The organism is Arthrobacter sp. Y3222053 (genome assembly GCF_059092805.1).
On sequence record NZ_JBNHIA010000003.1, the window covers coordinates 223,626 to 281,296 of the forward strand.

The window sequence follows — 57,671 nt, forward strand, 5'->3', positions numbered from 1 at the left end:
CCCTGCCCATGGTCTGGTTCGTCAGCCCGTGGCTCCTTGCCGATCAGCATTTCCGCACCGGGCTGATACTGGTCGCGGCCCTGACCGCCGCTGCTGCCGCCGTTCCGTGGCACCGCCTGCCGCCTCTGCTTTATTGGACCATTCCGCTGCTGGATTTTGTGGCCATCGGCTATCTCTACGACAGCGGCCGCTCCGCGGTTCTCGGGCTGAGCCTCCTCGCCGTTTTTCCCGTTTTTTGGCTCGCATGGTCGGAAATTGCCCCCAAAACCGCAGCACTGCTGAGCTTTGTCGGAACCGCGCTGATTCTGTGGGCTCCGATCCTTGGCTCCCCCAACCTCACGGCGGCCTCGCTCGCCGCGACGATGCTCATTCCCTTCATCATGGTGGCCGTCTCCGCCACCACCTCCGTGGTCAGCCTGGGCTCCACCCGGCAGCAGCGGCAGCTGCGCAGCGCGGAGTCACGGGTCTCAGCTTCCCTGGCGGAATCCCGGCTGCGCACCGTCCTCCTGGACGCCGTGCTGGACGCGGTCGACGTCGGCGTCCTGGCTTTGGGAGCGGACGGCCGGGAGCTGGTCCGCAACACCCGACAGGAAGGGTACCGGCAGCTGGTCCTGCCGCCGTCCGGCGCCCCTCGCCGAGGCGAGGCCGATTACCTGCTGTTCGCGCCGGACGGCAAGACCCCGCTGGTCACGGAGGAACGCCCCGGCTTCCGTGCCCTGCGCGGTGAAGCCTTCTCCGGCTGCCTGATCTGGGCCGGGGTCGGCGAACGGCAGCGCACGCTGTCCGTCTCCACCCGTCCGATGCGCGATGATGACGGTGTGTTGACCGGCTCCGTGCTGGCCTTCTCCGACGTCACTGAACTGGTGTCCGCACTGCGGGTGAAGGACGAGTTCGTTGCCAGTGTGTCGCACGAGCTGCGGACTCCGCTGACTTCGATTATCGGCTACATGGACCTTGCCCTGGAGGAAGCTGAGGACATCAACCTGCAGGGGCCGATCCCCGCAGCACTGCAGGTCTCGCTGCGCAATGCAGAGCGGCTGCTGGCACTGGTTTCGGATCTGCTGTCCACGGCCTCCGGCGCGGTGGCGATCGACCCTGCCCCGATGGACCTGGCGCAGGTGGTCTCCGACAGCCTGGAGGCGGCCGGTCCCCGGGCGGAAGCAGCCCAGGTCCTGCTCGTCGATGAATCCGCCGGTCATCTTCCCCTGCGCGCAGACCCCGGCCGGTTGGGCCAGGTGCTGGACAACCTGCTGTCCAACGCCATTAAGTACACACCCCGGGGCGGCACCGTATGGGTGCGGGCCAGGAGCACCCGGGACGGCGTGCTGGTGGAGGTGGAGGACACCGGCATGGGCATGAGCGCCACGGAACAGTCGGAGGTCTTCACCCGGTTTTTCCGCACCGCCGGAGTGCGCCGGAAGGCCATCCCCGGAGTCGGGCTGGGCCTGGTGATCTCCAAGTCGATCGTCGAAGCCCACGGCGGGCGGATCTCCTTCAGCTCCGAGGCGGACGTGGGCACGACCTTCCGGGTCTGGCTGCCCGCCGCCCCGGAGGAGGCGCCCGCTGAGACTGCTGCCGGCGCCGACACCTCGGCTTCCTAGACCATGGCGAGGGCGGCGGCAACGTAATCCTGCAGGCGGGACCCGGCGTCGGGCGGCACGAACCCGGTGCCCCGGATCTTGGCCAGGTTCAGGGTGCTGAGGCCCGGGCGCGGCGCGGTGCCGCCCTTTCCCGCATAGTAGTCCGCGGTGCTCACCGGGATGACGGCGGCCGGGTCGGCGCCCGCCAGCCGGTACACCTCGGCCGCAATGTCGGCCCAGGAACCCTGCCCGCCGGTGTTGGTCAGGTTGTACGTGCCGTACGGAGCGCCGGAGTCCAGCAGGTGACGGATGCCTGCGGCAAGGTCCTCGGCAAACGTCAGCCTGCCGGTCTGGTCGGCGACGACGGCGGGCCGGACGCCGCGCCGTGCCAGGGACAGCATGGTGCGGACGAAGTTCGGACCCTCGCCGACGACCCAGCTGGTGCGCACAATGAAATGCTGCGGGGCGGCTGCGGCGGCCAGGTCGCCGGCAGCCTTCGTCTGCCCGTAGACGCCGAGCGGGGAGAACGGCTCGTCCTCGCGGTGGCCCACGAAGGGATCCGCGCCGCCGTCGGGCACGGTGCCGTCGAAGACGTAGTCGCTGGAGATCTGGACCAGGGTGAGCCTGTGCCGGGCTGCAGTCTCGGCGAGCCGGGCCACGGCCATGGCGTTGACTGCCCAGGCGGCGCGGCGGCCCTCCACGGTTTCGGCGCCGTCCACATTGGTGTAGGCGGCGGCGTTGATGATCGTCGAGTAGTCCTGCCAGCGGAAGCGCTCCAGCGCTGCCGGGTCGGTCAGGTCCAGCTCTGCGCGGCTGACGTAGTCCACGTGCCCGGCGTCGGCGTACTCCGCCCGCAGGGCGCGGCCGAGCTGCCCGTCGGCGCCGGTGACCAGGATCCGCCGCGGCGGCATCGGTGCGACGTCGGCGAGCATCGGATGCGCGCGGTCCTTGGCCGAGAGTTCGGCCTGCTCCAGCGGAATGGGCCAGTCGATGCCGGCCTGGGGATCGGCCAGGTTCAGGAAGGTGTACTGCTCCTGCGCTCCCGCGGACCAGTGGTCGTTGACCAGGTAGACGTAGGCTGTGCCGTCCTCGAGGGTCTGGAAGGCGTTGCCCACCCCTCGGGGCACGAACACTGCGGTGGAGGGATCGACCTCCGCAGTGAAGACGGTTCCGAAGCTCTCGCCTTCGCGCAGGTCCACCCAGGCGCCGAAGATCCGGCCGGTGGCCACGGACACGTACTTGTCCCACGGCTCGGCGTGGATGCCGCGGGTGGTCCCTGCCGTCTCGTTGAAGGAAATGTTGTTCTGCGCCGGGCCGAAATCCGGCAGGCCTGCGGCGAGCATCTTTTCCCGCTGCCAGTTCTCCTTGAACCAGCCCCGATTGTCGCCGTGCACCGGAAGACCAAACAGCAGCAGTCCCGGGATCGGCGTGGTGCGCACGGTCAGCGGCTTGGCGAACTCCATGGCTACTGTCCCTGCTCCCGGTACTTGGCCTCGGTGGCGGCCTTGCGGGGCCGCCACCAGGACTCGTTCTCCCGGTACCAGTCGATAGTCGCCTCCAGGCCCTGCTCGAAGTCGGAGAACTGCGGGGACCAGCCCAGCTCGGTGCGCAGCCGGGTGGAGTCAATGGCGTACCGCAGGTCGTGTCCGGGCCGGTCGACGACCTGGTCGTAGGCGTCGGCGGGCTGGCCGGTCAGCTTCAGGATCAGTTCGACGACGTCCTTGTTGTTCCGCTCCCCGTCGGCGCCGATCAGGTAGGTCTGCCCGATCTGCCCGGCCTCGATGATCCGCAGCACGGCGGAGGAGTGGTCATCTGCATGGATCCAGTCGCGCACGTTGGCTCCGGCGCCGTAAAGCTTGGGGCGGACGCCGTCGAGCACGTTGGTGATCTGGCGTGGAATGAACTTCTCCACGTGCTGATACGGGCCGTAATTGTTCGAGCAGTTGCTGATCGTCGCGCGCAGACCGAAGGAGCGTACCCACGCGCGCACCAGCAGGTCGGAGCCGGCCTTCGTAGAGGAGTACGGGCTGGATGGGTTGTACGGCGTGGACTCGGTGAACCGCTGCGGATCGTCCAGCTCCAGGTCGCCGTACACCTCGTCGGTGGAGATGTGGTGGAATCGGGTGTCGTGCTTCCGGGCGGCCTCGATCAGCGTGTAGGTGCCGATGATGTTGGTGTCCAGGAAGGGCCGGGGATCGTGCAGCGAGTTGTCGTTGTGGGATTCGGCGGCGAAGTGCACGACGACGTCGGCCGCGGCCACCAGCGGATCCACCACCGCGGCGTCGCAGATGTCCCCCTGCACGAAGGTCAGCCGGTCCGGCGGCAGCCCCGCCAGCGAGTCTTGGTTGCCTGCGTAGGTCAGTTTGTCCAGGACGGTGACCGCGTCATCCCTGCGCGCGAGCACCTGCCGGACGAAGTTGGATCCGATGAACCCGGCGCCCCCGGTGACCAAGTAGTTCTGCATGCGGGCACATTACGCATTGCCGGTGCGGTACTTAACCGTAATCATGTGCGGCATGCGGGGGATCATCCTTGCCGGCGGCACCGGCTCCAGGCTTCATCCGATCACTTTGGGCATCAGCAAGCAGCTGATGCCTGTCTACGACAAGCCCATGGTCTATTACCCGCTGTCCACCTTGATTCTGGCGGGGATCCGGGACATCCTCGTGATCACCACCCCGCAGGACGAGGAACAGTTCCGGCGGCTGCTCGGAGACGGCTCCCGCTTCGGAGTCTCGCTCTCCTACCGGGCGCAGCCCGCGCCCGAGGGTCTGGCGCAGGCCTTCGTGCTGGGAGCCGACCATATCGGCGCCGACCCCGTAGCTCTGGTGCTCGGCGACAACATCTTCTACGGGCACGGCATGGGCGGCCGGCTGCGCCGGCATACGGCGCCGGAGGGCGCCGTGATCTTCGGATACCAGGTCTCCGACCCGAGCGCCTACGGCGTCGTGGAGTTCGATGCCGCCCATCGTGTCCTGTCCCTGGAGGAAAAGCCGGCGGCTCCGCGCAGCTCCTACGCGGTGCCCGGGCTGTACTTCTACGACAACGACGTCGTGGAGCTGGCGGCGGGGCTGCAGCCGTCGGCCCGCGGCGAGCTGGAAATCACCGACCTGAACCGGATCTACCTGGAGCAGGGACGACTGCAGGTCGAAATCCTGCCGCGGGGCAGCGCCTGGCTGGACACCGGCACGTTTTCCTCCCTCAACGACGCCTCCAATTTCATCCGCACCATCGAGAACCGGCAGGGCCTGAAAATCGGCGCCCCCGAGGAAGTCGCCTGGCGGCAGGGTTTCATCTCCGATGAGGAGCTGCGCGCCCTGGCCGAGCCGCTGCGCAAGAGCGGCTACGGCGCCTACCTGCTCGGGCTGCTTGAAACCGGCGACCGGCAGCCACTGCCCGTCTGAGTCCGGCGGCACGGCCCGGGCCTGAGCCCGGGGCCAGGCTTCAGGATGCCGGGGATCCGGCGGCGGCGAGCGCCTCCTCCAGGGCAACCCACGCCAGCATCGCGCACTTGACCCGGGCCGGGTAGCGCGCCACACCGGAAAAGGCCGCGGCATCACCCAGCACCTCTTCATCGGCCGCTACGGAGCCGCGGGACCGCATCACCTCGCGGAAGTTCTCCACCAGGCGGCCGGCCTCATCCCGGTCAACGCCCTGCATCAGGTCGGTCAGCACCGACGCCGATGCCATGGAGATGGAGCACCCCTGCCCTTCCCAGCTGATCCCGGCCACCCGGCCCGCACCGCCGTCGACGGCCGCCCGCAGGGTAATCTCGTCTCCGCACGTGGGATTGAGCTGATGCGATTCGCCCGTGTGCAGGCCGTCGGCGGCCTCCTGCAGGCCGGCGCCGTGGCGCTGCCTCGCATGGTCGAGAATGATCTGCTGGTACAACTGCTGCAGGTCCGAACTCATGAGGAGACTCCAAAGAAGGGGCGGACGCCGGCAACCGCTTCAAGGAAGGCATCGACGTCGTCGGTGGTGTTGTACAGATAAGTGCTGGCGCGGGTCGTGGAGACCAGTCCCAGCCGCCGGTGCAGCGGCTGCGCACAATGGTGGCCCACCCGCACGGCGATGCCCTTGTCGTCCAGGAACTGGCCGACGTCGTGCGAGTGCACGCCCTCGACGTCGAACGCGGCCAGGCCGATGCGCTCCACACCCGCCTTCGGGCCCAGCACCCGGACGCCCGGGATCTGCTCAAGGCCGGCGACCAGCCGCTCCCCCAGCTGCGCCTCCCAGGCATGGATGCGCTCCATGCCGGTCTCCCGCAGGTAGTTCACGGCCGTGGCCAGGGCCATCGCCTGGGATATCCGCTGGGTGCCGGCCTCGAAGCGCTGCGGAGCCGGCAGGTACTCGGCCTTTTCCATCGTCACCGTGGTGATCATGGACCCGCCGGTGAGGAACGGGGGCAGGGCATTGAGCAGCTCGCGCCGCCCGTAGAGGGCGCCGATGCCGGTGGGGCCCAGCATCTTGTGTCCGGAGAAGACGGCGAAGTCCACGTCCAGCGCCTTGACGTCCACCGGCATGTGGGGCACGGACTGGCAGGCATCCAGCAGCACGAGCGCCCCGTGCCGGTGCGCCAGGGCGGTCAGCTGGTCCACCGGGTTGATGGTGCCGAGCACGTTCGAGGCGTGGGTAAAAGCAAGAATCCTGGTCCGCGGGCCGATGATCCGCTCGGCCTCGTCCAGCCGCAGGCCGCCGTCGTCGTCCACCGGAATGAACCGCAGCGTCGCGCCGGTACGGAAGGCCAGCTCCTGCCAGGGAATCAGATTGGCGTGGTGCTCCATCTCGGTCACCACGATTTCGTCCGCGGGGCCGAGCCGGAACCGCTCAGCTGCCTCGCCGCCGCGGCCAAGGCTGGCGTTGGAGAAGGCATAGGCCACAAGGTTGATGCCCTCAGTCGCGTTGGAGGTCCAGACCAGTTCGTCGGTGCCGGCGTTGATGAACCCGGCGACCGTCTGCCGTGCATCCTCGAAGACATCAGTGGCCGCGACCGCCAGGGAGTGCGCTCCGCGGTGCACGGCGGAGTTGCGCTGTTCGTAGAACTCCTGCTCCGCTTCCATCACGCAGGTGGGGTTCTGCGACGTCGCCCCGGAGTCCAGATACACCAGGGGGCGGCCGTTCACCTCCTGCTGCAGGATCGGGAAGTCGTTGCGGATCCGCAGCGCCTCCTCATTGTCGAGGGCGCTGTCCGCGGGGCGGAGGCTGGAGGGCGTGGAAACAACGGGCAAGGGAACTCCTCCGCTGGACGATCGGCCGGGATACGCTGGCGGACCTATTACGCAACACAAGTCTGCCCTAAATGATCCCACGGATGATCATGCCACGCACCGCCCCGGCGCGCACTTAAGTGCTGCCTAAGTTCCGGCTCCGCCGAGGACGTCGGCCAGCAGCGGCGCCAGGGACCGGGAGTACTCCGGGGTGAGGTGGCTGTTGTCCACCCGCACCGGAGTGGTGCCCACAAAGCCGGGGCAGCGTCCTTCGCGGTCGCAGAACCACCGCTGGGTGTCCACGTAGCGGATGGAGGCATGCACGGCGCCGCCGGCGTCCTCCCCCGGGGCCTCGGCCACGGCGTTCAGCTGAGCCCGCTGCATGCCCTCCCAGGTGGAGTTGATCCGTGTCAGGCAGTCCCCGGGGGAGCCGAGCGCGGTGACGCAGTCCTGGAGGCTGCGCCCGCCGGGCGGGGGCGAAAGGACCAGGATCTCTTCCTCCACGGCCGGGGCGAGACGCGAAAGGGTGGCCGCCAGTCCGGTGGAGGCTTCCTGCACCGCCTCGGCGCCGGTGCTGCCGGAGTCCAACCTGGACAGGGTGTCGTCCGAATCGGCGATGATCAGAACATCGGGGCGGAGCCGCAGGATCTGCGCCATCGCCCAGTCCCGGTGCGCCGCGCACTCCGGATAGGGCTCGCCGCCGTTACGGGTCACCTGGACCCCGGCGGCCGGGCACTGGCCACGGGTCAGCGGGACGGTTTCCCACCCCAGTTCCGCAGCCGCGGCGTCGATGCCCGGCATCCACGCGATGGCGTAGGAGTCGCCGAGCACGGCCACGGTCCTGCTGCCGGTTTCGGCCCCGCCGCGGCACCGCGCGGTGTTTCCGGCGCTGATCTCCGCGCATCCGTCCTGGTTCACCGACTTCACCCAGGTCGTGGTGCCCAGGGAAGCGAGGTCCGGGCTGAACTCCGGGAACTGCTCTGCCTGCACGGCGTCGTCAATGCGCTGTTCAAGTTCCTCGCGAAACGCCTCCCCTGCTGCCGCCCCGCCGGCAGGGTCTTCGGCGGCAACGGCACCGCCCGGGTCTGCGGGGCCCGGCAGCCGCAGGCTCAGCACCGCCGCGCCAACCACGACGGCGGTGAGCGCAGCCATCGCGGTCAGCAGCCGGGCCCGGCGGATCCGACGCGGAACGGGCGGAGCCCCGGGCCGGCGTCCGAACAGCGAGCTGTGCTGCAGCGGATACTCCACCAGGTGGAACGATGCCGCGGAGAGCGCCAGAATCAGCAGCAGTGCGGCCGGGGCAAAGAGCAGCCCGTCGGCAGGCAGCAGGGCCGGCAGCAGGATGATCACCGGGAAGTGCCAGAGGTAGACCGAATAGGAGATCCGCCCCAGGTACTGGCTGACACGGTTGGTCAGCCACCCGGTGCCCGGAGCATCCCCGCCCGTGCCGGCGGCGATGAGCAGGACCGTGCCGGACACCGGCAGCAGCGCCGCAGGCGCAGGGACGCCGCTGGCCTTGTCCATGGCAAGCACCGCAAACGCGATCAGGATCAGCCCGGCCAGGCCAAGCACGCCCCTGGCCCGCCGATTCAGGCGGGCAAGGGCGGGCGCGACGACGGCGAGCAGGGCGCCGGCGGCAAGCTCCCATCCGCGGGTCAGGGATGAGAAGTAGGCCCAGGTCGGCTGGGCCGCGGACTGCCACAACGCAAAAGCGAAGGAGCCTGCGGCAACCACGCCGGCAAACAGAGCCAGGAGGGGCGCCAGCCTCCTGACCCGCCCTCCGGAGCCGCCGAGCGCCAGGGCACCTGCGAGGACCACCAGCCAGGGCCACAGCAGATAAAACTGTTCCTCCACCGCCAGCGACCAGTAATGCTGCAGCGGCGAGACAGTGCCGTCCATCTGCCAGTAGTCCGTGCCCACGGCGGCGAAGTGCCAGTTCGCCGCGAACAGTACCGCCCAGATTCCGTCCGTGCGGACCGCATCGCCCCGGGAGGCATTCACCAGCAGGTAGGTGGCCAGCACGGTGACCAGGACCACCAGCAGCGCTGCAGGCAGAATCCGCCGGGCCCGGCGGCGGTAGAACTCCGCGATGCTGATCCGACCGGTGGCGCCGAGTTCGCGGATCAGGAGCCCGGTGATCAGGAACCCGGAGATCACCAGGAACACGTCCACCCCGAAGAACCCTCCGGAGGGGGCCTGGACCAGGTGGTTGAGCACCACCACCGTCACGGCCAGCGCGCGCAGGCCCTGGATGTCCCGGCGCAGGGCCCGGCCGGCAGGTCGCGGCGATGCCCGGGGCGTGGTTTCAGGCCTGGACATCATGGCGGCTCCTCGGGTCAGACATGGAGAACTTGGACAGGATGGCGTCGGAAGCCGATGGACCGGGGTCGGCCGATCCGGTGGCCGGCGGTGGTGCCGCAGCATACGGAGCAGATGCAAGGGCCATGGGGGGCGGGAAAGCGGGCGCCGGCGCGCCAGGCTGCACCCCCAGCACGGTCGACGCGATACGCCTGCGGTAGCGGACGGGCGAGTGTCGGCGGGCGGCGTCGGCCGCATTGGCCACCGCCCGCGCCCGCCACCGTGCCCAGTGTCGAGCGATGCATGTCAGGGCGTCCGCGAGCGCGGCAGCATCAGCGGGTGGCACCAAGTAAACGCTGTTGTAGACCCCGCCGGCTTCCCGGAGCCCTGAGGTATCGCTGACCACCGCCGGGCGGGCGGCGAGCACGCTCTCCACGGCCGTGTTGCCGAACGGTTCGTCCTGCCTGGACGGGACCAGGCAGACATCGGCATCGGCGAGGTAGGGCCAGGGCTCGGGCTGAAAGCCGTGCAGGCGGACCGAGCCACTCACACCGAGTTCCGTGATCAGCCCGCGCAGCCCCCGTTCAAAGGCCTCGTTGCCGCTGAAGACCGCTCCGACAATGTCCAGTTCCGCCGGCACTCCCCGTTCCCGCAGCAGGGCCAGCGCACTGACGGCCACGTCCACGCCCTTGCGGTGCGACAGCCGGCCCACGTACACGAGCCGCAGGACGCCGTCGAGCACGGCACGCGGAGCCGGCAGATCCGGCGGGCCGGACACGGCATTCGGCAGCACCTGTGCCCGGGGTGTTCCGCCCGGGCTCAGCGGAAGCGAACGGCGCAGCACATCACGGCTGAAGCGGCTGTTCACCAGCACTTCGTGGGCGGCAGTCAGCGGCACGGCCAAAGCCACACGCAGCGGCAGGGGTGCCGATTCCTCGGCTTCATGCACATGGGCCACCACCCGGCACCCGGCGAGCCGGGCCAGCACCGTCCACAGCGGCACTGTGAGGGTGCTGACATAGACCGTCTGCGGGCGCAGCTCCCGCAGCAGGCGCAGCATGGCCGCTGCCTCGCCGGGCAGCCGCAGGGCGGCAGACATGGCGGCGCGGGGAGACAGCAGCGCCTTGCGCAGCACCGGCGTCGGGCAATACCGCACCTGTGCACCGTACCTCCGGGCCTCGGTCACCAGCGGCCCGGGTGCCGGCACGGTCAGCACCACCCGGGCGCCGGCCTCGGACAGGCCCCGGATGCTCTCCAGCAGCATCCGGTCCGACCCGTAAAGATCCGCCACCGGATGGGCCACCAGCACCAGGGGCAGGGCCTGCCGGCAGGCGGCCGGACCCGGGAAGCCCGGGCCGACAGCGTGGAGCGACGGCAGCCCCGGCGGGTGGACGCGTGCGTGCATGGCGCTCATGGCAGGCTCCTTGATAACGGGACGGCTGAGGTCGCTGGGATGGATTCGGCGCCACCGTGGCACGGCGCCGGCCGGTGTGATTGCCTTCGACCGGAACCTGCACGGGCCGCGGTCAGGAGAATCGATGTCTGTTTCACGGCGCCGCTCCCGTCCCTCTCAGCGCCGCGGGCTGCACCCGATGATCCTGCTGCTGCTCGCGGTGCTGGGCAGCGGCTGCAGCGCGGGCCCCATTCCGGAAACCTCCGGATCGTCCGCACCGGCGCCCGCGCCGTCGGCCTTCGAGTCCCCGAAGGCGGCGGAGGGCGTCAGTCCCGATCCCGACGGCGGCCAGGCCGGCAGCCCCGCGGCGCCGCAGGCTGCCATGGGGGCCCCGGCCCCCGGCGGCAGCGCCTATGCCGTGCCTGCGAACGCGCTGTTCGTAGCCCCGGACGGCTCCGACCGAGGCCCCGGCACTCAACGGCGGCCGCTCCGGACGGTCACCGCAGCGGTGAAAGCCGCCAGCGACGGGCAGACGGTGGTACTGCGGGCGGGCAGCTACCACGAGAGCATCACCATTCCCGAGGGCACCCGAATCACCCTCCAGCCCTACCCCGATGAAGCTGTCTGGTTGGACGGCAGCCGGCCGGTGGCCGGGTTCGTCCCGGTCGGCGCCGCTTTCTCCGCTGATTGGGACGTGCGCTTCGACCACAGCCCGACCTACACCTGGGGCGCGCGGGACGGACACGAGCACGGCTGGCATTTCCTGGATGCGCAGTATCCGCTGGCAGCGCACCCGGACCAGGTCTGGCTCGACGGGCAGCCGCTGCGGCAGGTCGCGAGCGTTGAGGAGCTCGACGCCGAGAGCTTCCACGTCGATTACGCAGCCGGTCGTCTCACCCTCGGCGCTGACCCTGCCGGGCGAAGTGTCCGCGCCAGTGCGCTGGCCAAAGCCCTGAGCATACGATCCGAGGGCACTGTGGTCAGGGGTCTGGGCATCAGACGGTACGCCCCATCCGTCCCGCACATGGGAGCAGTGACCGTTGAACGCCCGGACACGGTTCTCGAGGCGCTGACCATCAGTGACAACGCCACCACGGGCTTGTTCCTGGGCGCGCCGGACATCCGCGTCTCCCATCTGACTGTGGCGGGCAACGGCATGCTGGGCGTGACCGCAACCCATGCGGACGGGCTGAAGCTGCAGAACGCAGCGGTCATCGGCAACAACCGGGAGCATTTCCGCCACTCCCCCGTGGCGGGAGGCATCAAGATAGCCCGCAGCCGCGGGGTGGAGATCCGTGGAAGCCTGCTGGAGAACAACCACGGCACCGGACTGTGGCTGGACGAATCGGTGCGCGGTGCCGCGGTTAGCGGGAACGTCCTCAGCGGGAACGCGGCGCATGGCTTCTCCGCCGAAATCTCCGCCGACGTGGATGTGGTCGACAATGTGATCAGCGGCAACAGCGGGGCCGGCGCCAAGGTCAACAACTGCACCCGGGTGCGGATCTGGAACAACACGTTCGTGGGCAACGGACGGGAGCTGAACATCGTCCAGGACCCCCGAAGGGCAGACCAGCCGGGCACTCCCGGGCGGGATCCACGGTACGGGTTCGACCCGCAGGTGCCCTGGACCAGCGGCCCGACGGCAGTTCACAACAATATCTTCTACGGGGCGGGCAACGACTGCCTGCTGTGCGTGGAGGACTACTCGCGCCAGTCCTCCGCCGAGAACCTCGGCATCATGGCGGACGGCAATGCCTATCAGCGGCCGGAGGCGGGTGCGGCGGCTCCGGCGGTCCTGTGGGCAGGCCCGGGAGGAAGCAACCGGGCCTTCGCCACCGCTGCGGAATTCGCCGCAGGCACCGGCCAGGAGCAGGCACTCATCCAGCTGCACGGTCCGCTCGTCGAGGAAGGTTCCTTGACTGCGCTGCCCCACGTTGCAGCGAAGGCCGCTGCCACCGCTTTGCCGCTGCCGGCCGATCTTGCGGCGCTGGCCGGCCGTCCCCCTGGCGCCCGTCATTTGGGCGCCTTCGTCAGCGTCTCCGACGCGGGCTGGGCGGAAGCCGGTACGGATGCGGGCTCGGGCGGATAGACGGCGCTTTCGACGCGGGCGTCCCGAGTCCTCCCGGCGACGATCAGCGCGATGACGAAGAACAGGACAAAGGCGGCGCTGGCCTCCGTCAGTCCGTTCTCCAACGCGCTTCGGCCGACGACGAAGGTCAGCAGGGTGGGCGGCAGGCCACCCGGGATGCCCCTGTTGGCAAACGCTTGGAACACGGCCGTCAGGACCCAGACGGCCAGTACCAACACCCCCACCACGCCGGCCTGAGCGAGCGCGGATACCCAGCTGGAGTCCAGCACCTGTTCGTCCCAGTACTGCCCCTGTACCGGGACGGTCTTGATGGAAAGCCCTTCCCCCACCCACCAGGTCCAGGTGCCGGGCGGAGTCGAGAGCACCGCTTCCCAGGCGATGGTGCGGGAATTCAGGGTCAGCAGGGAGGCGCTGTCGGGGCGCATCAGCAGTGAAGACACCAGCGGCGTGAAGAAGGCGACGCCGACGGCGAGCGGCACCGCGGCAAGGAACAGCACCACCAGGACCCGACGGATCCGGCCGAGGTAGAGCACGTTGACCAGAACGGCGGCTGCCATCACCGCGATGCCGGTCCGGGAGCCGGTGGCCAGGACCGCCGCCCCCAGGACGACCGCGCCCGGCACCGCCCAGGCAAGCCGGCGTCCCCGCAGCACCAGGTGCACGCAGCCCAGTCCCGGCGCCGCTGCCAGCAGAGCAATGAGGTTTGGGCTCAGGGGCAGGATGCCGCCCTCCAGCCGCCCGCCGTCCAGCAGTTCACCCACTCCGCCGGCGGCCGCGACGGCCCCGACCGTGCCCATCGCGGCCAGCAGCAGCCCAAGTGCGTCGGAGCCCGGGAGCACCCGCAGCACCAGGACGGCAGTCAGACCCGCCAGGATCAGGCGGACGGCCAGCACCGCGGAGGGAAGCAGTTCTCCGCCCTGGGCGGCGCCGAGCAGCGACACCGCTGCGAATAACAGCAGGAGAAGCGCGGGCCCCGCCGCCACGGGCCGTCGCTCCCCGGCGAGATTCCAGGCTGCCGCGGCGGCCAGGGCGATGCCCTGCAAAGCGGCCTTGGCCAGTACCACGGTGTCCAGCCCCCCGTCGTAGTACACGCCCTGCCGCCAGGGCACCACGCTCACCAGCAGCAGGCACCAGACAGCAAAGCCTGCCCCGCGGTGGATCCACGCCGTCACCATCAGCCCTCCGTCACGGTGGGGGCGGTGGGAACAACACTCGCCGCGGCACCGCTTACCGGCGGACGGGCCGGTGCCCGGGCGGGCACCGGCCCCGTGTCTGTGACGTGACGGCTGCCCGCCTGCCCGGTATTCGAAGGTCCGGTCTGCCCCGCAGGACGCGCAGCTGCGGCGGGTCCGCGGGACCGGCCGTCTACCGTCCGCGGGCCATGGCTTCCGGTCCGGCCGCGGGACAGGTGCAGCACGCGGCTGCGCCGCCGTGGAGGGACCTCCTGCAACACTGCACCCAGCAGCCGGACCCGGAGGGTCTGCAGCTCCAGGACTCCGAGATCCAGCTGCTCGTCGGTGGTCTCGCAATAGCAGGCCAGCACGACGGCGGCGGAGACTGCGGGAGCGAGCAGGGTGTTGTTCAGCGGGCCCGTTCCCGGCCGGGTCGGGACCAGCAACAGGTCGAAGCGCGCCGCGAGATCGTTCAGCATCGGACCGGAGCGGGCGGCGAGGTCCGCGGCGGGCAGCAGGTCCGCTGATCCGCCGACCGGCACGAGGATGAACTGACCTCCGTGCACCGGTACCATGATCCGCTCCGGGGACGTTCCTGCTGCCAGCAGGTCAGTCCAGCCAAGGCCCCCCTTGGCACCTCCGGCGACCGGCCCGGGGGCGGCTTCGAGGACACCCACCCTCCGGCCGCCGGCGGCCAGATGCCCGGCCCACCCCTCCACCAGATCGCGCTGGGCATTCGAGGACCCCGGGCAGCACGAGGACAGCAGCAAAATCCCGGGCAGCCCCCCACCGGCGGCCTGCAGCACTGACGCCGTCAGCTCGCGGAAGCAGTCCTCCGCCGCCGTGCCGCCCCGATGACGGCCACCGGCCGGAGGAACCTGAGCGAGCAGCTCCAGTCCCGCCACCCGCTCAACGTCACGGGCTCCACGCAGGACACGCGGGCCGCCGCCGCCGGCCAGGGCGGCAAGCATGCCCAGCGCCACCCCGGCCAGCGCTCCTCCGGCCAGGTTCAGCGTCAGGTTGGGCGAAGCGGGGCGCACCGGAACCGCAGCCGGAACAAGCAGCTCGGCCCGTACCCTTACCGGGCCCGGCTCCTGGTCAGCTATGGCATCCGCTACCGCCTCAGCTGTTGCATCTGCGAGCCTGGCAGCTGCATCGGCATCGGCGGACCGGCCTGTGATCTGCAGTTGCGTGGTTCCGGGCGGGTTGGCGGCGCTCACCGCGTCGGTCACCTCCTCCGGCAGCACACCTGACGCCTGCGCGGCAGATTCCACGACGGCAGGCGAGCCGACCAGCGGAGGGTAGTTGGGCATCCGGTCCTCCGCGTACTCGGCATCCTGATAAGAGGTTCCGTCGATGGAAGAGGCGCGCACCTGAAGGAGCGCGTACGCCTCATAGGTGCGGGGGCCGAACCATGTGGCGAGGGCCGCCGCATCGACGGCCAGGAAGGTCACCAGCAGGATCAGCGCTGCGCGGCGGCGGAAAACCTCCATGTACTGGCTCAGTTCCACGATTTGACCTCCCGGTACCACTTCCCCAGCGCCAGAATGAGGAACGCCCACGTCAGCACCGCAAGGAGGGTGTACGCGGCGGTGAAGGCCGGCGGAGCAGCCAGCAGCAGGAACAGGACACACAAAAGCCCGAAGTCCGTGGGCAGCACCGCCAGCGAGTACACCACTGAGGAGCGGCCGTCACCGGCCAGGCGGGTCCCGCCGTCGCCCCTGCGTGCACGGCGCAGCTGGTCCATCAGCAGGGTCGCGAAGAAGTGCACGGTCGCGCCGGCCTGGAATGCCAGCGGCACCAGGTACCAGAGCGGTTCGAGGTCATAGGAGCGCCACCAGCAAACAAGCACCGCCAGATGGATGGTCCCGACCTTGAAGGCATCGACCGTGTGGTCCAGCCACTCACCGGCGGCGCTGCCGGTCCCTTGGAGCCGGGCAAGCTGCCCGTCCGCTGAGTCCAGTGCGTATCCCACGACCAGGAGCAAGGCAACGAGGATGGCCGTCAGGGTGGCCAACGGTCCAGCGGCGAGCAGCCCGATTCCTGCAAAGGTGCAGGCGGCGCTGGCAGCCGTGACATGGTTTGGACTGAACCCGGCAGTGTACGCCCATGCTGCAAGGAGGCGTCCCAAGCGCCGGTTGATGAAACGCGAGTACGCGGGGGCGCCCTTGCTGGTCTTCTGGGCGTTGCCCAGGGCGGCCAGCGCCTGCCGAGTGGAGAGCCGACCGGCCATCCGCCGGGTTCGCAGCGATTCCTGCCCCGTCATTGATGCACCCACTTCTGGCCAGCTGCCGCCCCGGCTCGGTCAGCTTCACCATCGGTTGCCAGCAGCGGAACGAGCAGGAAGCGCCGCAGTGCCAGCCCGCCGGCCAGCGCTGCGGCGGCGGCGGCGAACGGTACCGGGGAAGCGGAACCAGCGACGGCGAGGACGGCGGCACCGGCAAGCAAAGCCGCCGCGGTGTCGGCCAAGCGGATGAGGAAGACCCGCAGCGATCCGGCACGGACGGCAGCCAGAGTGCCGTACGGGGTGGCCGCGGCGGTTGCTCCAGCGTAGGCCAGCCAGGCAGCGACGGCCCACGCATCCGGACTTCGGCCGGTGACGATCGGTCCGGCCACGGGAAGAAGGAGCAGTGCAGCCACGCTGCCCGTGAGGGTTATCAGCGTCAGCGCGGCTACCCCTCGGTCTGCCTGCCGGAGCAGGGTTGCCATGGGTGCGGCGCGGTTCCCCGCGAAGGACGCGAACAGATAGGACGAAATGCCTGCAACGATCTGCATGGCCGGAGCCGCGTAAACCCGGGCTACCTCCAGCAGTCCAGCCGCCTCCAGTGACAGCACGAGCACCACCGCCGTGCGAAGTCCGGTCAGGAGCGCCGGCCGCAGAGCCTGCTGTGCTGCCCGCCAGGCACCGAAACCGGCGATCCGGCGCCACCGGGCCCCGCGCAGAGAGACCAGGGAGCGTTCCTGGACCGGCAGCATCAGCCAGGCGACAACAATCCCTGCCAACTGGCCAACGGCGAGCGCCGCGAGGAACAGGCCAAGGCCGCCCTCGCCGTCCCCCGCGTGGCCTGCCGCCAGCACACTCCCGGCCACGGGCAGCACCGTGAGGTCAGCGACCACGATCCCGGTGAAGCGCAGGCGCACCATCAGCGTCCGGCGCAGCACATCCTTGACCAGGTAGGTGGCCACCGCGGCCGCCAGCACCGAAAGCTCCGGCGGGCCGATCAGGCCCACGGCCCAGGCCGCCGGCGGCACGGACAAGGAGCAGCCCACCCCAAGAACGACGAGCCAGCCCAGCAGGCCGCCGCGGGTGCCGGGGTCGAAGCGGTCCAGGACAGTCAGCGAATCCCCAACAAACCCGGTGGTCAACGCGCTGCACACCACCAGCAGCCCGTACAGGATACTCAGGCTGCCGAGCTCCGGCAGCGACAGGGTGCGTGCTGCGACAGCCAGGATCAGGAAGGCGGTAAGGCCCTGGCTGGCTTGGGCAGCCACGGCCCAGACGGCGGGCGCGCGGCCACCCTGGGTGCGGGCGGCCCTCCTGCCATGTCCCGCCCGGATCCTTCGCTGGCCGCCCCCCATCGCCGGGGTCACTTTACTGCTCCAGCGCCATGCTGCGTGAGTACCATTCTGAGACCGATTTCCGTGCAGGTATCCCCAGCCGTGCGTGCAGTCCCTCAAGTGCCGCCAGGCCGGCTTTCGCGCCCAGACTAGGAACCTACCCGTACCCGGGGCACGGGTAGCAGGTACTCGTTCCGCGATGCCCGCATCAGGCGGCTACCTGCCGCGTACCTACGTCGATACCTACCCGGGCGTGCGGCACTCATCCGCGGCCAACGACCACGGCAGCGCCGGTAAGGGCCCCACCGTGGCCGTTGGGGGAAAGACCAAGCATGCAACACCCGGCCATGCCCTAACTGTCAATCAGCCGCCGGCTGTCACATTGACCGCCACCGTTCCACTCCTGACCGTGTTACCGAAGGGATCCTTGGCGACGATCTGATATGTGTGCTGCCCTTTGGTGAGCCCGCTGTCAGTGAAGCTCAATGCGGGCCGTGAATAGAACCGCGAAACCGCCTGGACGGTGTGAACGACTCTGCCGTCCCTGATTACCTGATAGGTCAGCACCTCGTTGTCCCGGTCGTGGTTGGCCTGCCAACCGACGGTGACCTTTCCGGCCGAAACATACTTCGCCGTCGGGTTCGCGGCGGCACCGCTGACCTGGGGTCCCTGCTTGTTGGGCGCCAGTCCCTTTCCGGCGTAGCGGACCATCCCCTGCTGCGGGGTGCCGTTTGCCGTGGTGAACTCGCCCACCATGACCACGTAGTTGCTGTTGCCGGTGACGGCCCACGGCCCCTGGTACTGGCCGGTCGCGGTGCCCGTGTTCAATGCCGGATACCAAGCCAGTTGACTCGGTGCCGGCTTGCCCCGTAAGAGAGCCCAAGCCGTCGGCGCGAGGACACCTGTGGCTGCCTTACTGAATGCAGTGGCGCGATACCAAGTCTGGGGTTTCGTCTCGGGGAAGCCCCCGCCGGGCAGGTTGACGCAACTGTGGGAGTGGCTGGCTACATAGACGGCGCTCGCCGACGCCCACACTCCGTAGCTGTCTCCCCGACAATCCTGAACCCACTTCAGGTTCCCGTCGGACCAGTTGCCGGCAAAGGCGCCCTCGAGGTTTCCGCCTCCCTTGTAGTGGTAGCCGGTGCCGTAGAAATTCGTCCCGTCGGAGTGCAGCGACAGGATGGCGGCTGTATCGCCGCCGTTTCTGACGATGCTGTTTACACCCAGCGACATGTTGATGCCCGAGAGCGCGTTGACGCGGGCCAGCCCAAACCCCGGGTTGCCGGAGCCGTTCATTGTGGTGAACGCACCGCCGATGACCATCTGCTGTCCATCAGGGGACAGGGCCATCGCGTTGACCCTCCCATTTGCCCTCGGCGCCCAGGAGAGCAGGGCGCCGCCGTTGGCCGCGACCGCAGCCAGCCTGGACCGCGCCGTCGATCCGACGGTGGTGAAGTTCCCGCCAAGGTAGACGAAGCTGCCGGTGGCGACGATGCTGCGCACGGACCCGCCGACCTTGGGCGCGAACGAATCAATGAGCGCGCCGGTTGCGGGATCCAGGGCTGCGAGCCTGGAGCGGGGCTGGCCGTTGACGGTCGTGAAATCGCCGCCTATATAGAGCCGCCGCCCGTCAGGGGACGCCGTCACGGCCAGTGCCTGCCCGTTAAGCTTTGGCGCAAAGGAGGAAACCAGTGCCCCGGTGGTGAGGTTGAAGGCGAGTATGTTGCTGCGCGGCACGTTCTGTGTGCCGGGTGCCGCTCCTGCCGGGCGGGCCTGGCTGAACTTGCCGACCACATACGCGGTGTTGCCGATGATGGCGCTCTGCCAGGCAACCCCGTTGTGCTGGGCGGTGGGCAACGCGTCCGCGGACACCGTGACGGGCGTTCGCGGGTCATTCGGATTGGCCGGTGCGGTGTCGGCCGAGGCGGCGCCCGCCATCGCTCCAAGTCCGCCTGCGGTCAGTGCGAGTGTCATGGCCAGTGCCGCGATGCGCCGGGCGGCGCGGCCAACGATGTGCCCGGAGGAACCGGGCTCGTACTTCTTCATACGTCTGCCTAACTGTGGGTGTTTGCCGTCCCGCGGTCAGTGTCCGCGGGACATTCCGGTGACAAACGGCTGCTCCTTTCCCTGTCCCCCGTCCTGGTCCCCCTACGCTGTGTGTGGCCGCTCCCGCCACCCCCTACCCGGGCGTCGGCCCCTCGAAGGCGAGGATCGGAGCCGCTGCGGAATAGTTGAACCGGATCAGCACCTTTGACCGTTGCTCCGGTGGTACCAGGAACACATAGGTCGCTTCGACCCGTTGTCCCGGCTGCACGCTGGACGGCAGGACGGTGCCCCCGGGCCCCATGAGCTCCATGCAGGGCTCCCGATCCGGACCCGCTTCAACGGTCAAAAGGGCGTCGGACAGATCGAGCGGCGAGGTGGTGTTGTTTACGACGCTGAGGCGGAAGCGGAGGGCGGGGCCGCCGATCTGTCCGATGCCCTCGGCCTCCCCCACCACCGCTTCGAGCCCGGTGACCGCTGCTTCGACGCCGCCGTGCCGGCTCGGCTGGTCGATCGGTGCGGGCGGGGCAACGGGCTGCTCTATCGCGGCCAGGTCCGCATCCGGCGCCGGCACGGGCGCGTTGGGGTCCATCGGAGGGGCGGGGGGCGGGGGCTGGGGTGCCGGCTCGACGGCTGGCTCGGTCACCGGGCCTGTATCCTCCTCCGGCGCCTGGCTAGTCTCCTCCTCCGGTGCCGGTTGGGGTTCCGCCTCGGCAGGGGGCACGGAGGGTGGGGCCGTCGTCGCTGTCTGCCGAGGGGCGGCGCTCTCTGTCCCTTCGTCCTGCTGCACGGCCGTCGCTTCCTGTTTGCCGTCGCCGCGGTCAAGCACCAGCACGGCGGCAACGACGGCCAGGACAGCCGCCAAAGCGGCCGCCGCAAGCCATCGTGCCCTTGCTGATCGCCATAGCCTGCTCATCGTGCTTCCTCATTCATTGATCGGCGGCGTCCGCGCGGCCGGCGGGCCGGCGTGCTTCGCCCGGCCAGGCGCAGGCAGAGATCCTCGTAGCCGAGAGACACCTCGTCCCAGTCGTAGGCTTCGGCATTCCGCTGGGCGAGCTTGCCCCGCAGGGCGGTCTCGGAGGGCGCCGCTTCGGCGTCCTCCGCCAGCCGCCCGACGTCGTCCGGGTTCCGGAAATACCGGCCCTCACCACCCAGCACCTCGCGGTTGAAATCGACGTCGAACGCATTCGTGGGGGCGCCGGCCCCCATGGCGCGCAGCAGGGAGGGGTTGGTGCCGCCCACGGAATGCCCGTGCCAGTAGACCAGGGCGTTGGCGTAGAGCTGGTCGAGCAGGTCCTGGTCCCAGAGTCCGCCGGTAAACCGCACCCGGGAATCCGCCAGGTCGTGGAGACGGCGCGTGTACTCGCGCGAATAGGGAGCGCTGCCCACCACCACCAACGGCAGGAATGCCCTGCTGTGGGCGTACCCCTCGATGATCAGGTGCAGGTGGTTCTCCGGTTCGAACCGCGCCACGGCCAGATGGAACCGGCCGGGCTGCAGGTTCAATCCGGCCAGCCGGTCGTGCCCCGGAGCGCGCTGCAGTGGGGCGCCGTACGCGAGATACGTGGTGTCGGCGTCAAACTCGCGCCGGTAGTAGTCCTGGATGCCACGTGCGTCGGCGATGAGGGCGTCGGACCACCGCACTGCCAGGGCCTCCGCCATCCGGTAGTAGCGCCGGCCGCTGGGTCCCCACTTGGCGCGTTTCCACTCCAGGCCGTCTACGTGCGTGGCCACAGGAACCTTTGCGGCGCGGAGGACCGGAAGCCAGGGGGCGTTGGCGGAGTTGAAAACGATGGCAGCGTCGGGCCGGGAGCGCTCCCGCAGCGCCCTGCTCAGCAGGTGGCCGACGGAGAGCCCGGTGTGGGTCAACGTCTCCAGGGAGCGTCGCCGGGCCGCCGGCAGGTGCACGAGCTGCATGCCGAGGTGGGTGGACAGGACTGGCGCGCCGGCAGCGGAGCGACAGTACACCGTCACCCGGTGTCCCCGGGCCGCGAGCCGGCGGCCTACTTCTTCGACGCAGGTTTCGAACCCCCCGTAGCGTGCGGGCACGCCTCGGGTTCCCATCAGGGCAATGTGCAGGGGGCGCGGCGTCGCGGCCATACGTCGTCCTCCTATCCGTCCGCCGTGCGTCGCGCAGCTGCCGGACCCAAGTTATAGAGTTCGAGAGTGCGGCGCAGGCGGGAGCTTGAGGTATGGGCGGTATAGGGGAAGTACTCCACCTCCACGCCCAAGGGGTACAGGTCCTGCTCGAGCTGACGGCCCCGGAGGGTGCCGCGCCAGTCGTCGCCCTTGAACAGCACGGAGACCCCCAGCTCCCGGCACATCGTGACCTTGTCGGTGGTTTCCGCAACGGCCTTGTCCACGCAATCGAGCGCTCCGACGATTTCCAGCCGCTCGGCCAGGGGAATGAACGGTTCCCGGCCCTTGCGTTCGACCAGGAGCTCGTCGGTGACCACGCCGGCGACCAGAAAGTCACATCCGGCGCGTGCCCGGCGCAGCAGGTTCAGGTGGCCGATATGGAACAGGTCGAATGCGCCTGCGGCGTATCCGACTCGCATCACCACGCCCCCACGGGGCGGAACATGACCCTGACCGTGCGCCACAGGATCTGCAGGTCGCCGGCCAGGGACCAGTTCTCCACGTAATACAGGTCCAGCCGCACCCCGTCCTTCCAGTTCAGTTCGCTGCGCCCGTTGGTCTGCCACATCCCGGTGATGCCAGGTTTGATGTACAGCCGCCGGTACACCCGATCCTCATACCGGTCGACCTCACGCTGTAGCGGAGGCCGCGGACCCACCAGGGACATCTGGCCGACAAGGACGTTCCAGAACTGGGGCAGTTCATCCAGCGAGTAGCGGCGCATCCAGCGGCCCACGCGCGTGACCCGCGGATCGTGCTGCATCTTGAACAGGAGCCCGGAGGCCTCGTTGCGGTCCAGCAGCCCCTCCAGGTCGTCTTCGGCGCTCGCCGCCATGGAGCGGAACTTGACCATCCGGAAGGTGCGCCCGGCACGGCCCACGCGTTCCTGCCGGAAGAACACGGGCCCCGGGCTGTCCCGCTTGATCAGGATGGCAAGCACGGCGAAGACTGGCAGCAGCAGGATCAGCGCCAGGGCGGAGCCCACGACGTCCAGGCCCCGCTTGAGCACGTGGCGCGCCCCGGTGTACTGGGGCAGCTCGACGTGCATCAGCGGCAGGCCCTCCACCGGGCGGGCATGGATCCTCGGCCCCGCTACGTTTGTCAGGCCGGTGGTGAGGATCAGTTCGGTGGAGGTCTCCTCCAGCCGCCATCCGAGTTCCTGCACGTACGCGCTCCCGCCCCGCACCGGACCGGCAACCACGACAGCGTCCGCGCGGAGCAGCCGAGCGGCGGCCACGACGCTCTCACCGTCGGCGAGGACAGGGTAGTCCCGGCCGTCGACCCGGAGGGCCGTGCGCCGTGTGGATGAGACCAGTGCGACGCCGAGGACCTGGTAGGCACCGCCGGCCTTGTTTTCGATCTGCTTGACGACATAGCGGGCGTCCCGGGAACGGCCGAGCACCAGGACGCGGGACTGGTAGCGGCCTTGGCTGCGCTGGTGTGTCAGCCAGCGCCGGAGCAGCCACCGCGTGGCAGTCAGTCCCGTGATGCCGCCGGCGAGGGCGATGGCGAAGAACCCGCGGGCGATGTCCACGCCCAGTACTACGCAGGCCAGGGCGACAACGCCCAGCAGCGTGACCGTTGCCGAGATGACCTGCTTGTATTCGTCGGCACCGATGCCCACCACCCGGTCGTTGCGGGTGCGGTAGATCGTCAGGGCCGCAAGCCAGCCTGCTGCGATGCACGCGGCCACCAGCACGTAGGGCAGCTCGATGCTGGCGGCCGTGACGCTGGCTGCTTCCGTCCCGAAGCGGGCCAGGTGCGCGGCAGCGACCACGGCAAGGATCACCAGCGCGTCAAAGGCGAGCAGGATCCTGCGGTACCGCCGGCCCCAGTGGAGCCCGACGGGCTCGCCGCTGCGGTGCAGGCCGGGAAACCTGAGATCCGAGCCCGTCTCCTGCAGCAGGGGGGACCGGGTTCGGCTGTCCGGGCCGGACCCGGCCGAAGGGACAAGCACTCCGGCTGCAGGCCGGGAAGTCACCGAAGGGGTCGACGGCGGCTGGGGGGAAGCCTTGGTCTCAGGAGGCTTCGACGCCGTCGACCCCGCTCGGGGGACCAGCGCGAGCGCTGGTGGTATTGATCGGGTGGTGCCCAACAGCGTTTCCGCAGAATGATCAGCACGCATCTTGAGACCTTTGGCTAGCTTCCAATCAACGATCAGAAGGCTAGGCGGGGCCGGACAGATACAGCACCAGTAACCGATACGCATGTTCCGGCTTCGGCTTCGCGGCCCGTAGCCGCCTTACCTGCCCAGGCCGGGGGCTCCCACTCTGTGCCGGGGGCTCAGCTACCCGAGGGTGGCGTTCCGCCGGGGGTGGCCGGAGCACGGGGACCGGGCTCCAACGCGCGGTACGCAGACTCGAGGTCCGCCCTGCGGCTGATTCCGAGCTTCACGTAGATCCGGTAGATATGGCCCTCCACGGTGCGCTGCGAGAGAGTGAAATGGCCCGCGATGTCCCGTGATCCCGCGCCCTCGAGCAGCAGGTGCACGATCTCGTGTTCCCTGCGGGTGAGCCGGACCAGATGCAGTGAAGGGCTGAGGTATGAGACCGTCACTCCCGCCAGCTCCTCACGGCGGCGTCGGAGCTGCTGGATCAGGGCCCGCTGTCGCCTCAGGTTGCCATGGTTGCCGTAGAACCGGATGGCATGGCCGATGCTCTCCACGGCCACCAGGTACTTGCGGTGCCGGACAGCTTCATCTGCGGCGGCCACCATGCGTTCCGGGTTTCCGGACGCCACCGCCTCCGCGTAGGCGAGCAGGGCGCGTGCCTCTCCCCCCGGGTAGTCGGAGGTGAGATCAGCCAGCCGCCGTGCCTGGCTGAGATCCCCCACGGCCAGGCAGAGTTCCAGGATGTCCTTTTCGGCGGTGCGGAGCCCCGCCGTCTTCGCCTGCTCCGCCGCCTCGCGAAGGTCACCGGGAATCTCGGCGTCGGCTCCCTCGCTGGCTGCGACGGCGGCGGCGGCGTAGGCCCGGGCGACGAGCTGCAGGTGAATCGGCGCCGTCTTGAGTGTTCCGGCCACCTCCTTGGCGTACCGGGCTGTCGCCATCGATTCCCCGACGACGGCGGAGGCGTATCCGGCTGCGCCCAGCGCAAAGGGCAGAAGCAGCTCAGGGTCGTTGCGGCGGAGGGCCTCAACGGCCGGGTGGAGCCGCGCGAGCCCCTCCCGCAGCCGTCCCTGATGCAGCTCGGCCAGGCCTTGGAATACGCCGAGGGTGCCCCCCGAGCCCAGCAGGTGCGCTCCTCCCCTGAGGCGGCACTCGGCCAGCAGCTCGTCGAGGTCCTCATAGCGTCCCAGGTGGAGCAGGGCGAAGGCATGCCGAACAACTGCGAAGGTACAGAACTCTCCCAGCTCCGACGACGCGCCTTCCAGCGCCCGCAACGCGGCGGAGGAATAGCGGACGGCTTCCTCCGGCCGGCCGAGGGCTGTCAGCGCTTCCGCCAGCAGACCATTCCCGATCAGGACGTCGACAGGACGCTGCCCGGGGTCATTCACCTGTTCGCGCAGGCGTGCCGCTGCTTCGTCGTACCGGCCCTCTGCCAGCAGCGCCCTGGCCTCGATCAAGGCAGCCCCGGCCGCCGGGACGCGGCCCGGCGACGCTGCCTCTTGTCCCTCCCCCGTGTCCTCGACTGCCGCCCGGTGTGCGATGCGGTTTTCTTCCCGCCGCAGGATGCCCGCCAGGCGACGGACGTCCTCACCCGATGCTCCGGTACGGTGCAGAAGGCGGGCCATCACCACCACGGCGCGTTCAAGATGCCCGGGTCCAGAGGCCGGCCCTACCGCGGCGGGCCCGGATTCGAGCACTCCGTCAAGGAGGACCCGCGCCTGGGCGAAGACGCCGGTCTCCACGTAAGCGGCCGCGATCTCCACCCGGGCCCCCGGCTGGTGTTCGGACGCCGACACGGACGCCGCAAGGCGGATCGCTGCCTGCGGCCGGCCCAGGCGGTTCGCGGTCGCTGCGGCCTCCAGCAGGGTCGCGTCGTCGGGACAGCTGCCGCACTCCAGTGCCCAAAGCGTGGACCTGACCTGCTGCTCGGCGCCCCGGGGATATCCCGGTCGCCCCGCGAACAGCGCATGGGTCCGGGCGCTCCTCGCCGGAGGTACCAGCTGCCGGAGCACTTCGCCCTGAAGTGGAACGCCAAGTTCAGTGGTTTCGGACCCATCCTGAGCGCAGACGAGAAGCCCCTCCTGAAGCAGCGACTGCAGAGCCGCTGCGTCCGTTGCCGAAGCCAACAGCGTCCTGGGAAGCGGCCCGGCCAGCGCTGCAGCCTCGAGGACGGCGCGCTGCTCCTGCGGGCGGTCGGCCAGCATCCCCTTGACCAGGTCCTCAAGGGGGCTCCCGTAGGTGTCCGGCAGCCCCTGCAAAAACCAGGCCCCGTTGCCCTCGGCAAAGTGGCCGGAGGTGCGCAGGTGCTCCACCAGCACCTTTGCATACAGCGGATTCCCGGCCGTCAGTGTTGCGATCACCGTGCCGGATGCCCGCAGGACCGGGCCCCCCAACAGCTCCTCGCAGAGCGCGTGTACGGCAGGCCCGTCCAGCGGTGTCAGGTCCACCCGGGCCAGGATCCCGTCGCGGGAAAGGGCGATGAGCTCCTGCACCTCCGGGGCCGCCGCCCTGGCGAGCACCAGCAGGCGGATTTCCCCGGAGAGAGCCAGCTGGCTCAGCACGTGGGTGCTGCCTTCGTCGAGGTGGTGCGCGTCGTCGACGACCAGCAGTGCCGGCGGCTTTCCCGTTTCCGTCCGGCGGCTGAACCAGCGCCGCACCGCCCGCAGCACCGCGAGCGGCGAATCCATGTCCCCGGCGTCTGCTGCTTCAAGGAAAGGGGCAAGGACGCCGTAGGGAACCTTGGCGAGCAGCGGGCTGCCGTACACCCATACGGGGTCCACAACCCCGCCCAGCCGTACCACGGTCAGTTCGGCCAGGCAGGACTTGCCCATCCCTTCCTTTCCCAGCACGACCGCACCACGCTGGGAGGGATTCAGGATGCCGGAACAGGCTTCCTCGACCTCACGTGACCGTGCTTCCGCCGCCCGGGACGATCCCTGCACCGTCGCAGTCACTTCACCGCTCCGCTGCGTTCCGAGAGCAGCCGGGCGAGTTCGCGCCTGCTGGCGACGTGCAGTTTTGAGTACACCTGGTACAGGTGCCCCTCCACGGTCCGCACCGAAATGCCCAGTTCCTCGGCGATTGCCTTGTTGCTTGCACCGGCCGCGGCCCGCACGGCAATCGTCCGTTCCCGCTGGGTCAGTGCGTCCAGCAGCTCGCTCGCGAATTCCGCTGGATCCGCCTGGCTGTTCCCGGTGCGCCTGGCCTGATGGATCAGCCGCACGGTGGCCCGGTCTCCGGACCCTGTCGCCATGGCCAGGGCACGTTCGGAGGCTTCGCGGGCCAAGAGTGCGTGGCCGCAGGCTGCTCCCATCTGGCCCGCTTCCAGCAGCAGCTGCACATCGAACGCCGCCAGCGCCTTGGCATAGGTTTCGCAGGACCGGGCGAAGTCTCCCTGCAGCCGGGCGGAGGTTCCCAGGACCTGCTCCACAGCTTCATGGTCCCCCAACCGCAGCCCGGTGAAACGCGAGAGCATCTCGAACGCCGCCGCCCCGCGCCGCCCGTCCTGATCGGCGAGGTTCCGCAGCCGGTCCACCGCCCGTTCAGCACCCAGTGCCGCATCGGCAAGAGCAGCGAAGTGCCGGGCCGTCCGGCGGATCACCCAGGGCCCGCCGTCGCGCCCACGGTCCCGAAGCTGCAGACACCGCCTGGCCTGATCGGCGTCACCGAGGAGTGCGAAGCTGTAAGCCGCTGCGGCCGCCGCCGGAGGTATCAGCCAGACCGGGCCGGTGGCCAGGAGCTGGGCCAGCCCCGGCTCCAGCACAGCCAGCGCATCTTCCGGCGAGCCGGCGCATGCCTGCCGCAGGCCCTCCCCCAGGTCCGTGAGCAGCGGCGAGGACAATTCGTGCGCTGCTGCCAGCTCCAACAGCCGCCGTGCCGCGTCCAAGGCACCGGTTGCCACATAGGTGGTGAGCAACCGCTCCGCGGCGGCGATGCGGGCACCCACGGAGCAGCTGCGGTGCGGAAGCATCTGTTCCACCTCACGCGCACGCTCAAACGCATCGGCCTGGCGGTCGGTCAGCCCCAGCGCCTCGACCAGCAGTGATCCGGATGTCAGGCGGAACCCGGGGTCGTAGGCTTCAGCGAGGTCCGACAGCAGGTTGATGTTCTCAGCGAACCGCCCGTGGGCCGAGTTGCAGGTTGCACGGGCCAGCAGCACCTCGCGGGCCAGGCCCGGGTCCGTTTCCGATACGCCTGCGGCTGAGGCCATGCCTGCCGCCTGGTCCAGGAGAAGCTTATGCCCCCGGACATGGTCCTCACCCCATCCGGCCAGGTGGCCGCTGTCGGCCGCGCCGGTGGAGGCCATGCACAGCAGCCGGCAGCGCGCCAGGATCAGCCTGACGGCCGTGCCGTCCGAGGCGTCGACGCCGTCGGCAAGCTGCAGGACCTGTGCCGCGCCCGCAAAGTCGCCGAGTTCGATCCTCGCGCCGGCAACCATGAGCAGTGATTCGGGATGGTCTTTCCACTGAACGGCAGCAGGAACCAGGGCCGCCGCCGCGGCGGGGTCGCCGGACTCCAGCGCAGCGGCCGCCGCAGGTGCCGCGTCTGCGGCATCCAGCGGCTCGTCGATGCTCAGGCGCCAGCGTGCTTCGGAGAGCGGCTCTCCCCGTGCGTCTCCCAGCTCGCGGCGCAGGCGGCGTCGCTCTGTCGTGTTGACGGTGGCCAGCACTGCGCCGGCGAGTACCGGGGCAGCGATCCGCAGCCCCGCGACGGGTGCCGGGTCCAGGACAAGCAGGCCGCGTTCCTGCAGCCTGTCGACCGCCTCGGATCGGGTGAAGCTTTCAGCATCGGCAAGCCGCAGGAGCCCGGCGAGCGCGACGGCGTGCAGCAGGTCGCGCTCGTCGTCCGCCATCTCTCCGACGGTGTCAAAGACGGCTTCAGCCATACGGGACAGCGGTTCCGGCCCGGTGGGATGGAAGACCCAGGTGCCCTGATCCCGGCGGAGCCAACCGCCTTCGCGGTAATCGGCGCAGGCAAGACCAAGCAGCAGGGGGTTGCTTCCGCTGACGCTGCGCAGGCGCTGCACGGCGGTCCGCGTGACCGGTCCGCCCAGGTGCGCCCGGACCAGGGCAGCGGCGTCAGCTGCGTCGAGGGCCGGTACATCGATCCGGTCCATCAGTCCTTCGCGCCACAGCCCCATGAATTCCCCCGGGGCACGGTTCAGGTCGCGGAAAGCCGCCACCATGGCTGCCGCTTTGCCCAGCACCAGCTGGTTGAGGACCATGGCTGAGAACTCGTCCAGGTCTTCGGCGTTGTCCACGGCCAGCAGGACGGGGCGGCCGTCGGCCCGCTCACGGATAAGGTTGCTCAGCCCCCGCAGGATCAGCACGGGATGCGCGGAGGCCTGGGGGTCAAGGTCTGAGAGCAGGAAGGTCAGAGCGCCGAACGCCGAGCGGCCTGCGAACTCCGACCCCCGCACCTGGACGACATAGTGATCTTCGCGGCGTCGGAGCACCTGCTGCATCAGCGAGGTTTTTCCGATGCCGGGGCCCCCCACCAACAGGCAGCCGCGGCCCGGCCCTGACTGCAGTGCGAGATCGATCCGGTCAAGAATCCAGGAACGACCGTCGAGAACGAGGGCCTCCGCCGGAGGTTCGTCTCTGCGGGGCGGCGGGGCGGCAGCCGAGGTGCCGCCGGAGGGGAGGTAGCCGGTGCCGCGGGAGGAGCCAGCTGCTCCTGCCGCCGGTCCCGGAGGATACGGAGAGTTGTGGTGGGAAAGCTGCACGTCGAGACCCGTCTATTCTCTTCGATGTCGGCTGAGCTGCCTGCCGTCCCCTCTGAGCCGGAGCAGCAAGTGACTGGAGAGTAAAAAAGAACAAGAAGTGTCGTCGTGAGTAGGAGACACCAGCCCTTGGCCTTCAATTACTTAGCCCCGCCATCCGAAGGAAGCAATGAGCTACTCGGATTGCTACTCGCAGCCCCGGTTCCGCCGGTACGAACGCGTGGTTGGCTACCTGGGTCAGGGGACGGTGGAAGGCACCACCCACTCGCTGGAACCTGCCTGCGCGAGAATCTCCCGCAGCTCCCCCCGGCCCGACACGCGAAGGGTTCGGAACATCCGGCCCAGATGCCAGTCCACGGTCCGGGGCGACAGGTGCAGGTCGCGGCCCAGAACCGAACTTGATTCGCCTTCCGCCGCCCGGAGCAACAGCGTCCGGTCAAAGTCGGGCAGCCGTTTAATTCCCTCTTCAACCCGGTTGGCGTCCGCGAGCAGGCGGTAAGCCTGGTTCTCCAGCTGCCGGAGGTTCCGGGAGAGCCGCTTCTCGCCGCTGGCCGACGCCGCCTGCTGCGCTGCGGAGGCGGCAAAGTACGCCAGACGTGCCTGCCCGGCGGCCAGCGCCGTGCGGGCGACCTGGGCCAGGGCCTGCGCGTCGTTGCGTGAGAGCCCGGCGCTGAGTGCATCGTGGAGGATCGCGGCCTGGCCCTTCGCCGATCGCGCTGCCCTCGCCAGGTCTTCCACGGCTGCCGTCCGGCCATCAACTACGGCGGCGGAGAGGTTTAACAGCGCCGCTCCTACGTTGCCGGCGGCAAGGTTGCGCAGCCCCAGCCGGTGCAGGCGGGGCGCGGCGGCCGGTCCGCGGCCGGCCGCCGTACCGAAATGTTCGGTCAGGACCGCGGCCAGAACGGGTGAGCGCGCACGGTGCCGTTGGGCGGCCGGACGGGGCCATGCCGGCAGTCCGTCGGCGGAAGCGTCTTCGACGCGCGCCGCTCCTGCACCCGCCGCGGCCAACCGGTACAGTCCATGACGGTCCATGGTCGCGAGTTGGGCAAGCGCGGGCTCCAGCACCCTTCCGGCGGCGTCCGCCCGGCCGGCGAGCAGATGCGCCAGCCCGGCCGGGACCTCCCAGAGGGCGCTGCCGGGGTGGGAGGGCTCGCCCGGGCTGCGGCAGGCCGCCTGCCGGCAGATCCGCAGCACGACGGCCGGCCGGCCCGCCAGCAGCAGGACGAGCTGAAGCTCAAGGAAGGCCGCTTCCAGGTCCATCAGGTCCGTGTCCTCCGCCGCCCCGCTGCCGATTTCACCCAGAAGATGCTCGGCCAAGGCTGCCGCCTCGTCCGCCGCGCCCTGAACCGCCAGACTGCGGGCCGCCGCTGCACCCGCGGCAAGCCGGTCCCGGAACGCGGCGGTGTCCGCGGTCGATCCGGCCAGCCCCGAAGGGGCAGGTTCCCAGTGTCCCAGGCGGTGCAGTACCTCAAGCCTGGCCGGCTGCAGGACGCCGTGCAGGACCGAACGGCTGGCTGAGCCGTCACCGCTGTCCAGGGCCTCAAGGCGGGCAACAAGTTCCGTCTTCGCCTGCCTCATGGCTTGCTCAGCGCGGCCGCTGTCCTCGGCCTCCCGGACTGAGAGGGCACCGGCATCCGAGCTCGCCTGCACCGCGGCCGCCAGGACATGGATGAGTTCGAGGCAGGTCCGCTCGGGTGAGTCGGTATCGGGGATGAGCACTTCCAGCGCGCGCTCCGGACGGTACTGCAGCCGCGCCGCAGCCAGCTCGATCGTGGCCCGCGGATGGAGTGTTGGGCCGGCCGCGTCGGCCATCAGTTCCACCGCGGCGTAATCGCCTTGACGGCGGCCGCCGCGCAGCGCACGCACGAGCTCCTTTCCCCTCAGAGTGTGTCCGCAGGAGGCCAGCCACTGGCCCGCCGCCAAACAGGCCGCATCAGATGCCTGGGACAAATTGAGGCGGCGCCCGTAGGTCTCCAGCAGGTCCAGCCGGCGGCCGAGCGGTACGACTGCCGGCAGGACCTTCGCGGCTGTCGCCGACCGCAGCCTGGCAGTCACCGCTCCGCCGGTCCTGACGGCCAGCAGTCCGAGCTCCTCCAAGCCGTCGACGGTGTCAGGGCCGGCCAGTGCCGCAAACAGCGGGACCGGAAGCTCGGAGCACAACGCCAGCAGATCCAGCGCATCGCGCTGGGCGGCAGTGAGCCGACGCAGGCCGACTTCCACGCGTTCAGCCAGCTCGCCGGCAAGGGAGAGCCGACCGGCCACGGCGCAGTAGCCGGCCTGGAGCCGGAACCTGCCGGCCGCCAGCTGGTCGCGCGTGGTGAGTTCAGCAGCCAACGGATTCCCACCCGTGTATCGCCAGACGTTCTCCAAAGCCTCGGCGGTGGGCGGCGCACCGGCAACCCGGTGCATGAGGATCCCCAGTGAGGTGCGGCTCAGCGGGCCGAGGTCAATGCGCTGCAGCAGCCCGTCGGACCATAGCCGGGCGAGTTCGGGGGCGCAGGCGGAAAGGTCGGGTGCGGCCACCAGGAGCGCGACCACGCCCTGGCGGCACAGCTGGGTGGCAACCATGACGGCCAGGTCATCAAGCCGGTCGGCGTTATCAAGCACGAGGACCGGCCGACGGCCGGCAGCCCGCGCCGTCAGGAGCTCCTTCAGACCACGCAGTACGAGGACGGGGTTGTCGACGGTATCCCGCGGCAGATCCGACAGCAGCCAGGCCAGGGCGCCGTATGGAGTGCGGGCCGAGGTTTCGCTGCCCCGCACCCATACGAAGCAGGAGCCGGCCGTCTGTTCCGCCACCGCACGCATCACGGCGGTCTTTCCGATGCCGGGCGGTCCCAGCAGAACCGCCCCGCCGACGTCAAGGGCACGTGCAGTACGCCCGGTGGCTTCCGCACGGTCGATCAGCCCCGTTGCCCCGGGGCGCTGCTGCCAGCCGCTTGCCGGGCCCGGCGCGCGCGACAGGAGGGATTGCGTATTCATCAGGTGGTCTTGGCGGGCTGCCCGGTGACCCGGCGCGTATAGGACATTGCGTTCCTTGATTCAAGAGACCATCACCGCTCAGGCGCCCCCCGGCACCGATGGAAGGGTACAGCGGCGGCCGGTGCGGCGGCTCCAGTAGCCCTACTGGTCTTGGGCGGGGCCACGGCAAGTAGCACCCCTGGTCACGTGCGGGAATTACTGTGGTCGAAAGGATCGAATACCCGTCTGCCTCCACCGGCAAAGGACCCGGCCAATGAGTGGACATACGGTGCAGCCGACGTGGGGTCAGCTCCCCCGCGCCTCGCCTGCCCCGGTTCCGCTCTCCAGCCGGTCGAGGGCCTCCCGCAGGTCCTCCCGCCGGCTGATCCCCAGCTTCTCGAAGGTGCGGTAGATATGCCCCTCCACCGTCCGAACGGACAGGAGAAGGCGGGCAGCGATCTCCGCATTCCGGACTCCCTGGGCCGCCAGGGCGGCGACGTCACGTTCCCGCCGGGTCAGGGTGGAGGAAACACCTGTCCGCGGGGACGGCGTTCCGCGGGCGATCCTTCGCTGGATCCGATGGCTGAGTGTCCGGTCTCCGCTGCGCCTGGCCAGCCGCAGCGCTTCCTCAAGACACTGCCGTTCCACTCCCGTGAACGGCCTCGGAGGGTGATCCTCAGGGACCATTCGGAGAAGCTCGTCGATGTCCTGGTCCACCACGGCACGCGCGAAGCGGCGCATCTGCACGGCCTGGGGGCCCTCGCATTCCTCCGCGAGTTTCAGCAGGGTTCCGATGTTCGACAGGTCCCCCAACCGGACGGCCATGCTGCGCAGATCGAATTCAGCCGCGGTCTGTCCGGCAGCCGAGGCCTCTTCCGCCGCGGCATGGAGGCCCGCAAGGTCCCTGTCGCCGGCTGACAATGCCCGCGCAGCCGCAACATACCCCCGGCAGATCAGCCTGTACTGCAGCGGCCCGCGCGGCGGCCGCGCGGCCAGCAGCGCGGCGACCTCCGCCGCGCACTCCGCCTCCTCCTGCTGGGCAGCCTGGATGGCCGCGAATCCCAGCGCCAGCGTCAGCAGCCCTTCCGGATCACGTCGCCGAAATCCGGCCACAGCGACGCGCAGCCGTTTCAGGGCACCCGCGGAGTCTCCCTGCCGGGCACTCCTCACCGCCAGGCAAAAGTCCGCGGTCCCACCCAGCTGCAGCTGCCCCCGCAGGGCGAGGGTCCCATCCTGCTCCAGCACGTCCTCCAGTTCCTCCCATCGGTCCAGCCACAGCAGCACGGCAAGGTACCGGTGAAGGATGAACAGGTAATAGCTCTGGAAGCGCCCGTCGTTTCCCTGCACTGCGAGAAATGCCTCCCTGGCAGGCTGCAGCGCCGTTTCCGGCCGCCCGGACAGGACATGCAGGTCGGCCAGGATGGCGTGGGCGATCAGCACCGATTCGGAATCGCCGGCTGTCCGCGCCTCTGCCAGCAGCACCTCAAGCTCGGGCTCGAGGGCCGACGCAGCGGGGGCGTCCAACCGGGCCAGGCAGGCGAGCAGCTTGGCGCCGCGCCGGGCGGAGGCCGTATCGGACCGCCTGCTGTTCGGTTCCAGCCGGTCGATCGCCGCCGCCCAGCGGCCACACAGCTCCGCCAATTGGTTGGAGGATTCCTGTCCAGGCAACCGCATGGTCGCCTCGGCAATGACCGCGTTGCGCAGGGTCAGGTGGTCCGGCGCCTCTTCGACGGCGTCCCCCAGCAGCTCCAACGCCCGGACAGTCTCTCCCTCCTGCAGGCGTGCCCGGGCCTTCTCTACGCGTGCCGGAATCAGCAGGGCCGGGTCGTCGATACCGGCAGCGGCCCGCGCAGCCAGATCGGGTTGGAATCCGTCGTTGGCGAGCCGCGCCGCCCGCAACAGCTGGGCAGGCGCGACCTCTTGACCGCAGTCAAGAGCCCACGAGACCTGCCGCAGTGTCTGCTGCCTCCCTGTGGCCGTTTCGGGAGCCGCCGCCAGCAGTCCCCTGCGCAGCCGTGTGCTGCGTGCCGCCGGCACCATTCGCCTGACCACCTCGGCGTGCAGCGGATAGCGCGGGCACAGGAGCCGGGGATTGTCCTCCGTCAAGGTGACCAGCTCGGCTTCCACCAGCACGTCAACCGCCCGGTGCAGGCCCATCCGGAATGCTGCGGTCAGCGGAAGCGGATCCGCCAGGACGACCAGCTCGAAGGCTTCCCGTTCCAGCGGCGTCAATCCTGCCAGCTGGGCCCGAAGCAGGTCACCGAGCCGCCCCTCGGACGGCAGCGTCCGCTGCTCCATCAGCCACACCCCGTTAAGGTTCCGGAGTCCCCCTGCCCGTTGCCCTTCCTCGACCAGGGCCAGTACAAACATCGGGTTACCGCCGCTGAGGGCGGCGAGCTCGATCCCGCTCGTGTACAGGAGGGGGCCGCCCAGAACGCGTTCGCAGACCTCGTGGACCTGGTTTGGTGTCAGCGGCTGCAGCCTGAAGCGCGCCAGCAGCCCGTCCCAGACCTGGGCGGGCAGTCCGGCCGGCAGCTGCTGAATGGACCGCGCCAGCAGGAGCAGGCGGATCCGCCCGGAGGAGGCGAGCTGGGACAGGAGGTCGGCGCCGGGCTCGTCAAGGAGATGGGCGTCGTCCACCACTACCAGGGTGCGGGGCAGGGCGTCCAATGCCTCGCGGTCGAGGTCCAGTTGCTCCAGCAGGGCGCGCATCACCCCAAGCGGCGAATCCGCATCGGAATTCGCCAGCGTCGGGAGCAGCGGCGCAAGGGCCCCGTACGGGATGTTGGTCAGCGCCGATGAGGCGTGGACACGGAAGATCGAGAGTCTGTCCTCCAGCTGGGTCAGCAGGGCATTGGAGAGCGCAGTCTTGCCCACGCCCCCTTCACCCACAATGAGGGCTCCCCTGCTGCCCGGCCGCGTCAGTTCCCCGGCCAACGCGGCGAGTTCCCGCTCCCGCCCAACCAGCCGTCCAGCAGCGGCGCCCTCAACCATCCTGTCCTCCGGCCCCCGGATCCATCTGTTCGCGCAGCTCAGCCCGGCCTGAAACACCGAGCTTCGCGAAGAGCTTGCCGAGGTGCCAGTCCACGGTGCGGGGTGACAGGTTCAGGGCCGCGCTGATCTCCTGCCGGCTCAGGGCGCCTGCCGCCCGGCGGGCCAGGTCCCGTTCAAAGTCAGTAAGGCGGGCCAGGCGGTGTTCCATCCGGTTCCGGTGCCGCAGGGCCCGGCGGGCCGCGCTTTCGAGGCTCCGTGCCTCCTGCGCTGTCAGGCTGCGGGGACCGGGCGCCGCCTGCCCGGCTGCCCGGGCCGCGTGAAGGGCGAGCAGGTACTGATGCAGCTCCAGCGCGGTCCGTGCGGAGGCCATGAGGTCCGCCGCGTTGCCGCTGAGCCGGCCTGAGGCATAGCCCGCCAGCGCAGCTGCCCACGGGCCGGTCGCCTCTGCGGCGAGGACGACGATTTCCTGCAGCACGTCGTCGCGCCCGGATTCGGCGGCCGCGGCCAGCTGCAGGAGGGCCATGGCGGGCTGGCCGCGCTCACGGGCGTGACGGGCAGCAGCCAGCAGCTGGTCCGTTACAGGTTCCTCCGTGCCGGCGAGCTCCGCCTGCAGCAGCAACAACAGATGAAGCTGTTCCATCAGCCAGCCTCGGTGGTACTTGGAGACCGCCACCTCGCCGGCGAGGGTCCGGGCACGCGGGACGTTACCCTGTTGGGCATGGGCGCAGGCCAGGCCCGCCTGTGCCAGCGGCAGCTGGTTGTCCGGATCCCGGTGGCGCAGCTGGCTGACGGCGGCTGCCAGAAGATCGACGGCGTCGTCGGCCCGCCCGCCGAGCACCGCCGCCAGGCCGCGGGCCATCTCCCCGGCGCTGCCGCGGAACGTGGCCGGTTGCGGGGGCAGCGCGAGCCGGTCCCACGACAGCTCGGCGGCGGCGCAGAGATCTCCGCTGAGCACGCACGCCTCGAACAGACGCCGGTAAACCTCGTCCTGACCGGCGGCCGGCATCTGGTCGCTCAGCAGCGCCTGGCCGGCGGACACGGCCGCCATGGCTCCGGTGGCGTCGCCCTGGGAGGCGAGGATTGCTCCGCGGAGGGCGAATGCCGTTGCACGGGCCGGCAGCGCGTTGCTGTTGTCCTTCGCGAGGACCTCCAGCTGCGCCGGGTCGGCGTCGCGGCCGGCCCCGGTATCCAGCGCGAGGGACGCACGGGCCAGTTGGATCCGGGTCCGGCCCGCCGCGGCAGAATGCCAGGAAGGGTCTCCCGCGGGCCGGACGGCGTCGTCGCTGTCCAGGTCCATGGCAGCTGATTCCAGGATGGCGGCCGCACGTGCGGGGTCGCCGGTGGCCAGCTCCAGGCGGACCTGCAGAAGCACCAGGTCAAGCCGGCTGCTGGGGCAGTCCCGGTCCGCCGGGTCCTGTGGTTTGGGACGGGAAAGATACCCTGCCAGGGCGTTGGAGGCTTCGACGATCCTGCCCATCTGGGTGAGCGCCTCGACCTCCTCCACCACCGTGTCCCTGGTCTGCGCGGCAGGCTGGACGCAGCGGACGTACCGCAGCGCGGCCGCGGAATTACCCGAGGCGTTCTCCAGCCGCGCCGCCGCCAGGGCCAGGGCCGGCTCCAGGGAGCTGCCGCAGCGCAGGGTCCAGGCGGCGTAGGCGGCTACGGCAGCGGGTTCAAGCTCTTCCGGGCTGACAAGTGCGGACACTTCCTCCCACAGTTCGCGGCTGCGCCCGGCGGGGACCGCCGCAGCCACCAGGGCGCCGGAGGCGGCAATGCTGATGCGGACGACAGGTGCCCGGGTCGCGGTGATCTCTATGGTCCGCCGTTCCTCCATTGCCTCAACAGCCTCGCCCGGCACCAACCGCAGCACGGTGTCCAGCGGCAGGACGACCATAAGCGCGAGGACTTCCACCAGCTTGCGTTCCCCCGGGGTCATGCGCCGCAGGCGTGCAGCCATAAGCTCGGCGATCTCGCCTGTATGCACGTACGGGGCGGCGAGCACCCACGTTCCGTCACGGCGCACCAGGGTGCCGGCGTCCCGCTGTTCACGGGTCAGCAGTGTGACGTAGTGCGGGTTCCCGCCTGACTCGCTCCACATGCTCGCCGACGCCCGGGCCGACACCCGCCCCTCCAGCAGCTGCTCCATCAGCTGCGCGGTCTGCCCCCTCGTCAGCGGTTCCAGGTCGATCCGGGCCAGCAGCCCATCGGACCATAAGGAAGTGAACTCGGCCAGTTGCCCGGTCATGCCCTCCGCGGTGGCCAGCATCGGAATGCCGAAGGCACGCACCAGCTGGCTGATGACCGACACCGAGGAGCGGTCCAACAGGTCGGCATTGTCGACCACGAGCAGCGGAGTCCGTCCTCCCGCACGGCGCGTCAGATGGGCATGCAGACGCGGCAACAGGAGCACGGGACTCAGGCCCTGCCCTTCGGGCAGCTCGCTGAGCAGCCAGCCCAGCGCGCCGAACGGTGTCTTGGCCGAAACGATGCTGCCGCGGAGGTGGAAATAGCAGTAGCGGCCGGCCAGCTCATTGCACGCCGCCCGGACCAGGACGGTCTTGCCCACCCCGGAAGCACCGACCACGACGGCGCCCAGTCTGCCGCCGGCCACGGCGTCGATGAGCTCCCGATACTCCTCAGCCCGCCCGATGAGCTGGGCAGCGCCCGGCTCGGATCCGATTTCCATATCTATCCCCCTGTGCGGCTCGCCGCAGCGGGGCTTCCAGCTGGCTGCGGAAGCGCCGCTGGGTTGAGAGTACGCGCTGGCCCGCAAGCCGTCCACCAAAAAATCTGTCCGCCGTCACGAGCCGGAATCCGCCGTTCCAGCCCTGCAGGGCGCCTCGGCGGCTCCGCGCCGAGGCCGAAGAAGCCCGACCGGGCCAAGGCAAAGAAAAGGGACCGACGCCGGGATGGGGGTGGCCCAGTCTCGGAGGCCTCCCGGCGCCGGCCCCGTCTTCGGAGCCCGTGGTGCTGAACCTTGTGGGGCTCCTTAAATGGTAGGACGGTGCCCGGGGCACAACAACGGGTCCCGGGGGGAACAGGTGCACGGGAGAACTACCCGAAATTGTTGGCGGCATACCCGTTCATCGCAGGTCTTGTCCCTGTCGGCAGCCGCCCGGCGCGGGATGAGGGGTCCGCCGGCCGCTGGGAAGGGGCGGGACCGGCCCCCGGGGATCAGCCTCCGGAGGACTGGGCGTGAACCTTCTGCTGGGCGGCGGTGAGGCCTTCGCGGATCAGCAGGTCGACGGCGTCGGCCGCATCCGAGATCAGGAAGGGCAGCTCGCGGGACTCGACGGTGCCGAAATCCTTGAGCACGTAGTCCGCGGTGTCCATTCGGCCCGGCGGGCGTCCCACGCCCACACGGACCCGCAGATAGTCCTTGGTACCCAGGGCCTTGCTGATGTCGCGCAGGCCGTTGTGGCCGCCTTCGCCGCCGCCGCGCTTAAGCCGCAGGGCGGCAAACGGGATGTCGATTTCGTCGTGGACGGCGATGACCTGTTCCGCCGGAATGTCGTAGAACCGGGCGAGGGCCGAGACCGGGCCGCCGGAGAGGTTCATGTAGGTGGACGGTTTGGCCAGGACCAGCCTGGGCCCGCCCGGGAAGAGCCGTCCTTCAAGCACCGAGGCGCGGGCCTTGTGGGTCTTGAAGCTGCCGCCCATTCGCCCGGCCAGCTCGTCCAGAACCATCTGGCCGACATTGTGGCGGTTGCGCGCGTAGCCGGGCCCGGGGTTTCCGAGCCCGGCTACGAGCCAGGTGTTGCTGTTCACGCGGTGAGGTTACTCGGCGTTCTCTGCGACAACGTCACCCTCGGGGGTCTCGTTGGCGGAGGCTGCAGCCGGGAGGGAGAGGTTGGCGACCATGGTCTCGGGGTCGAGGATCAGCTCGACGCCGGCCGGCAGCTGGACGTCGGAGGCGTAGACATGCTCGCCCGCGCCGCGGCCTTCGATGGACACGGTGACGACCTCGGGGAGGTTGGTGGCGTCGGCGGAGAGCAGCATGGTGACGGCCTCCTGGGTCACGACCACGCCGGGGGCGGGCTCGCCGTCGAGGTGGACAGCAACCTCGACCTCGACCTTTTCACCCTTGCGGACGGTCAGCAGGTCGATGTGCTCGATGATCTGCTTGATCGGGTCGCGCTGGATGTCCTTGGCCAGGGCCAGGTGGGCCTCGCCGTCGACGTCGATGGACAGCAGGGCGTTGGGGGTGCGGACGGCGAGCGTGGTCTCGCGGGCCGGCAGCAGGATGTGCATGACGTCGGCGCCGTGACCGTAGATGACGGCGGGGATCTTGCCGGCGACGCGTGCCTTGCGGGCGGCGCCCTTGCCGAATTCGGTGCGGGCGGTGGCGGCGAGCTTCTGCTCGGACATGGGGTTCTCCTGATGGTGGGTGTTCCGGGTCGCCCGGGCGGGGACCGCGGAGCGCCACGGCCTGCAGTGCAGGCACAGCTGTGGAGATCCGGCCACCGTCGATAACGGAGTCCGTCCGCAGTGCGGACGGCTCCCTCGCCTAGGCATCGCCATCCATACTACAGCAGAGGGCGGGGTCCTGATGATCATCAGGACCCCGCCCTGCGCCGCCGGCTCCGGCTCCGGCTCCGGCTCCGGAGGACCTTGCGGCGCCGCCCCCGGAGCGTACGTGCTACGCCTTGCCGTCGAAGAGGCTGGTCACGGACCCGTCTTCAAAGACCTCACGGATGGCCCGCGCGATCAGCGGCGCGATGGACAGCACGGTGAGCTGATCGAACCGCTTGGCCGCCGGAATGGGCAGCGTGTTGGTGACCACCACTTCCCGTGCGCCGGACTCGGCCAGCGTGCGGGCGGCGGGGTCGGAGAACACGGCGTGCGTGGCCGCGATGATGACGTCCTTCGCGCCGGCTTCCTTCAGTACCCGCACGGCACCCGCGATGGTGCCGCCGGTGTCGATCATGTCGTCGATCAGCACACAGGTCCGGCCCTCGACCTGGCCCACGACCTGCTTGGAGACAGCCTGGTTCGGCACGGTGAGGTCCCGGCTCTTGTGCACGAACGCGAGCGGGGCGCCGCCCAGGCGCTCGGCCCACTGCTCGGCGACCCGGACGCGTCCGGTATCCGGGGAAACCACGGTGACGTTGGAGACATCCACCCGGGTGCGGATGTAGTCGGCCAGCAGCGGGATGGCCATCAGGTGGTCGACCGGGCCGTCGAAGAAGCCCTGGATCTGCGCGGTGTGCAGGTCGACACTCATCAGCCGGTCGGCGCCGGCCGTCTTGTACAGGTCGGCGACCAGGCGGGCGCTGATCGGCTCGCGGCCGCGGCCCTTCTTGTCCTGCCGGGCATACGGGTAGAACGGGGAGACCACCGTGATGCGCTGGGCGGAGGCCCGCTTCAGGGCATCAATGGTGATGAGCTGCTCCATCAGCCAGTTGTTCAGCGGCGCCGGGTGGGACTGGATCACGAACGCGTCGGTCCCGCGGACGCTCTCTCCCGGACGGACGTAGATCTCACCGTTGGCGAAGTCGTAGGCCGCGAGCGGCAGCAGGTCCGTATCCAGGCAGCGGGCGATTTCCTCCGCCAGCTCCGGGTGGGCCCGGCCAGTGGCCAGGACAAGCTTCTTTTCACCCTGGGAGGTGATTTCGCTGCTCATTTGGATTCGCTTTCTTGCGTGGAGGGTTCGGTTGCGGGAGAGGAAGCTTGTGCCCGGGCCGCGGCCTCGGCGGCGGCGGTTCCGGGACGGTTGGCCCCAACCCAGCCGTCCAGGTTGCGCTGCGGGGCCACGTTGATGGCCAATGCGCCGGCGGGGACATCCTTGCGGATCACGGTGCCCGCTCCGGAGTAGGCGCCGTCGCCCACAGTCACCGGGGCCACGTACATGTTGTCGGAGCCCATGCGGACATCGGAGCCAATCACCGTGTGGTGCTTGTTCACACCGTCGTAGTTGACGAAAACGGACGCGGCACCGATGTTGGAGCGCTCACCGATGGTGGCGTCGCCGACGTAGGACAGATGCGGGACCTTCGAGCCGGCGCCGATGTTGGCGTTCTTGGTCTCGACGAACGTACCGATTTTGCCCTTCTCCCCCAGCACGGTGCCGGGGCGGAGGAAGGCGAACGGGCCGACGTCGGCCCGTGCGCCGATGTGCGCTGAGGAGCCGTGGGTGCGCACCACTTTGGCGCCTTCGCCGACGACCACGTCGGTGAGCGTGGTATCCGGGCCGATGACGGCGTCGCGGGCAATGACGGTGCGTCCATGCAGCTGGGTGCCGGGCAGGACGGTGACATCCTCCGCCAGCTCGACCGTGGAGTCGATCCAGGTGGTCGCCGGGTCGACGACGGTGACGCCGGCAACCATCCAGCGGCGCAGGTTGCGCCGGTTGTGTTCGGCGCCGAGCGCGGCGAGCTGGACACGGTCGTTGGCGCCTTCGACCTGCCAGTAGTCGGCCACGGTGCAGGCGGCGACGCGGCCGCCGTCGGCCCGGGCCAGGCCCAGGACGTCGGTCAGGTACATCTCGCCCTGGGCGTTGTCGGTGGTGACGCGGGCCAGCGCACGGCGCAGCACGTCCGCGTCGAAGGCGTAGATGCCGGAATTGACCTCGTTGACGGCGCGCTGGGCGTCGTCGGCGTCCTTGTGCTCGACAATGCGCTCCACGGATCCGTCGGCTCCGCGGATGATGCGGCCGTATCCAGTGGGGTCGGGAACGACGGCGGTCAGGACGGTGACGGCGTTGCCGCCGGCCTGATGCTCCTGAACCAGGCGGCGCAGGGTTTCGGCCTCGAGCAGCGGCACGTCGCCGTAGGTGACGACCACAGTGCCTTCCAGCGGAGCCGCGGCGTCGAGTGCCTCCAGGGCCACCTGCACGGCCCGCCCGGTGCCGGGCACCTCGTCCTGGTCGACGATCCGCACGGCGGGCGACAGGGCGCTGACCGCGGGAGCGACGAGGTCCCGCTCGTGGCGGACGACCACGGCGAGTTCCCGGGGTGAAAGCGCCTCGGCGGCCGCGACCGCGTGCCCGATCATGGGCGTACCGCCGACGGGGTGCAGGATCTTGGGGGTGCGGGACTTCATCCGCGTCCCGGCGCCCGCGGCCAGCACGATGACGGCTGCGGGGGCTGCGGATGGTGGTGCGGGGTGGACTCCGGGGGTATGCACTTCCGGGCTCGTCACGAAGGGGTCGCTCCTTTGTCTGCTGCTGCCGGGGTTTTCTGCCGCCTATGCCCCGCGCTGTCATGTCGGCCGGGGACAGAACCTGCCGTTCCGCCCATAGGATTCGAACCTATACTCCACGGCTCCAAAGGCCGGGGTGCTGCCGTTACACCAGAGCGGATCATGCGGCCCGCGCGCGGCCCGCACCGCTCCTAAGTCTGCCACGTCCGCGCGACCGCCCGCGACTTGGGGCCCTGCCCGGCAGGTGCCCTTAGACTGTGGGGGTGGCAAGAACTTCCGCAGGCAGCGCCCGCCTGCGCATGACCGGAGCGCAGCGTCGCGTGCAGCTGATGCGGGTGGCTCGCGCCCAGTTCGCCCTGCGCGGACCGGACGGGGCGACGATCGAGGAAATCGCCGCCGCCGCAGGGGTGTCGAAGCCGGTGGTCTATGAACACTTCGGCTCCAAGGAAGGCCTGTACACGGAGGTGGTGGAGACCGAGTTCCAGCGCGTGCTGGAGCTCATCACCGAGGCGCTGTCGGCTTCCGCAGGACCGCGGATCCTGCTCGAACGGGCGGCCTATGCGCTGCTGGACTACATCGACACGGATTCGGACGGTTTCCGGATCCTGATGCGGGACGCCCCGCCGTCGCAGCCGGAAGGCATCTTTTCCAGTCTTCTTTCCCGGATTGCCGTGCAGGTGGAGCACATTCTTGCCCATGAGTTTGACCGGCGCGGCTACAGCCCGTCCATGGGCGGCATGTACGCGCAGATGCTGGTGGGCATGGTCGCCATGACCGGCCAGTGGTGGCTCGACGCCAAATCGCCCGACAAGGCGACGGTGGCGGCGCATGTGGTGAATCTGGCGTGGTACGGGATGACCGGGCTGCAGAAGGAGCCGGGCCTGGCCCTGTCCGTGCCCGCCGCCGGAGCTGAGTCCGCCGCCGATGTTTCCGCCTCAGTCCCCGACTCCGCCGATGCGGGCGGGCAGGCCGGCGCGGCGTCGTCGCCCGCTGTCCTCACCCTGTCCGCCGTCCTGCTCCGCGACGAGGACGGGCGGATCCTGCTGGTCCGCAAGCGCGGCACCTCCCGCTTCATGCAGCCCGGCGGCAAGCTGGAACCGGGAGAGTCGTTTGCCGAGGCCGCCGCCCGCGAGGTCGGCGAGGAACTGGGACTTGAGGTCGCGCCTTCGGACCTTGGGAACCTGGGCCGGTGGTACGGCCCGGCGGCCAACGAGGCCGACACCTTCATTGACGCAGGCCTGTTCTCCATGGAGCTGCCGGCGGGGTCACCGCTGCCGGAGCCCGCCGCGGAGATCGAGGAGCTGCTCTGGGTACAGCCTGCAGCCGCGGCGAAGCGCGGGGACCTGTCTCCCCTGCTGCGTGACCACATCCTGCCGCAGCTGCTCGCTTCCTGACCGGCTCGTCGCCGTCGGGCGCCGGCGGCTGCCGGGTGCCAACCGAAACCGCTGCCGGTTGGGGAAGCCGCTGCCGGCGCGTACCGGCAGCAGTTTCCCCAACCGGCAGCCGCGGGACGGGCAGCCCGGGGCTGGGGCTTGACCGTTACTCCAGCACCTCGGATGCCTCAAGCCACTGCATTTCCAGCTCCTCCTGCTCGGCTGCGACGGCCTGCAGCTTCGTGTTCAGCTCACCGAGCTTCTCAAAGTCCGCACCGCCGGAGGCCTCGGTGACCTCGGCCATCTGCGCCTTCAGCTTGTCGGACTGCTGCGCCAGCCGGGTCAGCTGGCGCTCGATCCGGGTGAGCTCCTTGCGGGCGGCACGCTTCTCCGCCTCGCTGGCGCCTGAGCCGCCGTCGTCGGCTGCGGAAGTGCCCGACGCCGGGCCGGCCGCTCCCAGTACCGAGGCGGCCGCCTGCCCGCTTCCTTCCGCCGCCTTTCGCAGCTGCAGGTATTGGTCCACGCCGCCGGGCAGCCCGCGCAGGTGCCCGTCGCCGAGCAGCGCCATCTGGTGGTCGGTCACCCGTTCAAGCAGGTAGCGGTCGTGTGAGACGACCACCAGGGTGCCGGGCCACCCGTCCAGGACGTCCTCGACGGCGGCCAGGGTGTCGGTGTCCAGGTCGTTGGTGGGCTCATCGAGCATCAGCACGTTCGGTTCCCCGACCAGCAGCCGCAGCAGCTGCAGGCGCCGCCGTTCTCCGCCGGAGAGCTCCTTCACGGGCGTCCACTGGCGCTGGTTGCTGAAGCCCAGCTGCTCGACCAGCTGCCCCGCCGACAGCTCCCGGCCGCCGACGCTGAAGACCCGCTTCTCCTTCTCAATGACCTCGATGACCCGCAGGTCCTCCACGTCCGCCAGCTCGCGAACGTCCTGAGTGAGGACGGCGGTCTGCACCGTCTTGCCGCGCTTGAACCTGCCGGAGGTGGGGGCGATGTCGCCGTTCAGCAGCCGGAGCAGGGTCGTCTTGCCGGCGCCGTTGACGCCCACCAGGCCCAGCCGCTCCCCCGGTGCCAGGCGCAGGGTGATGTCCTTGAACAGCACGTTGCCGCCAAGTTCCAGCGACACGTCCTCCAGATCCAGCACGTCCTTGCCCAGCCGGGCGGTGGCCATCTTGTTCAGGGACAGCGTGTCGCGGGGATCCGGCACGTCGGCGATCAGGGCGTTGGCGGCCTCGATGCGGAACTTGGGCTTGGAGGTGCGGGCCGGGGCGCCGCGGCGCAGCCAGGCCAGTTCCTTCTTCACCAGCTGCTGGCGCTTGTTCTCGACCACGGCGGCCATCCGGTCCCGTTCGGCGCGGGCCAGGACGTAGGCCGCGTAGCCGCCGTCGAACCCGTCGACGACGGCGTCGTGCACTTCCCAGGTCCGGGTGCAGACCTCGTCGAGGAACCAGCGGTCGTGGGTGACCACCAGCAGCCCGCCTTCGGTGGCGCGCCACCGCTGCTTCAGGTGCCCGGCCAGCCAGGCCACCCCTTCCACGTCGAGGTGGTTGGTCGGCTCGTCCAGCATCACCACGTCGTCCTCGCGGACCAGCAGCTTCGCCAGGGCCACCCGGCGCTTCTGGCCGCCGGAGAGCGAGGAAACGGTGGCGTGCCAGTCCACCTCACTGATCAGTCCGCCCATGACGTCGCGGATTCGCGGGTCGGAGGCCCACTCGTGCTCGGGGCGGTCGCCGACGACGGCCTCGCCCACGGTGAGCGAGCCGTCCAGGACGTCGGACTGGTCCAGGTAGCCGACGGTGACGTCACGGCGTCGGGTGACCCGGCCGGCGTCGGGGCTCTGCCGTTCGGCGAGCAGCCGCATGAGCGTGGACTTGCCGTCGCCGTTGCGGCCGACCATGCCGATCCGGTCGCCCTCGTCGATGCCGAGGGAAACCTCGTCGAGGATGGTGCGGGTGCCGAAGGAGATGCTGAGGTTCTCGGCTCCAAGCAGGTGTGCCAATGGACGCTACTTTCCGGAAGAGGGGTCGGCGGGCGCATCAGCGCCCTGGTGCGGAACGGTCTGGTGCGGGATGGTCCCGGCCGGGACGCCCTGGGGCCCGACGGCGTGCGCGCCCCGGGCTGGGCCGGTCACCGCGAGCGCGCGGTGCCCCCGGTCCCGCAGGCCGCGTTCCAGTGCGGATGCGGCCGCGGCGTCGGCCGCAAGGAAGGCCACGGTGGGCCCGGAGCCGGAGACCATGGCGGCCAGGGCGCCGGCCTGGACCCCGGCGTCGAGCGTGGCGGCCAGCCGGGGGGCCAGGGCGAGCGCGGCGGGCTGCATGTCGTTGCGCAGTGCCGCGGCCAGGGCGCGGGCATCCCCGCCCGCCAGCGCTGCGAGGACGGCCGGATCCGCCGCCGTCGGCTCGGGGACGGGAGCGGCGTCCGCTTCCCGCAGGCGGTCCAGGGTCCGGTACACCTCCGGAGTGGACAGGCCGTCGTCAGCCGCGGAGAGGACCCAATGGAAGGTGCCTTCCACCGGCACCTCGGTGAGCCGGTCCCCCACGCCAAGGCCGACGGCGGCCGCGCCAGCCAGGGCGAACGGCACGTCGGCACCCAGCCGGGCGGCCAGGGCGGCGAGGTCCGTGCCGGAGAGACCGGCGTTCCAGAACAGGTTGCAGGCCAGCAGCGCGGCGGCGGCATCGGCCGAGCCGCCTCCCATCCCGCCGGCGACGGGTACACGCTTCACGATGTGCAGGCGGACGCCGGGCACCGGGCGGTCCAGCTGCGCCGCGACCAGCTCAGCGGCACGGACCGCCAGGTTGTCCGGACCCAGCGGAAGCCCGTCCACGGAGACGCCCAGGCCGTCGCCGCCCGAGGACATGGTCAGCGTGATGCCCGGCGCCTCGGACGGCCCGGCGAGAACCTCCTCGTAGAGGGACACGGCCAGATACACGCTGGCGACGGTGTGGTAGCCGTCCGTCCGGGGCGGGCCGACCAGCAGCGAGGCGTTGATCTTGCCCGGTGCCAGGACACGGACGGTCCAGGACGGAGAAACAGCGGTCATGTCTTCCAACTTAGGCGACCGGTCCGGGGCCGCCGAAATCAGCCGCGGTTCCCTGCACCCCGGCGCTCAGGACGGGGTCCCGGCCTCGGCGATCCGGGCGAAGGCGTGTATGTCGAGCACCTCGCCCCGGGCGGAGGGATCGACGCCTGCGGCACGCAGCGCGGCCTCGGCCGCGGCGGGGCTGCCCGCCCACCCGGCGAGGGCGGCCCGCAGGGTCTTCCTCCGCTGGGCGAACGCGGCATCGATGACCGCGAAGACCTCTTCGCGGGTGGCGCTGGTCTGCGGCGGCGCGGTGCGTTCAAAGGCCACCAAGCCGGAAGAGATGCGCGGGGCGGGCCAGAACACGTTCATGCCGATGACGCCGGCCTTGCGCATGGTGCCGTACCAGGCTGCCTTCACCGAGGGCACACCGTAGGTGCGCGACCCCGGGCGGGCGGCCATCCGGTCCGCCACCTCGTCCTGCACCATCACCAGGCCGTGCCGCAGGGACGGGAAGTGCGCGAGCAGGTGCAGCACCACGGGCACGGCAACGTTGTAGGGCAGGTTCGCCACCAGCGCGGTCGGTTCCGCCGGCAGGTCAGTGACCCGCATCGCGTCGGCCTGCACCACGTGCAGGTCCGCGGCGCGGTCCGGGCGCCAGGTGCGCACCGTTTCCGGAAGCCGGCCGGCCAGCACCGGGTCGATCTCCACCGCCACCACGCGGGCGGCGGCGTCGAGCAGTCCCAGGGTCAGGGACCCAAGGCCCGGGCCCACCTCCAGCACCGTCTCCGCCGGGTCCACCTTCGCAGCCTCGACGATCCGGCGGATGGTGTTGCCGTCGATCACGAAGTTCTGGCCGAGGGTCTTGGTAGGGCGGACGTCCAGCTCGGCGGCCAGGGCGCGGATGTCAGCCGCGCCAAGCAGCGGTGCGGGCGGGCGGGCATCGGGAGCGGAATCAGTCACCGGCCAATTCTAGCCAACCCCCGACAGCCGGATGGACGCGGCGGCCGGTCAGTCCGGCCAGTCCCCCACGGGCCCCCGGCATGCGGATTCGTCCCGGCGGGAAACGGATGTCAGCGGTTTCATGTCTTATCCTCCCGGTCCTGCCGCCTGCTCTGCCGCGCCCGGGTACCGGTGGCTAGCATTCCTTCGGAACGCGGCACCTTTCCAGTGTTCAGCACCCGGTGACAGGCGGGAACATCCATGGGCAGAACGTTTGGGTACAGGCTCCAAGCAGAGCGGAAGATGCGCGGACTCAGCAGGGCGGCCCTCGGCGAGGGCCTCGCGGCAGCCGGCCGGGTCGGTTCCCTCGAGGCCGGAGCAGCCGAGCCGTCCGGTGTGGAGCTGCAGGCCCTGGCCGCCAGGCTGGCCGGGCGGGAGGGCGGCCCGGAACGGAGCGCCGGGCCGGCGGTGATGACGGGCCTGGCCGCCCGTCAGGCGTGGGACGAGCGCAGTTACCCCGCAGCCGTGTCCCTGGCCCTGCAGTCCGCGCAGCTGCGGCGGGACAGGGAAGAGCCGACGACGGCCTGGGAGGACACGGTGCTGGCCGTGCGGGCACTGCGGCACCTGCACCGCTTCGACGAGGCCGTGCGGTTCTCCGTCGACCTCGCGAACGATCCGCTGGCCCGGACCGATCCCGCACGCCGGGCCCAGGGCCTGGCCCTGCTGGCCACCGCCCGGCAGGGAGCGGGACAGCTGGATACTGCGGTGGACGACGCCGCCCGCGCGCTGCGGACCGCCCTTTCGGACACCGTCGGAGCGGCGGTGCTCCTCGAGGTCCTCCTTGCCCTGGTCGCGGCCCTGGGCGAAAGCGGCCGGCCGCAGCAGGCCTGGACCCACTGCACCGCCCTGCTGATGCCGCTGCTGCCGACGCTTCAGGATCCGGCCGACGCCGGCCGGGGCTGGTGGGCTGCCGGCAACGCCGCGTTCCTGTGCGGAGACCCCGGCGCCGGTGCCCACTTCCACGAGCGGGCCGCACAGCTGCTCTCGCCCGACGACGACCTGCAGCTGTGGGCAGCCTTCAACCGCGGTTCCGCCTCCAAACGCGTCGCCGCAGGGCTGCATGACGCCGCGACCCTGCAGTGCATCGACCGCGCCGAAACGGCGATGGCGGTCCTGGACGCACCGGCGGCGGAGCGGCTGGACCTGCTGCGCTGCCGCGGCCGGTACCTGCATCTGGCCGGGAATCCCCAGGCGGGAGCGGAACTGCTCTCCCGAGCCTATGAGGCCCGCGGCGCGCTCTCCCCCCAGGCGGCGGCGGAACTGGCCCTGCAGCTGGGGCTGAGCCTGGCGGATCTGGGACGCACGCGGGCCGCGCGGGACCGCCTGACGGAGAGCAGCCGCTGGTTTCGCCGTGCCGGTGCCGATGACCGCTCCGCCCATGCGGCACGGCTGGTAAGCGGGCTCGACGGGTGAAGCCCCGCTGGAGGCTAAAGCAGACCCAGCTTGGCGGCGCAGGACGGCCAGTGGCCCCAGCCGCCGCTGGCGCGCAGGTTCTCGGCGATCTCGATCTGCTGAGCGGGTGTGGCGTCACTGGCCACGGGTGCATACTTCCCGCCCCCGGCTCCAAGCCAGCTGGAGGCACTGAACTGCAGCCCGCCGTAGTAGCCGTTGCCCGTGTTGATGTGCCAGTTGCCGCCTGATTCGCACTGGGCCAGGGCTGCCCAGGCGCCTCCCGCGGGGGCGGTGCCCGACGGTGCGGCCGGGCGCTTCTTGGTGCCGACCGCTACTTCCTCGGCCACGGGTTCGCGGGTGACCGACGAAGTGACCAGGGTGCGGCTGGCCTCACGGCCGTCCACGGTGACGACGCGGAAGACGCTGACCTTTTCTCCGGCCACGCCTTCGCGGGTGACCTTCCGCTCCCCTTCGGGCAGATCGGCGTTGGGAGTCTCGACGGTGTCGAACGGAACCGTCTCGGTGACGGTTTCCTCCCCATTGGCGCTGAGCCTGGTGACCTTCAGGATCATGCCGTCCACCACGGCGGCCTGCGCCGGGGCGGAGACCCGATCCCTCGCACCCAGGCGGACGCCTGCCTCGTCCAGCAGCTCGCCCACGTTGCCGGCTGTGGTGCTGTGTTCCCGGGAACCGCCGTCAACCAGGAGGATGACGGTCTTGGGGGTGGTGATGGACAGGTCCCGGTCCAGCCCGGCGAGGGAGGTGTCGAACGAGGCCGAGACGGCTGACGCGGCGGAGACCCGCAGTTCCGAGACCAGATCCTCAACCGTGCTCCCGGTGGTCTGCACGGTGTGCCCGGCGCCGTCGAGGGTAATGTCCACGGTCTTCGCGGTCAGCACCTCGATTCGGGCCCCGTCCCCGACCTGGGATCCGAGGGCCGGCGTGACCTGGTCTGCGGCGTCGACGCTCACCCCGGCGCGCTCCAGCACGTCCTCCACGGTTCCGCCGAACGTCTGGACGTCGCTGGCCTGTCCGTCAACGCTGATTTCAACGGTCTTGTTGTTGCCCACGAAGGCCACGAGCCCCAGCACGAGGGCCGCCATCACGGTGCCCTGTCCGATGAGCCTGGTTCCACGCCTTACGACTGCCTGTGCCACTTAATTCCAAACGCTTGCGGTGTCCGGGCACGGGGATGAAGTGCAGGGGCGGCTTCCGCCGAATCCCACGGCGGAACAGCCCTGCACAGGCGTATGGGCGCGCCCGGTCCGGCCTGGCGGCACCCCTTGAGGCGCGTTTGCGCAGGGCAGGGCACAGCAGTCCGGGCCGATGCGTGCATCAGCTTCGTTTTCCGGCAGCCTTCCCCGACCCCGGCTAACTGGTCCCTACCGTAACCGAAACGTGATCTGCTCGGCAACCACAGATTTCACGGTGGCCCCCTGTTCCCCGCCGGCCACAGTGGTCCCGCGGCTCACCAGGTGCCGTAGACCCGCTCGGTGTTGGCGGCCAGGTCCGTGCACAGGGCAGCCAGGTCGCGATCCAGTTCAGCGGCCATGGCACGGACGGTGGCGGGTACGAGGTAGCTGGCGTTGGGCCGGCCGCGCCAGGGATGCGGGGTGAGGAACGGGGCGTCGGTTTCGACGAGGATCAGCGAAGGATCGGCGACCGCGAGCGCTTCACGCAGATAGGCGGCGTTGCGGAAGGTGACCGTGCCGGCAAACGACATGTACCAGCCGAACTCGTTGCAGGTGCGGGCCAGCTCCGCATCGCCGGAGAAGCAGTGGAAGACCACCTTCTCCGGTGCACCCTCTTCCCTCAGGATCCGGACCACGTCCGCGTGCGCCTCCCGGTCGTGGATCTGCAGGGCGGTACCGGTGCGCTTGGCGATGTCGATGTGCCGCCGGAACGAATACTGCTGGCGTTCCAGGCCTTCCGGGCCGGTGCGGAAGTAGTCCAGTCCGGTCTCCCCCACGGCGCGCACCCTCGGATGGCGGGCCAGCTGCTCGATCTCAGTGAGGGCCGCTTCCAGGGTGCCGGCCGCCGCCAGGTCGGGGGCGTCGTTGGGATGGATTGCGACCGCGCCCAGCAGCCGGGGCTCCTGCTCCACCAGCTCCACCGTGCGCCGGCTCGATTCGAGGTCGGTGCCGACCTGGACGGCGCCGCGCACCCCCACCGCGGCGGCGGCATCGAGGGCCAGGGCGGCCGGAACGATACCCGCGTCGGCGGGAAAGTCGAGGTGGGTGTGGTTGTCCATCACCGGCACCGGCAGCGGTTCCGGGGCGGGAGGCCAGCCGCGGCCGCCGGCGTCGGGGCGGTCGAGCGCGGCGTACGCGCCGGGGACGGAACCGGAAGGGCCACCGCTGGAATTGCACATGTTCTTAACCCTAAGGGAGCTAGTACCCTGAACAGACACCGTGGCCGGGCCGCCCCCGCAGGGCCGGCAGCCGGTTGCCCGCACGTGCTCCACACCGCTGCCGCCGGCGCCTGAGCGCCGTTGTCCGGAAGGTATCCATGGACGCCCGAGAAACCTCAACGGCCACCGCCCCGCCCATTCTTCATCCCGACGCCGGCCCGCCCGCCGGGCCTTCGGCCGCGCCGGTCCGCCGAGGGCCGGCACCCATGGACGCGCAGGAGTTCGCCGATGCCGCAGGCCGGATCCTGGCCTCCATGGGCACCGTCATCGACGGGAAGGCGGAAGCCGCGGCCCTGATGCTTACCGCGCTGCTCGCCCAGGGGCATGTGCTGCTGGAAGACGTGCCCGGAGTGGGCAAGACGATGCTGGCCAAGTCGCTGGCCCGCACAGTCGACTGCTCGGTCACCCGGCTGCAGTTCACGCCCGACCTGCTGCCGTCCGATGTCACCGGAGTGTCCATCTACAACCAGGACACGCACCGCTTCGAGTTCCGCCGCGGCCCCGTCTTCGCCAACATCGTGATCGGCGACGAAATCAACCGTGCATCGGCGAAGACCCAGTCCGCGCTGCTCGAATGCATGGAGGAGCGCCAGGTGAGCGTGGACGGCGCCACGTGGCCGCTGGCCGATCCGTTCATGGTGGTCGCCACCCAGAACCCAGTGGAGATGGAAGGCACCTACGCCCTGCCCGAGGCGCAGCGGGACCGCTTCATGGTGCGGCTTTCGCTCGGCTATCCGGACGCCCGCGCCGAGGTGGACATGCTGGAGCACCACCAGGCGGCGGACCCGCTCGACGACGTGGTTCCCGTCGTCGGCCTGGCACAGGTTTCGGCCATGGCCGCACGCGTTCGCGAGGTCTACGTCTCCGGCCCGGTCAAGGAATACGCCGTGGCCCTGGGCCGGGCCACCCGTGAGCATCCCGCCGTGCGCCTGGGCGCCAGCCCGCGGGCCCTGCTGCAGCTGGTGCGTGCGGCCAAGGCGCGTGCCGCGCTGGCCGGACGGGACTTCGTCCTGCCCGATGACCTGGCCGGCCTCATGGAGCCAGTGCTGGCCCACCGGCTGATCCTGGACCGCCGTTCTGCAGCGGCCGGCGACACGGCGGCCGGGATCCTGGCGGAGGTCCGCTCCCGGGTCGCGGTTCCCCGCCCGGCCCCGACCGAGCGTTCCCGGCACTGATCCGGGCCGCCGCGATGCTCGCCCGCCTGCTGCCGTCCACCTCGCTGACCCGTCGCGGAGCCGGTTTCCTGGTCTCCGCCGCCGCTGCCCTCCTGGCCGGGTGGGTCCTGGGGCGGCGGGACCTGCTCACGCTGGCGGTCTTCCTGGCCGCCCTGCCGGCCGCCTCCGCCGTCCTGCTCCGGCTGGCCCGGCCGCGGCTGGACATCCGACGCTCCTTCACGCCTCCGGTGGTGGAGGCAGGCACCCCGGCCACGGTCCGGCTGGCGGTGTCCGCACCGAGCCTTCCGGTGTCGTCGGTGACCATGCATGAGGGCCTGCCGGCCCGGTTCGGACAAAGCCCGGCCTTCCACTTCCCTCCCCTGTCCGCGAGCGGTGCGCTGAGGGCGGACTATGAGTACCGGCTCCGTTCCAGCCGGCGTGGGGTTTTCCGGATCGGCCCGGCGGGCGCCGTGTTCATCGACCCGCTCGGACTGGCCCGTACGGACCAGGAGCTGGGCGGCAGCGACCAGCTGGTCGTCGCGCCCGCACCGCTGCCGCTTCCGCCTCCGTTCCCCGACGCGGCCGGGGGTCCGGACGGTACCGTGCTCCATCCCCGGCCGGGCGGTCCCAGCGACGATGAGGCGACCACGCGCGGTTACCGGCCCGGGGATCCGATGCGCCGGGTGCACTGGGCGGCCACGGCACGGCACGCGCAGCTGATGGTACGGCAGGAACAACCCATTTCCACTCCGTGGGCGACGCTGCTGCTGGACCGGCGCGAGGCAGTGCACGGGCGGAGCGCCGCGGCGTCGCTGTGGGAGGAGGCCCCTGATCTGCCCACCAGCGACTCCTTCGAATGGTGCGTGACGATGACCGTGTCCGCGGCGGCGCATCTGGCCGGCGCCGGGTGGGCCCTCAGCGCCGTGGACCAGGCGGGCCGGCCCATGCTCGCCGGCTCATCATCCTGCGCTGATCCGGACAGGGATGAGTTCGTGGGCGGGGCGGGACTGCAGGATTTCGCTGAAGGCCTGGCGGCCCTTGGCCTGCAGCCGAACGGCACTGAAGCCGGCCAGGGGGCCGCGTTTGGGCAGCCGCTGGCCGGGAAGCTGGCCGAGGCCCGCTACCGGGGGCCGCTGATCGCCGTTCTCGGCGCCCTGACCGCCGCAGAGGCCCGCGCCCTGGCCGCCCTGCCCGGTCCCGGCGGACAGGCATTCGCTGTGCTGGCCCTCGACTCGCCCGGCACCGCCCGGGATGGAATCCGCGTGCTTCGAAGCGCAGGGTGGCAGGTGGCAGCGGTCAGCCCGGACACGCCCGTTCCCGTGGCGTGGAGCATGCTGGACGCGCTGCCCGCCCGCGGAGCGCCCGCCGCGCAGGTGCCGGGACGCACGGCTCCTGCGGGCGGCCGGGGCGGCGCCGGAGTCGGGGGCAGGCGATGACCCTCACCGCCCCGCCCCGGTCCGTTTCTTCCCCCGCGCGCCCGGCCCCGCCCGACGCCGGGCTCCGCGCCACGGCGTCCGTGACGGCGGCCGTGCTCGCCGCTTCGCTGAGTCTCAGCGGTGTCCTGGAAGGTGCATCCTGGCTGCTGCCGCTGGCGTTCTGCATCCTGGCCGCCCTGGGTGCAGGAGCGGCGGCCCGGCGGCTCCGCGCCCCGCTGCCGCTGGTGCCCGCCGCGGAGCTGGCCGCCCTCGGGCTCGCCCTCTGCGTGGCCTTTACGGCGGAGCACAACCTGCTCGGGGTGGTGCCCACCGCAGACTCGGTGCGCCATCTCGGCGTGCTCCTGGACCAAGCCCAGGCCGCCGTGTCAACGCAGGTCATTCCGGTCCTCGCCGAACCCGGGGTGGTGTTCCTGACCTGCCTGGGCGTCGGCCTGATGGCCGTGCTCACCGACACGCTCGCCGTCACGCTGCGCATGCCGGGGACCGCCGGAGCCGGGCTGCTCGCCATCCTGGTCGTTCCCGCCGTCATCAAGCCGAACAGCGTCGGTGCCCTGCCGTTCATCCTTGCCGCCGGCGGATACGTGGCGGTGCTGGTCATCTGCGCGCGCCGGGAGGACGGCGGTGCCGAGGACAGCCGGCGGTCACCCCTGGCCGCCGTCGGCGTCGGCGGCGCCGCGCTCGTCCTGGCGCTGGTGCTGCCGCTGGCGGTTCCCGGGTTCACCTCCGGCTCCTTCCCCCAGGGCGCCAGGTTCCAGCTCGGCTCCGGCGGCAGCGGCCTGAACCCGGTGGTCACCCTGGGCAGCGACCTGCGCCGGCCGACCGCCACCGGGCGCATCACCTACGCCACCGACGCCGCCGATCCCGTCTATCTGCGCTCCACTACGGTGGAGGACTTCTCCGGCGCCAGGTGGGGGCCCACCGCCCGTGATGAAACCCGACGGCGCGGCGTCTCGACGATGGTGCCGGCGGAGGCCGCCCTGGCGGTTCCGGCGGCCCGGACGACCACGCGCGTCAGCTCCCGCACCTACTCAAGTCCGTGGCTGCTGGCCCCCTACGCCGCAACGTCGGTCAACGGGGTGGAGGGCGCCTGGACCTGGGATCCGCGGACCATGAGCATCCGCACCGTCGACGGCGGCTCCTCCCCCGGAGCCGACTATGAGGTCCAAAGCCTGGACCTCAGGATCACCCGGGAGCAGCTTGCCGCGTTGCCCGCCGCTCCGGGCGATGCCCTCGACCCCGTCTTCACGGACCTGCCGGACGACGTTCCGCAATCGCTGGCCGACGCAGCCCGGGAGGCGGCGGCCGATGCCGGCGGGCCGTATGAGCAGGCCATGGCCCTGCAGGCCTACCTGCGCGGGCCGGAGTTCAGCTATTCCCTGGAGGCCCCGGTCGACGGCGGCTACGACGGCAACGGGATGAGCGTGCTGGAGGGCTTTATGCGGGAGCGCTCGGGCTACTGCATCCACTTCGCGGCCGCGATGGCGGTCATGGCCCGGGAACTGGGCATTCCCAGCCGGATGGCGCTGGGTTACGCCCCGGGTCGGTCCACCGGCGAGGTGACGGAGGGCAGCGGCGGAATCCAGCTGCGCGAGTACGCGGTCGATGCCCGCGACGCCCATGCCTGGCCGGAGCTGTACTTCGAGGGGGCGGGCTGGGTGCGCTTTGAACCGACGCCCTCGCGCGGTTCGGTTCCCGCGTACGCGCGCGAACCGCAGGCCGGGCCCGATGCGGTACGTGAGGATGACATCGATCCGCGCGGCGGGCAGGTTGCCCCGCCTGCTGCTCCGCCGAGAACTCCGGCGCCTGCCGACAGCCCGGAGGCTGCTTCGGAGGCGCCGGCGGAGACCGGAATGGCGCCCTGGGTCGGCGTCCTGGTCGGCCTGCTCGCCGCTGTGGGCGCCCTGCTGGCCCCCTGGCAGCTGCGGCGGCACCGCAGCTCCAGGCGGCGGGCGGCGGCGGAGCACCCCGGCCGCGGGAACCCGCCCGCGGCAGCCGCCTGGCAGGAGGCGGTCGACCTGGGCCATGACTACGGGACCGGCATGCACACTGCCGATACGGCAGCCGGCTATGCGGCGCGGCTGGCGGCAGGCCTGGACCCGGAAGGCGCGGCGGCGGTGGACCGGCTGCGGGCAGCGTTCGAACAGGAGAGCTATGCCCGGAGCGGCCTCCGGGCCGGCAGGCCGCCGGCAGCGGACTGGAGCGATGTCCGCCGGCTCCAGGCCGCCCTCGATGCCGCCTCCGGCCCGGTGGCCCGGCTCAAGGCACGGGTGCTCCCCGCGTCCCTGGGCCGGACCCGCCCGTAAGGCCGGGACCGAGCTCCCAACGACGGAAGGAGCGGGGGCCGCACCGCGGCTCCCGCTCCTTCCGGCCATGAGACCGCTAGGACGCGTACGGGTCGGCGATGCCGATGTACTGGGTGTAGAGGTACTCCTCGATGCCTTCGTCGCCGCCTTCGCGGCCCAGGCCGGACTGCTTCACGCCGCCGAACGGGGCGGCCGCATTGGACACCACGCCGGCGTTCAGGCCGAGCATGCCGGTCTCCAGCTTTTCGCCGATCCGCAGGCCGCGGTTCAGGTCCTCGGTGAACACGTAGGCCACCAGGCCGTATTCGGTGTTGTTGGCCAGGGCCACCGCCTCGTCCTCGGTGGAGAAGGTGACCACGGGGGCCACCGGTCCGAAGATCTCCTCCTTGAGGATCTGGGCGTCCGCGGGCACGTCCGCCAGCACCGTGGGCTGGTAGAAGTAGCCCGGGCCTTCCACCGGAGCACCGCCGACAACGGCCTTGGCGCCGCGCTCGACGGCGTCGGTGACCAGGGAGTGCACCTTGTCGCGGGACTTGGCATCGATCAGCGGGCCGACCTTGGACTCGTCCTCGGTGCCGCGGGCCGGGGTCATGGCGGCGACCTTTTCAGCGAACTTCGCGGCGAACTCCTCGGCCACCGACTCGTGCACGATGAAGCGGTTGGCGGCGGTGCAGGCCTCGCCCATGTTGCGCAGCTTGGCGGCCATGGCGCCGGTCACGGCCTTGTCCAGGTCGGCGTCCTCGAAGACCACGAACGGGGCGTTGCCGCCCAGTTCCATGGAGGTTCGCAGCACCTTGTCGGCGGCGTCGCGGATCAGGCCCTGGCCCACCGGCGTGGAGCCGGTGAAGGAGACCTTGCGCAGCCGGTCATCCTTCATGATCGGTCCGGTGACCTCGCCGGCCTTGGTGGTGGAGACGACGTTCAGCACGCCGGCGGGCAGCCCCGCCTCGATCATGACGGCGGCGAACAGCTGGCTGGTCAGCGGAGTGAGCTTGGCGGGCTTGAGCACCATGGTGCAGCCGGCGGCGACGGCCGGGGCGATCTTGCGGGTGGCCATGGCCAGCGGGAAGTTCCAGGGCGTGATCAGCAGGCAGGGCCCCACGGGCTTCTTGGTGACCATGAGCCGGGATTTGCCGTCCGGGCTGGTGCCGTAGCGGCCGGAGATGCGCACAGCCTCCTCGG

General features: G+C 70.4%; 38 protein-coding genes and 1 tRNA gene (2 of these 39 cut by a window edge). 8 read left to right on the forward strand and 31 right to left on the reverse strand.

Translation table 11 applies throughout. From position 1 onward, the window contains the following. Positions 1 to 1,601, forward strand: partial view of a sensor histidine kinase gene (locus tag AC5RUW_RS09130; protein WP_494160407.1) — the 3' portion only. It extends 121 nt beyond the left edge of the window; only the last 1,601 of its 1,722 coding nucleotides appear in the window; the start codon falls outside the window, past its left edge; its stop codon occupies positions 1,599 to 1,601. Here AC5RUW_RS09130 and AC5RUW_RS09135 read toward each other — a convergent pair. Both AC5RUW_RS09135 and rfbB read right to left on the reverse strand, forming a co-directional pair. After that, positions 1,598 to 3,043, reverse strand: coding sequence for a sugar nucleotide-binding protein (locus tag AC5RUW_RS09135; RefSeq protein WP_494160408.1), 1,446 nt, complete (start codon positions 3,041 to 3,043; stop codon positions 1,598 to 1,600). The two genes, AC5RUW_RS09130 and AC5RUW_RS09135, sit on opposite strands and share 4 nt — an antisense overlap. A 2-nt stretch (positions 3,044 to 3,045) precedes the next feature. Further along, positions 3,046 to 4,044, reverse strand: a complete 999-nt coding sequence (gene rfbB, locus AC5RUW_RS09140) for a dTDP-glucose 4,6-dehydratase (protein ID WP_494160409.1) — start codon at positions 4,042 to 4,044, stop codon at positions 3,046 to 3,048. Positions 4,045 to 4,096: 52 nt separating this feature from the next. Between rfbB and rfbA the strand changes: the two genes are divergently transcribed. Then, positions 4,097 to 4,984, forward strand: a complete 888-nt coding sequence (gene rfbA / locus AC5RUW_RS09145) for a glucose-1-phosphate thymidylyltransferase RfbA (RefSeq protein ID WP_494160410.1) — start codon at positions 4,097 to 4,099, stop codon at positions 4,982 to 4,984. Positions 4,985 to 5,024: 40 nt separating this feature from the next. On the opposite strand, the gene sufU is transcribed toward rfbA, so the two are convergent. The 4 genes from sufU to AC5RUW_RS09165 all read right to left on the reverse strand — a co-directional run bounded on the left by sufU (position 5,025) and on the right by AC5RUW_RS09165 (position 10,499). Further along, positions 5,025 to 5,492, reverse strand: a complete 468-nt coding sequence (gene sufU / locus AC5RUW_RS09150) for a Fe-S cluster assembly sulfur transfer protein SufU (RefSeq protein ID WP_494160411.1) — start codon at positions 5,490 to 5,492, stop codon at positions 5,025 to 5,027. Beyond that, positions 5,489 to 6,808: a cysteine desulfurase gene (locus AC5RUW_RS09155; RefSeq protein WP_494160412.1), complete on the reverse strand. Its 1,320-nt coding sequence runs from the start codon at positions 6,806 to 6,808 to the stop codon at positions 5,489 to 5,491. Before AC5RUW_RS09155 ends, sufU begins: the two co-directional genes overlap by 4 nt. Before the next feature lie 126 nt (positions 6,809 to 6,934). Further along, positions 6,935 to 9,106, reverse strand: coding sequence for an acyltransferase family protein (locus tag AC5RUW_RS09160; protein ID WP_494160413.1), 2,172 nt, complete (start codon positions 9,104 to 9,106; stop codon positions 6,935 to 6,937). Beyond that, positions 9,093 to 10,499, reverse strand: coding sequence for a glycosyltransferase (locus AC5RUW_RS09165; protein WP_494160414.1), 1,407 nt, complete (start codon positions 10,497 to 10,499; stop codon positions 9,093 to 9,095). Before AC5RUW_RS09165 ends, AC5RUW_RS09160 begins: the two co-directional genes overlap by 14 nt. Before the next feature lie 124 nt (positions 10,500 to 10,623). Between AC5RUW_RS09165 and AC5RUW_RS09170 the strand changes: the two genes are divergently transcribed. After that, complete coding sequence (locus tag AC5RUW_RS09170; RefSeq protein ID WP_494160415.1) at positions 10,624 to 12,567, forward strand: right-handed parallel beta-helix repeat-containing protein; 1,944 nt, start codon at positions 10,624 to 10,626, stop codon at positions 12,565 to 12,567. On the opposite strand, the gene AC5RUW_RS09175 is transcribed toward AC5RUW_RS09170, so the two are convergent. The 19 genes from AC5RUW_RS09175 to AC5RUW_RS09265 form a co-directional block, all read right to left on the reverse strand. Continuing rightward, positions 12,492 to 13,742: an O-antigen ligase family protein gene (locus AC5RUW_RS09175; protein WP_494160416.1), complete on the reverse strand. Its 1,251-nt coding sequence runs from the start codon at positions 13,740 to 13,742 to the stop codon at positions 12,492 to 12,494. The two genes, AC5RUW_RS09170 and AC5RUW_RS09175, sit on opposite strands and share 76 nt — an antisense overlap. Further along, a complete protein-coding gene (locus AC5RUW_RS09180) occupies positions 13,742 to 15,250 on the reverse strand; it encodes a hypothetical protein (protein WP_494160417.1) in 1,509 nt (502 codons plus the stop codon). The genes AC5RUW_RS09175 and AC5RUW_RS09180 overlap by 1 nt, the downstream gene beginning before the upstream one ends. After that, on the reverse strand, positions 15,241 to 16,005 hold the full coding sequence (locus AC5RUW_RS09185; RefSeq protein ID WP_494160418.1) for a CDP-alcohol phosphatidyltransferase family protein: 765 nt from the start codon (positions 16,003 to 16,005) through the stop codon (positions 15,241 to 15,243). Before AC5RUW_RS09185 ends, AC5RUW_RS09180 begins: the two co-directional genes overlap by 10 nt. Continuing rightward, positions 16,002 to 17,231 (reverse strand): hypothetical protein, encoded by a 1,230-nt coding sequence (locus AC5RUW_RS09190; RefSeq protein ID WP_494160419.1) that lies wholly within the window; start codon positions 17,229 to 17,231, stop codon positions 16,002 to 16,004. Before AC5RUW_RS09190 ends, AC5RUW_RS09185 begins: the two co-directional genes overlap by 4 nt. A 429-nt stretch (positions 17,232 to 17,660) precedes the next feature. Next, positions 17,661 to 19,343, reverse strand: coding sequence for a hypothetical protein (locus AC5RUW_RS09195; protein WP_494160420.1), 1,683 nt, complete (start codon positions 19,341 to 19,343; stop codon positions 17,661 to 17,663). Between the two features lie 133 nt (positions 19,344 to 19,476). After that, positions 19,477 to 19,986, reverse strand: a complete 510-nt coding sequence (locus AC5RUW_RS09200; RefSeq protein WP_494160421.1) for a hypothetical protein — start codon at positions 19,984 to 19,986, stop codon at positions 19,477 to 19,479. 266 nt (positions 19,987 to 20,252) lie between these two features. Further along, the gene (locus tag AC5RUW_RS09205) at positions 20,253 to 21,440 is read right to left on the reverse strand and encodes a DUF1972 domain-containing protein (RefSeq protein ID WP_494160422.1); all 1,188 of its coding nucleotides are present in this window, start codon (positions 21,438 to 21,440) and stop codon (positions 20,253 to 20,255) included. A gap of 11 nt (positions 21,441 to 21,451) precedes the next feature. Further along, positions 21,452 to 21,898 carry an FAD synthase family protein gene (locus AC5RUW_RS09210; protein ID WP_494160423.1) on the reverse strand — a complete coding sequence of 149 codons (447 nt, stop codon included), beginning with the start codon at positions 21,896 to 21,898 and terminating at the stop codon, positions 21,452 to 21,454. Then, positions 21,898 to 23,460 (reverse strand): sugar transferase, encoded by a 1,563-nt coding sequence (locus AC5RUW_RS09215; protein ID WP_494160424.1) that lies wholly within the window; start codon positions 23,458 to 23,460, stop codon positions 21,898 to 21,900. The genes AC5RUW_RS09210 and AC5RUW_RS09215 overlap by 1 nt, the downstream gene beginning before the upstream one ends. A gap of 302 nt (positions 23,461 to 23,762) precedes the next feature. Continuing rightward, positions 23,763 to 26,417: a helix-turn-helix transcriptional regulator gene (locus AC5RUW_RS09220; RefSeq protein ID WP_494160425.1), complete on the reverse strand. Its 2,655-nt coding sequence runs from the start codon at positions 26,415 to 26,417 to the stop codon at positions 23,763 to 23,765. A 119-nt stretch (positions 26,418 to 26,536) separates the two neighbouring features. Then, positions 26,537 to 29,311, reverse strand: a complete 2,775-nt coding sequence (locus tag AC5RUW_RS09225; protein ID WP_494160426.1) for a helix-turn-helix transcriptional regulator — start codon at positions 29,309 to 29,311, stop codon at positions 26,537 to 26,539. Positions 29,312 to 29,545: 234 nt separating this feature from the next. Then, on the reverse strand, positions 29,546 to 32,290 hold the full coding sequence (locus AC5RUW_RS09230; protein WP_494160427.1) for an AAA family ATPase: 2,745 nt from the start codon (positions 32,288 to 32,290) through the stop codon (positions 29,546 to 29,548). A 285-nt stretch (positions 32,291 to 32,575) separates the two neighbouring features. Beyond that, positions 32,576 to 35,263 (reverse strand): helix-turn-helix transcriptional regulator, encoded by a 2,688-nt coding sequence (locus AC5RUW_RS09235; protein ID WP_494160428.1) that lies wholly within the window; start codon positions 35,261 to 35,263, stop codon positions 32,576 to 32,578. Next, entirely contained in the window at positions 35,256 to 37,949 is a 2,694-nt protein-coding gene (locus AC5RUW_RS09240) for a helix-turn-helix transcriptional regulator (protein WP_494160429.1), read from the reverse strand. Before AC5RUW_RS09240 ends, AC5RUW_RS09235 begins: the two co-directional genes overlap by 8 nt. Positions 37,950 to 38,437: 488 nt before the next feature. Beyond that, on the reverse strand, positions 38,438 to 39,031 hold the full coding sequence (pth, locus tag AC5RUW_RS09245; protein WP_494160430.1) for an aminoacyl-tRNA hydrolase: 594 nt from the start codon (positions 39,029 to 39,031) through the stop codon (positions 38,438 to 38,440). Positions 39,032 to 39,040: 9 nt separating this feature from the next. Further along, on the reverse strand, positions 39,041 to 39,631 hold the full coding sequence (locus AC5RUW_RS09250; protein WP_494160431.1) for a 50S ribosomal protein L25/general stress protein Ctc: 591 nt from the start codon (positions 39,629 to 39,631) through the stop codon (positions 39,041 to 39,043). 271 nt (positions 39,632 to 39,902) lie between these two features. After that, positions 39,903 to 40,886: a ribose-phosphate diphosphokinase gene (locus AC5RUW_RS09255; protein ID WP_494160432.1), complete on the reverse strand. Its 984-nt coding sequence runs from the start codon at positions 40,884 to 40,886 to the stop codon at positions 39,903 to 39,905. Further along, positions 40,883 to 42,403 (reverse strand): bifunctional UDP-N-acetylglucosamine diphosphorylase/glucosamine-1-phosphate N-acetyltransferase GlmU, encoded by a 1,521-nt coding sequence (gene glmU, locus AC5RUW_RS09260; protein WP_494160433.1) that lies wholly within the window; start codon positions 42,401 to 42,403, stop codon positions 40,883 to 40,885. Before glmU ends, AC5RUW_RS09255 begins: the two co-directional genes overlap by 4 nt. A gap of 88 nt (positions 42,404 to 42,491) precedes the next feature. Further along, positions 42,492 to 42,563: transfer RNA gene (locus AC5RUW_RS09265), tRNA-Gln, on the reverse strand. A 103-nt stretch (positions 42,564 to 42,666) separates the two neighbouring features. Between AC5RUW_RS09265 and AC5RUW_RS09270 the strand changes: the two genes are divergently transcribed. Beyond that, positions 42,667 to 43,797, forward strand: a complete 1,131-nt coding sequence (locus AC5RUW_RS09270) for an NUDIX domain-containing protein (RefSeq protein ID WP_494160434.1) — start codon at positions 42,667 to 42,669, stop codon at positions 43,795 to 43,797. Between the two features lie 145 nt (positions 43,798 to 43,942). Here the strand turns inward: AC5RUW_RS09270 and AC5RUW_RS09275 are convergent, their stop codons facing one another. The 3 genes from AC5RUW_RS09275 to rsmA all read right to left on the reverse strand — a co-directional run bounded on the left by AC5RUW_RS09275 (position 43,943) and on the right by rsmA (position 47,755). Further along, a complete protein-coding gene (locus tag AC5RUW_RS09275) occupies positions 43,943 to 45,772 on the reverse strand; it encodes an ABC-F family ATP-binding cassette domain-containing protein (RefSeq protein WP_494007648.1) in 1,830 nt (609 codons plus the stop codon). 6 nt (positions 45,773 to 45,778) lie between these two features. Beyond that, a complete protein-coding gene (locus AC5RUW_RS09280) occupies positions 45,779 to 46,813 on the reverse strand; it encodes a 4-(cytidine 5'-diphospho)-2-C-methyl-D-erythritol kinase (protein WP_494160435.1) in 1,035 nt (344 codons plus the stop codon). Between the two features lie 66 nt (positions 46,814 to 46,879). Beyond that, positions 46,880 to 47,755, reverse strand: coding sequence for a 16S rRNA (adenine(1518)-N(6)/adenine(1519)-N(6))-dimethyltransferase RsmA (gene rsmA, locus AC5RUW_RS09285; RefSeq protein WP_494160436.1), 876 nt, complete (start codon positions 47,753 to 47,755; stop codon positions 46,880 to 46,882). A gap of 282 nt (positions 47,756 to 48,037) precedes the next feature. Between rsmA and AC5RUW_RS09290 the strand changes: the two genes are divergently transcribed. After that, a complete protein-coding gene (locus tag AC5RUW_RS09290; RefSeq protein WP_494160437.1) occupies positions 48,038 to 49,207 on the forward strand; it encodes a hypothetical protein in 1,170 nt (389 codons plus the stop codon). Between the two features lie 14 nt (positions 49,208 to 49,221). Here the strand turns inward: AC5RUW_RS09290 and AC5RUW_RS09295 are convergent, their stop codons facing one another. Both AC5RUW_RS09295 and AC5RUW_RS09300 read right to left on the reverse strand, forming a co-directional pair. Beyond that, positions 49,222 to 50,343 carry a resuscitation-promoting factor gene (locus AC5RUW_RS09295; protein ID WP_494160438.1) on the reverse strand — a complete coding sequence of 374 codons (1,122 nt, stop codon included), beginning with the start codon at positions 50,341 to 50,343 and terminating at the stop codon, positions 49,222 to 49,224. Between the two features lie 311 nt (positions 50,344 to 50,654). Then, positions 50,655 to 51,557 carry a TatD family hydrolase gene (locus tag AC5RUW_RS09300; protein ID WP_494160439.1) on the reverse strand — a complete coding sequence of 301 codons (903 nt, stop codon included), beginning with the start codon at positions 51,555 to 51,557 and terminating at the stop codon, positions 50,655 to 50,657. A gap of 137 nt (positions 51,558 to 51,694) precedes the next feature. Here AC5RUW_RS09300 and AC5RUW_RS09305 point away from each other — a divergent pair, with 137 nt between their 5' ends. The 3 genes from AC5RUW_RS09305 to AC5RUW_RS09315 are packed head-to-tail and all read left to right on the forward strand — an operon-like array spanning position 51,695 to position 56,489. Continuing rightward, entirely contained in the window at positions 51,695 to 52,771 is a 1,077-nt protein-coding gene (locus AC5RUW_RS09305) for an AAA family ATPase (RefSeq protein ID WP_494160440.1), read from the forward strand. A 14-nt stretch (positions 52,772 to 52,785) separates the two neighbouring features. Then, positions 52,786 to 54,186, forward strand: a complete 1,401-nt coding sequence (locus tag AC5RUW_RS09310; RefSeq protein WP_494160441.1) for a DUF58 domain-containing protein — start codon at positions 52,786 to 52,788, stop codon at positions 54,184 to 54,186. After that, entirely contained in the window at positions 54,183 to 56,489 is a 2,307-nt protein-coding gene (locus tag AC5RUW_RS09315; protein WP_494160442.1) for a transglutaminase TgpA family protein, read from the forward strand. Before AC5RUW_RS09310 ends, AC5RUW_RS09315 begins: the two co-directional genes overlap by 4 nt. Before the next feature lie 76 nt (positions 56,490 to 56,565). On the opposite strand, the gene AC5RUW_RS09320 is transcribed toward AC5RUW_RS09315, so the two are convergent. Further along, positions 56,566 to 57,671: the 3' portion of an NAD-dependent succinate-semialdehyde dehydrogenase gene (locus tag AC5RUW_RS09320; RefSeq protein ID WP_494007657.1), read on the reverse strand. 376 nt of this gene lie beyond the right edge of the window; 1,106 of the gene's 1,482 nt are visible here — the last part of the coding sequence; the start codon falls outside the window, past its right edge; it ends in the stop codon at positions 56,566 to 56,568.

What these genes read in the sequence shown, in the direction of transcription:
- AC5RUW_RS09170 (WP_494160415.1), top strand. Translation starts at nt 10,624, where the DNA reads ATGTCTGTTTCACGGCGCCGCTCCCGTCCCTCTCAGCGCCGCGGGCTG.
- AC5RUW_RS09205 (WP_494160422.1), bottom strand. Translation starts at nt 21,440, where the DNA reads ATGGCCGCGACGCCGCGCCCCCTGCACATTGCCCTGATGGGAACCCGA.
- AC5RUW_RS09315 (WP_494160442.1), top strand. Translation starts at nt 54,183, where the DNA reads ATGACCCTCACCGCCCCGCCCCGGTCCGTTTCTTCCCCCGCGCGCCCG.
- AC5RUW_RS09210 (WP_494160423.1), bottom strand. Translation starts at nt 21,898, where the DNA reads ATGCGAGTCGGATACGCCGCAGGCGCATTCGACCTGTTCCATATCGGC.
- AC5RUW_RS09235 (WP_494160428.1), bottom strand. Translation starts at nt 35,263, where the DNA reads ATGGTTGAGGGCGCCGCTGCTGGACGGCTGGTTGGGCGGGAGCGGGAA.
- AC5RUW_RS09175 (WP_494160416.1), bottom strand. Translation starts at nt 13,742, where the DNA reads ATGGTGACGGCGTGGATCCACCGCGGGGCAGGCTTTGCTGTCTGGTGC.
- AC5RUW_RS09195 (WP_494160420.1), bottom strand. Translation starts at nt 19,343, where the DNA reads ATGAAGAAGTACGAGCCCGGTTCCTCCGGGCACATCGTTGGCCGCGCC.
- AC5RUW_RS09280 (WP_494160435.1), bottom strand. Translation starts at nt 46,813, where the DNA reads ATGACCGCTGTTTCTCCGTCCTGGACCGTCCGTGTCCTGGCACCGGGC.
- AC5RUW_RS09230 (WP_494160427.1), bottom strand. Translation starts at nt 32,290, where the DNA reads ATGAATACGCAATCCCTCCTGTCGCGCGCGCCGGGCCCGGCAAGCGGC.
- AC5RUW_RS09135 (WP_494160408.1), bottom strand. Translation starts at nt 3,043, where the DNA reads ATGGAGTTCGCCAAGCCGCTGACCGTGCGCACCACGCCGATCCCGGGA.
- AC5RUW_RS09310 (WP_494160441.1), top strand. Translation starts at nt 52,786, where the DNA reads ATGCTCGCCCGCCTGCTGCCGTCCACCTCGCTGACCCGTCGCGGAGCC.
- AC5RUW_RS09250 (WP_494160431.1), bottom strand. Translation starts at nt 39,631, where the DNA reads ATGTCCGAGCAGAAGCTCGCCGCCACCGCCCGCACCGAATTCGGCAAG.
- AC5RUW_RS09165 (WP_494160414.1), bottom strand. Translation starts at nt 10,499, where the DNA reads ATGAGCGCCATGCACGCACGCGTCCACCCGCCGGGGCTGCCGTCGCTC.
- AC5RUW_RS09255 (WP_494160432.1), bottom strand. Translation starts at nt 40,886, where the DNA reads ATGAGCAGCGAAATCACCTCCCAGGGTGAAAAGAAGCTTGTCCTGGCC.
- AC5RUW_RS09160 (WP_494160413.1), bottom strand. Translation starts at nt 9,106, where the DNA reads ATGTCCAGGCCTGAAACCACGCCCCGGGCATCGCCGCGACCTGCCGGC.
- AC5RUW_RS09305 (WP_494160440.1), top strand. Translation starts at nt 51,695, where the DNA reads ATGGACGCCCGAGAAACCTCAACGGCCACCGCCCCGCCCATTCTTCAT.
- AC5RUW_RS09185 (WP_494160418.1), bottom strand. Translation starts at nt 16,005, where the DNA reads ATGACGGGGCAGGAATCGCTGCGAACCCGGCGGATGGCCGGTCGGCTC.
- rfbB (WP_494160409.1), bottom strand. Translation starts at nt 4,044, where the DNA reads ATGCAGAACTACTTGGTCACCGGGGGCGCCGGGTTCATCGGATCCAAC.
- AC5RUW_RS09220 (WP_494160425.1), bottom strand. Translation starts at nt 26,417, where the DNA reads ATGGGCAAGTCCTGCCTGGCCGAACTGACCGTGGTACGGCTGGGCGGG.
- AC5RUW_RS09240 (WP_494160429.1), bottom strand. Translation starts at nt 37,949, where the DNA reads ATGGAAATCGGATCCGAGCCGGGCGCTGCCCAGCTCATCGGGCGGGCT.
- sufU (WP_494160411.1), bottom strand. Translation starts at nt 5,492, where the DNA reads ATGAGTTCGGACCTGCAGCAGTTGTACCAGCAGATCATTCTCGACCAT.
- rfbA (WP_494160410.1), top strand. Translation starts at nt 4,097, where the DNA reads ATGCGGGGGATCATCCTTGCCGGCGGCACCGGCTCCAGGCTTCATCCG.
- AC5RUW_RS09290 (WP_494160437.1), top strand. Translation starts at nt 48,038, where the DNA reads ATGCGCGGACTCAGCAGGGCGGCCCTCGGCGAGGGCCTCGCGGCAGCC.
- AC5RUW_RS09300 (WP_494160439.1), bottom strand. Translation starts at nt 51,557, where the DNA reads ATGTGCAATTCCAGCGGTGGCCCTTCCGGTTCCGTCCCCGGCGCGTAC.